The following is a 53,468-nucleotide window of genomic DNA, read 5'->3' on the forward strand; positions in this document are numbered from 1 at the left end:
CGGCGACCGTGGCCACGACGTGGTCCGCCCGATTACGTGCGAGGTGGGCGTGCTCCCGCGCACCCACGGCAGCGCGCTCTTCACCCGCGGCGAGACGCAGGCGCTCGTCGTCACCACGCTGGGCACCAGCGATGACGAGCAGCGCCTGGAGATGCTGGGCGGCATGGCGTTCAAGCGCTTCATGCTGCACTACAACTTCCCGCCGTTCAGCGTGAACGAGACCAAGCCGCTGCGTGGTCCGGGCCGCCGCGAAGTCGGCCACGGTGCGCTGGCGGAGCGCGCGCTGCGCAACATGGTGCCGAAGAGCGAGTCCTTCCCGTACACGGTGCGCCTGGTGTCGGACATCCTGGAGTCCAACGGCTCCTCGTCCATGGCCTCCGTCTGCGGCGGCACGCTGGCGCTGATGGACGCGGGTGTTCCGCTCAAGGCCCCGGTGGCCGGCATCGCCATGGGTCTGGTGAAGGAGGGCGACAAGATTGCCATCCTCTCCGACATCCTCGGTGACGAGGACCACCTGGGCGACATGGACTTCAAGGTGTGCGGCACCTCGAAGGGCATCACGTCCATCCAGATGGACATCAAGATTACCGGTCTGACGACGGAAATCATGAGCCGCGCGCTGGAGCAGGCGCGTCAGGGCCGCCTCCACATCCTGGGGGAGATGCTCAAGACGCTGGCCGAGTCCCGCAAGGAAATCAGCCAGTACGCGCCGCGCATCACCACCATCCAGATTCGTCCCGAGTTCATCAAGAACGTCATCGGGCCGGGCGGCAAGGTCATCAAGGACATCATCGCCCGCACGGGTGCCTCGATTAACATCGAGGACTCGGGCCGCGTGGACATCGCCAGCGCGAACGGCGAGGCCGTGAAGGCCGCCATCGCGATGATTCAGGCGCTGACCCGCGAGGCGGAGATTGGGAAGATCTACACGGGCACGGTGCGCAAGATTGCCGAGTTCGGCGCCTTCGTGGAGCTGTTCCCGGGCACCGACGGCCTCATCCACATCTCCGAGCTGTCCGACAAGCGCGTCAAGAGCGTGTCCGACGTGCTGAACGAGGGTGATGAGGTGCTGGTGAAGGTCGTCAGCATCGACAAGACGGGCAAGATTCGCCTGTCGCGCAAGGAGGCCATGGCGGAGCGCGCGGCGCAGCAGGGTGCCGCCGCCACCGAGGCCGCCGCGCAGCCCGCGGCTCCGGCGCCCACGCAGCCCGACGCCAAGGCCTAGTCCTTCGAAGCCCAGGCTCCCTCCGCGGGAGCCCGGCGCTCATGACGCCCCCTTCCGCCACCGCGCGGGAGGGGGTGTTTTCGTTTCCGGCCGGCTTCGCTTAGACCCTCCGGAGGGGCCGCGCGTTGAGGTGCGAGCCCCATCCGCACTGGAGGTTGCTTGCCACCTCGGCCACCCGCTGCGTCGCCGTCCACGCCGTTCCTGGCGGACCTCTCCCGGTTCCTGGGCGGCTTCCGCTGGGCGTTCATGCCGCTGGGACTGGTGGCGCTGGTGGCGGTGGGGGTGCACTCGGCGGCGGACACGCTGGATGAGCGGCTGCTGGCGGTGGTGGACCGGGTGGACGCCGCCTTCGACGCCGTCGTGGGCCGCTTCGCGCTGACGGCCCCTTGGGTGGAGTGGGTGTCGCTGGAGGAGCGCACGCGGATTGCGCGCTTCCTGGCGCTCGCGTGGGAGCTGTGCGCGGATGTCGTGCTGGCGCTGCCCGCGCTGGGCTACCGGGAGGCGGGGGCTCCCGCTCCGGTGGAGGCGTGGCGCGCCGTGCTGGAGCCCCAGGCCGCGCGTCCAACGTGGCAGGCACTGTGGACGCGGTGCCTGCGCAAGCCCACGCCCATGCGCTGGCTGCGGCCGCTGGCGACGGCCGCGGTGGTGCTCGCGGGCGCGTGCGCGGTGGCGAAGCTCATCCAGGGCTCGGTGTACCTCTCCTGGCGCGAGCTGTTCGGCGATGCCGCGGCGGATGTCGTGGCGCGCGCGCTGGCCGTGGCCGGACTGGTGGGCGTGCTCGTGTCGCTGGGCTGGCGCGCGGTGCTGCGCAACCTGCAACACGCGGACGCTGTCTGCGAGGAAGGCGGGAGCCGGAGGGCCTGGCGGCGGGGGCTGCTGGGCTGTGCGGTGGTGGTGCCGCTGGCGGTGGCGGCGGCGCTGGATGCGACGCCCTGGCTGTCCTTCTTCCGGTAGGTGCCCATGTTCCCGCGCCGCGCGAAAGGACTCCTGGACTTCTGCATGGCCGCCCTGTGCCTGTGGGCGGCGTACCACCACACGCCCGCGGGCGCGCTGGTGCGCAAGGCGACGGCGTGGGCCACCGGGACGCGGAGCAGCGCGCGGCCGCTGCTCGCGTACTACGACGGCGTGAGCGGGACCTCGGTGGCGCCAGCGCTGATGGCCCCTGACGTGCCGCTGACGCGGGCGCTCACGGACGCGGAGGCGCTGGCGTGGGGCACCCACCTGGCGCTCAAGTCGGTGGACGCACGCGCTCGCGAGCCCGCGCTGGCGCTGGCCACGGAGCTGGGCATCTCCACCGCGTTGCTGCTGGACTCGAGCGACGGCCCCGTCGCCGCGCGCAGGCTGCATGCGGCACTGGCGAAGGACTTCCCGGGTGACGAGGCGCGGCTGACGGCGCTCTTCGCGGGCCGGGTGCCCGCGCGCTACGCCTTGGAGCGCGTGGCGGCGGAGGGCGGGGCGCCCACGCTGGAGCGGCTCGTGAGCCAGCTTCCTCCGGGGTTCGAGGGCGCCTCCGTGGGCGCTGCGCAGGCGCTGGCGCTGGCCACCGCCTTCGGGTTGGCGTGGCCCGTCCACGAGAGTGCGCGCGTGACGAGCCCATTTGGCGAGCGGTTCCATCCGGTGCTGGGCCGGCGCAAGTTGCACACCGGCGTGGACCTGGGCGTGCCGGTGGGCACCGCCGTAATGGCGGTGGCGGACGGGGTGGTGCGGCGCGCCAGCGAGGACGCGGTGAATGGCCGCGTGTTGGTGGTGGACCACGGGCGCGGCGTGACGACGGCGTACTGCCACAACTCGGAGTTGCTGGTGGCGGTGGGGCAGCGGGTGACGCGAGGGCAGCTCGTCGCGCGCTCGGGCAACACGGGCCGCTCCACCGGACCGCACCTGCACTACCAGCTGGAGCTGGCGGCGCGGCCCGTGGACCCGCTGAAGTTCCGCACCGCTCTGCGCTCCGTGGCGAAGGACGGCGTGCCCTGACGTGGGCGCTTCACCGGGCGCGCGGAGCGCCGGGCTCCCTGCTGGCATAGACGGTCCATGGAGGGGCCACGTCTGCTTCCCGGAGACGTCCGCGCGGGCTTGTCACGCCGCCGTGGCACGAAGAGGGTTGAGCGCTGGAGTGCCTGTGCTAGGTCCCGGCGCATGTCTTCCCCCCTCACGGTGAAGGTGCGTCGTGTGCGCACCCATGCGGAGCCACTGCCACTTCCACGCTACGAGACGGCGCAGGCCGCGGGCCTGGACCTGCGCGCGGACATCGATGGGGAGCGGGTGCTGGCGCCCCTGGAGCGGATGGCGGTTCCCACCGGGCTCGCGCTCGCGCTTCCGCCCGGATACGAGGGCCAGGTGCGGCCCCGCTCGGGGCTGGCGCTGAGGCACGGCGTCACGCTCCTCAACGCACCGGGTACGGTGGACGCGGACTACCGGGGCGAGGTGCAGGTGGTCCTCATCAACCTCTCCAACGAGCCCTTCACCCTGCGGCGGGGGGACCGGGTGGCTCAACTGGTGGTGGCCGCGGTGCCGCCGGTGACCCTCGAGGAGGTGGAGGTACTGGAGGAAACCTCCCGGGGTGGAAATGGCTTCGGGTCCACCGGACGCTAGCGAATGACCCCTGTGCTCGGCGTTCCTTGATGACAGGGGAGCGTGCAGAATAAGAGGCCGGGCCTTCCCCCGAGGTGGCCCCCCGACTGCCTCCTGGAGTTCGCCCGCTTTGCTTTGCTACCGCTGCGGCAGCCTCGTTCCTGCCTCTCAAGACACCTGCCCCACCTGTGGGTTGAAGCACGATGCCTCGGCGCGTCCGTCCGCTGGTGCGTCCCGCCGTCGGGGCGCGGAGGGAGCGCCCTACAAGCCAGGGGACGTCGTCGCCGACCGCTACGCCATCCAGGAGGTGGTGGGCTCCGGCCCCATGGGCTTCGTCTTCCGGGCCCAGGACGAGGAAATCGACGTCGAGGTGGCGCTCAAGGCGGTGCACCCGCGCCTGGTGCAGCAGCCCGAGGAGCGCACCCAGTTCTCGCTGTCCATGCGGACGGGCAAGAAGCTCAACCACCCGAACCTCCTGCGCGTGTACGAGGAGGGCCTGGATGGGGACCGGCCCTTCTTCACCATGCAGTTGTTGGAGGGCATGACGCTGCGCCGGATGATGGAGCAGCGCACCGCGCGCGGGCAGTTCTTCTCGCTGAAGGAAGTGGAGCCCCTGCTGTCGCAACTGGCGGCGGCCCTGGATGCGGCGCATCGCTTTGGCCCGCACTCCGACCTCAAGCCGGAGAACGTCATCGTCCTGCCGGACCTGCTCAAGGTGACGGACTACGGTCTGGGCCTGGCGGTGCCGCAGCTTCCCTTCGTCCAGGCGCAAAAGGGGCAGCGCGCGGACGTCTACATCGCGCCGGAGTACGTGGGCGGAGGCGAGCTGGACACGCGCATGGACGTGTACTCGCTCGCGGTCATCGTGGGGGAGATGCTCACGGGCATGGTGCCCGAGGATGGCGTCATCCCCGGATTGACGATGCACCACCCGGACCTGCCGACCTCCATCGAGGCGCTGTACCGGCGCGCGCTCAACTTCAACCCGCTGGTTCGCCCGAAGACGGCGGGTGAGTTCCTCAACGAGTTCACCAGCATCCTGTCGCGCACGCCCGCCTCGGTGGTGGCGCGTGCCCGAAGCGTGCCGGGCGCGTCGGGCCCCGCGGCCGCGAATGTCGCCAGGCCGGCCGCTCGGCCGCCGCCGCCCGTGCCCACGGGCATGCTCCCCGCGGTGCAGGAGGAAGAGGAGCTGCCACCGCCTCCGGGCGTTGCGGCGCCGAAGCCTCCCGCGCCCATGCCGGAACTGCCTCCGGTGGATGCCACGCAGCCGCTGGACGCGGCGTCCCTGGCCGCCATCATGGGGCGGGGAAAGCCCGCGCCTCAGCACCTGACGGAGCAGGCGCTGCCCTTCATCGCGCCGCCGGCCGCACCACAGAAGGCGGCCCCCGCCGCGCCGGGAGTCGCCTCTCGGCCCGCGTCGGTTCCTCCCTCGGCGTCACGGGGCGCGCCCTCGCGCAAGGACGCGGACGATGCCGCCGAGCCGTTGGCGCAGGAGTCCGAGGCGGCGCTGAGCCGGGCCGCCGCGCCCACGCAAGTGGATGCTCCCGCGGTGACGGACAGTCGCTCCCCTGCGATGACGCTGGATGAAGCGCCAGCGGTTCCCGCGGGCCGCTCCAACGCGCCCACGCTGGAGGCGGCACCCACGGTGGGGCGCTCTCGTTCCCGGGCTCCTGACGGCGCCGCGGAGGAGCACTCCTCGCGCTCGCGCGCTCGGGACAACGCCACGGATGAGTCGTCCTCACGTTCGCGGCCAAGGGACGGCGCCACGGATGAGTCGTCCTCACGTTCGCGGCCAAGGGACGGCGCCGCGGATGAACGCACTCGCGGCCGAGACGGCGCCACGGATGAGCGCGCGCGCGGTCGGGACGGCGCCACGGATGAATCGTCCGCACGCGCGCGCGGCCGGGACGGAGCCTCGGACGAGCCGTCTTCGCGCTCACGAGGCGCGGGCGCTGAGGACACCGGCAGCCGAGCCAAGGGGCGCTCCGCGGAGGACTCCGGCGTGCGCGGCCGTCGCCGTGCCTCAGAGGTGTCGGACCCGGGGAGTCGCTCCAACGGGAAGCGGAGCGAGCCGCCGGAGGCATCCGGTGCGCGCACGGCGCCTCGCGGGGCGTTGCTCACCAAGCCGGCCTCGCGGGTGGCGAAGCCCAAGCGCTCGACGCTGGGGCTGGTGCTGCTTGTCATTGGCGGGCTGGCTGTGGGCGCCGGAGGTGGTTTCCTGGCCATCAAGACGCTGCAGAAACCTGGAGCACGAGGAGCGGCGCCCGTCCCTGCGGCCGGGGGTGGTGGCACCGCGCTGGCGGCATCCGGGGGCGGCTGTCCCGCGGGCATGCGGCTGGTGAGTGGCGGCGCCTTCAAGATGGGGCGCAAGGACGACGACACGCTGGGCGGCGCTGACGAGCGCCCCGTGGCGAGCGTCCAGGTGTCTTCCTTCTGCGTGGACGAGTTCGAGTACCCCAACCAGGCCGGGGCGCGGCCGTCGGTGGCGGTGTCCTGGGACGAGGCCCGGGGGACGTGTGAGCGCGAGGGCAAGCGCCTCTGCACCGAGGAGGAATGGGAGAAGGCATGCAAGGGCCCCGGCAACCTGCGTTTTCCGTATGGCGAGGCTCAGGAAGCGGGCGCCTGCAACACCGCGGCAACGCCAGGTGGCCTGGCCGCTTCGGGGCAGTTCGCGCGCTGCAAGTCGGGCTACGCGGTGATGGACCTCGCGGGCAACGTGGCGGAGTGGACGGCCTCCCGCTTCGGAGACCGGGGGTACACGCTGAAGGGTGGCGCGTTCGACCAGCCCGATGCGGCGGCGCGCTGCTCGGCTCGGGCGAACGGCGCTCCCGCGGAGCGCCTGAGCGCGGTGGGCTTCCGTTGCTGCGCGAGCGTGCGGCAATGAGGGGCCGCATCACCGCGCTCCTCGTCGCGGTGCTGCCCGTGGTGGCCGTGGCGCAGGCTCCGGCCCGTCCTCGCGTTGTCGCGGTGAAGTCCGCCAACCTGGCGCCGTATGCGTCCGTCATCGCCGGCTTCGCCGCGGAGGCGCGCGCCGAGGTGCAGGAGGTCATGTTGGACGAGAGCGCGGGCGCCGCCGCGCGGCTCTTCAAGAAGCTGGCGCAGCAGAAACCCGCGATGGTGCTGGCCCTGGGGCCGCTGGCCGCCAACGCCGCCCGGCGGTCGCTGGGCGAGGACGTGCCCGTCCTCTTCGCCATGGTGCCGTACTACGAGAAGTACGGACTGGATGGTGCCAACGTCACCGGCATCTCGCTCACCAGCGACATGGGGCCGGAGCTGGAGGCGCTGAAGGCGGTGTCGCCGAAGGTGAAGCGCGTGGGCATCCTGCACGACCCGCGCTTCTCGTCGGGGACGGTGGCGCAGGCGCGGGCGGCGGCGTCCTCGAAGGGGATGTCCATCCTCCCGCTGGAGCTGGACGCGGGCGGGCGGGCGGAGAAGGTGCTGGACGGCGCGGTGGGCAAGGTGGACGCGCTGCTGATGGTGGCCGACAAGACGGTGGGCAACGCGGCCGTCGTCCAGGCGCTCATCGCCTTCGCGGAGGCGAACCGGCTTCCGCTGGCCGCGCTGACCTCCAGCCAGGTGAAGGAGGGCGCGACGCTGGCGCTCTCGCCCAGCCCCACGGCCATCGGCCAGCAGGCCGGGCGCCTGGCCAACCGCATCATCCACGAGAAGGTGAATCCAGGAGCGCTGGCGGTGGTTCAGCCAGAGGGGCTGGACTTGTCCCTCAATCTCACCGCCGCCAGGAAGTTGGGTCCGTCCTCCGACGCCGTGCTGGAGTTGCTCCGGCTCGCGGCGCGGCGGGACTTTGCCGTGAAGGTCTACGAGTGATTCCGCGATACAGCCGTCAGGAGATGTCTTCCCTCTGGTCCGATGAGGCCCGCTACCGCCGCTGGCGCGACGTGGAGCTCGCCGCGCTGGAGGGCATGGTGGAGGCCGGGCTGGCGCCCCGCGAGGCGCTGGAGGACTGCCTTGCCCGCGCCGGTGACTTCACGCGCGAGGACGCGGCGAAAATCGAAGACATTGAGCGCACCACCAAGCACGACGTCATCGCCTTCCTCACCTTCATGGAGGAGCGGGTGGGGCCCAGCGCGCGCTGGCTGCACCTGGGCATGACGTCGTCGGACGTGCTGGACACGTCGCTGGCGCTCACCCTGCGAGACGCACTGGACCTCATCCTGAAGGACCTGGACCGCGTCATGGCCGCGGTGGAGAAGCGCGCCTTCGAGCACAAGCACACGCTGCAGATGGGCCGCAGCCACGGCATCCACGCCGAGCCCATCACCTTCGGCCACAAGCTGGCCATCTGGTACGATGAGCTGCGCCGCGCGCGCACGCGCCTGGAGCACGCCCGGGACGTCATCGCCGTGGGCAAGATTTCGGGCGCGGTGGGCACCTTCGCGCACCTGCCGCCCGCGGTGGAGGAGCACGTCTGCCGCAAGCTGGGCCTCAAGCCCGCGCCGGCCTCCAGCCAGGTGGTGCAGCGAGACAGGCACGCGGAGTTCTTCACCGCGCTGGCGCTGCTGGGCTCGAGCATCGAGAAGTTCGCGGTGGAGATTCGCCACCTCCAGCGCACCGAGGTGCGCGAGGCGGAGGAGCCCTTCACCGCGGGACAGAAGGGCTCCAGCGCCATGCCGCACAAGCGCAACCCGATTCTGTCGGAGAACCTCACCGGCCTGGCGCGCCTGCTGCGCGGCTACGCGGTGAGCGCCATGGAGGACGTGGCGCTGTGGCACGAGCGGGACATCTCCCACTCGTCCGTGGAGCGCGTCATCGGCCCGGACGCCACCATCCTCGCGGACTTCATGCTCATCCGCTTCGCGCGGCTGATGGAGGACCTGCGTGTCTACCCGGAGCAGATGAAGAAGAACCTGGACCTGCTGGGCGGCGTGGTGAACTCGCAGCGGCTCCTGTTGGAGCTGGCGCGCAAGGGCATGGACCGGCAGGCCGCCTACGTCATCGTCCAGCGCAACGCGATGAAGCTGTACGAGGAAGGCCTCGACTTCCGGCAGGCCCTGCTGGCCGACGAGGACCTGCGGAAGATGATGACGCCCGAGGAGATTTCCGACTGCTTCTCCCCGGGCTACCACACGCGCCACATGGACGACGTCTTCCAGCGCGTGTTCGGCCGGAGCGCGTAGGCGCCCCGTCCCCGTGACGGAGGAGGGCTACTTCAGGTAGCCCTTCTCCCGCAGGTTGCGCTCGATGCGCGACTTCACGTCGCCCGGCTCCAGCGTCAGCGTCGTGCCGGTGATGTGCTCGTAGGCGGCCACGTACTTGGTGGCCAGGTCCACGCGCACCTCGTCGGGGATGGGCGGCGGCGTGCCCTGGCCGGAGAAGTTCCGCTCGCGGATGAGCCACTGGCGGATGTTCTCCTTGTCCAGCATGCGCTGGTCCTCGCCCTTCGCGAAGCGCGCCTCGTACTCGTCCGCCACCCAGTAGCGGCTGGAGTCCGGGGTGTGCATCTCATCGATGACGTAGAGCGTGTCGCCCACCTTGCCGAACTCGTACTTGGTGTCGACCAGGATGAGGCCGCGGGAGCGCGCCCACTTCTGGCCTTCGGCGAAGAGGCCCAGCGCGGCCTCGGAGATGCGGGCCCAGTCCCGCGGGCTGGCCAGGCCGCGGGCCAGAATCTCCTTCTCGGAGATGGGCTCGTCGTGGAGGCCGTACTCGGCCTTGGTGGACGGGGTGATGATGGGCGAGGGGAAGGCCTCGTCCTTGCGCAGCCCCTCCGGGAAGGGCAGGCCGTAGGCGGTGTGCGCGCCCTTCTGGTAGTCGCGCCACAGGCTGCCGGTGAGGTAGCCGCGCACCACCACCTCCACGGAGAAGGGCTGGCAGGCGCGCGCCACGGTGACGTTGGCGTCGGGCACGTCCAGCACGTGGTTGGGGACGATGTGCTTCGTGCGCTCGAACCAGAAGGCCGCCAGCCGGTTGAGCACCTCGCCCTTGAAGGGAATGGTGGTGAGGATGTGGTCGAACGCGGACAGGCGGTCCGTCGTCACGAGGATGAGGCGGTCATCCTGCCGGTACGTCTCGCGAACCTTGCCGCGGTAGTGCTGGCCGAGCGCGGGCAGGTCCGTCTGCTGGAGGGTGAGGGGAAGCTGCGCGTGAAGTGCGGAGGTATTCACTGTCGCCTCGCGGCCCCACTCTCGCGGGAAGAGCGAGAGGCAACGGGGCCTGACTGGAGGCGCGCGACTCTACTGGAGCGTACCGGGCAGGGAAGAAGGACCGTACGCTGCTGCCAGATAGAGGAAAGCTGGGTTGATGCGCAGGATTCCGTCCACGTAAGCGACCGCGTACGGTGCGCCCGAGGCCCGGTCCACCTGCACCGCGCCGTCCGGCTCGATGTCCCAGTGGGCGAGCAGCGTGCGGGCGACCAGCTCCGCCGCTTCACGCTCGGACAGGCCCTGCAGGCCCTCGCGGCGGTCCTCCGGCCAACGCTCCCCGCCGGACTCGAACACCAGCTCCAGGTTGCCGCCAGCATCCGGCGCCTGGAAGAGGTCCATCTTCGCGTCGAAGCCCGGCGCGGCGAGCAGCTCGCCCTGATGGCTGACGGGGAAGAGCACCAGGGCCTGGGCCGCTTGGCCGGCTTCGATGACGGACTGTCGCGCCACTTCCCGGAAGAGCTCCAGCCGCGTCGACGGAGACTCGAACTCGAGGAACTCCGGCGGGTTGGTGAGGGCCTGCCGCGCACTCATCGTGGCGCGCACGGGCGCGCCGGCCTCGCCACACGCGGTGAGGACCGTTACGAGAGAGAGGAGCAACCCAGGGAGCCAGCGACGCATCAGGCGGGAATATACCGATCTGCTTCCAGATCAACCAGCTAAACTCAGTGCATGCGGCCAGGGGAGCAGCTCACCGTTGTCCTTCATCAGACGCGTTCAACCGACAATCTCGGCGCCGTGGCCAGGATCATGGCCAACTTCGGATTCTCACGGCTGATTCTGTCGGAGCCGGTGCTGAAGTCCATCGAGGGCGCGGAGCGTCTTGCGGTCAAAAGCGACTTCGTCTTGAGGGGCATGGAGGTGGCGTCCGACCTCTCCGAGGCGCTGAAGGACTGCGTGTACGCGGTGGGCACGACGTCTCGCACCCAGCTCAAGGGACGCACGGCGTTGATGCCGGAAGAGGCCATCCGCCGGCTGGCGGAGGAGAGCGCGCGGGGCCGCGTGGCGCTCGTGTTCGGTGGAGAGCAGCGGGGCATGTCCGACGAGGACCTGGCGCGCTGCACGGACGTGCTGGCGATTCCGACGTCGGCCGTGCAGCCCTCCATGAACCTGGCGCAGTCCTCGGCGGTGTTGCTGTACCTCTGCCACCGTCAGGGGCTCACGCCCGCGCCCGTGGCGGACGAGGCGCCCGGCGCGAAGCTGGGCACGCTGGGGGCGTTGGCGAAGCGGATGCGGGAGGTGCTGCTGCGCGCGGACTTCCTCAACCCGCAGGCGCCGCAGCATGTGCTGAACGAGCTGGAGCAGACGTTGATGCGAGCGCGGCTGACCCAGCGCGAGGCGGAGCTGTGGCTCACCGCCTTCAAGCATCTGGACCGCGCGCTGACGCGGGGCGCCTCCACCTGACGAGGAGGCCACCCCGGCGCCGCGAACGGCAGGTGGCCTACGCCGCGTCCTTCTTGAAGGTCTCGGCGTGGTGCTTCTCGCAGAGGCCGCCCTTGAACGTCTTCACGCGGCACTCCGGCTTGGAGCAGGTGCGGTAACGGCTGTGCGGCAGCTCGCCCTGGCGCCACTGCTTGTAGTGGAAGTAGCAGTAGTTCTTGGCGCGGTAGGGGCGCTTGCAGCCCTCCACGGTGCACGCCTTCTTGCCATTGCTCTTGGCGAAACGCGGCCAACTGGTGCGCTTCTGGGTCGTCTGGGCCTCGGCCATTGCGAAACTCTCCTGCGAAACGATGCGAAGTCGCGGCGCCACACCGAGGTGGACCCGCCGCAAGGGTACGGAAAAAGGCGCACTGTCTAGCGCCCATGACACCCGAACGCAAGGAGGCCGGAAAACCGGGGCCCGGCCGGCACATCAAGGCACGGGGGTGTCCTGTCCAGAACCACCCGTGCCGGAGCCTGCTTCCCCGGCGGGTGGGCCCGCCTGGCGGCTCTTCGAGCGGGGCACCGGTGAGAGCAGGTCCTCCAGCACCGACTGCGGGGCGCCCGCGTGTCGCCCGGGCGTGGAGGTGGCCAGGGAGGGCGTGGGCGCCTCCTCGGACGGCATCTCCTCCAGCCGCAGCGTCAGCTTCAGGGGGCGGCCCATCCGGTGGACCTGGAACTGCACGTCGCGTCCCACGCCCCGGGCCGCGACCTGCCAGCGCAGGGCATGGGCGCGCCGCACGCTGCGCCGGTCCAGCCCGACGATGACGTCGCCCACCTGGAGGCCGGCGCGCTCGGCGGGGCCACCCGCGACGATGTCCGTCACCACCACGCCGCGCCCCCGGCGCAGGTTGAAGGCCTCGGCCACCTCCGGCGAGAAGTCCTGCACGCTCATGCCCAGCCAGCCGCGGCGCACGCGGCCGTGGGCCTTGAGGTGCGGAATCACCGTCTTCGCGATGTCGATGGGGATGGCGAAGCCGATGCCCTGGCCCGCCACGTTGACGGCGTTGGCCACCGCCACCACGTCGCCGTGCAGGTCGAGCACCGGCCCTCCGGAGTTGCCCGGGTTGATGGAGGCATCCATCTGGATGTAGTCGAAGTCGCCGTCCCGACCGTTGGGCGTCACGTCCGTGCGGCCCTTGTAGCTGACCACGCCCACCGTCACCGAGTGCGCCAGGCCGAACGGGTTGCCGATGACGACAATCCAGTCCGCCGAGCGCACGTGCGACGCCGAGGCGAGCTTCAGCACCGGCAGCTTGCGAGGGGCGGAGATTTTCAGCAGCGCGCAGTCGGTGCGCGCGTCCTCGCCCACGACGACGGCCTCGTAATCCTCCACGTAGCCGCGAGGGTGCAGGACGGAGACGAGGACCTCGGCCGCGCCCTCCACCACGTGCGCGCTGGTGAGGATGTAGCCGTCCGGGTGGATGATGAAGCCGGAGCCGATGCCCTTCTGGGCTTCCTCTCCAGAAGCGGCCTGCACGTCGGCGGCCTGCTGCGTGGTGATGGACACCACGGAGGGCATGGCCTTGCGGGCCACCTCACTCAACGTGGAGCGTTGTTTCTGGAGGGCGCGATTCTGCGACTCCACCCAGAGCCGCCCTCGGTCGCGGCCGGCGGCTTGCGCTGGCAGGACCAGCGCGCACACCAGCGCGGCCAACAAGATGACACCCGTGCCTCGCGCCCTGCCCATGGCCCCGCCTCCACCCCGACCAGCCACCTTCCGTGCAACCTAAGGAGGCGGAGAGGCCGGGGGAAGCGGGCCCGACGACGGACTACTTCTTCTGCGCAATGATGCGGTTCACCGCTGCACGGTCCTCGGCGCTGATGCGCTCACGAGGCGACGAATCCTTGTTTCCGGCGACGGCATCCTTGGCGTCCTCGTACGCGTCCTCCAGGCCATCCTTGAGCCGATCAACCGTGGACGGATTCACCGAGCGGTTCCACGCCCGCTCCATGTGGTCCAAGGGCGTGCGTCCATCCACCTTCCCCGAAGCCAGGAAGACGCCGAGCCCCACCGCACAGCACGTCCAGACGATGAACTTCAATGCGTTCACGCTCACAGCCTCCTACCTGTTCGTACACCAAGAGGCCGTCCGTGGCCAGTTTCCGAACGAGGGTGTGTGCATTGCGCTGACAGGGTGGGGGGGCGGCCTTTAATGTCCGCGGGCTTGCAACCCGAAGAACTCTTTCAGGCGGCCCGTGAGCGGGCGGCGCAGTTGGACGTGGGGCGTGGCGACGCGGCGGTGGAGCGGGTGCGCGCGGCGGCCTCGGCGCTCTTCGTCCGCATTCCCGAGCCCCCGGTGTACCGGCGCGCGGAGGACCCCTCCCGCAAGGCGGCCCAGGCCCTGCTCCCCGAGGTTGAGCGCGTGCTGGCGGAGGCGCTGGCGGCGGGGCGGGACACCGCGGCGGTGGCGCCGCTGGAGAAGCTGGTGGCCGCGCTGCTGGCCCACGGCGAGGCGCTCTGCCACACCGCGGATGGCCGGCTGGAGGCCGCGGAGACGGCGTGGCGCCGGGCCCAGGAGCTGGAGCGCGCCGCGCACCCCACGCGTCACCTGGTGACGTCGCCGCCGCGGCCGCCGCCGGTGTTCGACAAGGCCACGCGCGTGTCGCGCTACGACCCGCGTCCCGCCCCCCAGGCGAGCGTGAAGCTGGTGTGCCCGAACATGGGCTGCAAGCGGGTGGGGGACTACGCGTTCCTCACGAGCCACGCGTACAACCGCTTCATCTGCCCGGTCTGCCGCACGCCCTTCCTGGCGTACTTCGGCGAGCTGCGCGGGCTGGAGGTGGAGGTGCGCCGCAGCTCCAAGCGGTACTTCTTCACCGTGGACGAGGTGGGCACCACGGGCAGCACGCGCATCGAGTTCGAGGAGGCCAGCGGCCAGGAGTTCCCCGCCGCGCGGAGGGACCTGCTGGCCTTCGTCTACACGGAGGCGCGCGAGCTGAAGGCGGTGGTGAACCTCACCAACCAGCGGCTCATGTGGGTGAGCCCGGCGTCCTCGTGCTTCGTGGCGACGGTGGCCTTCGGGGAGGGCGCGCCGGAGCTCGTGGCCTTCCGTGCCTACCGCGACGACGTGCTGCGGAAGAGCGCGCCCGGTCGTGCGTTCATCCGTGGCTACTATCGCTACGGGCCGGACGTGGCGACCTGGGTGTCGCGGCGCCCGGTGGCCCGTGCCGGTGTGCGGTGGGTGCTGCGGCGGGTGCATGGCCGCCTGACGAAGAGAGGATTCGCGTGACGGAAAGCATCGGGGCGCCGCCTCCGGCCCCGAAGAAGGCGGGCGGCGGAACGAAGGTCGTACTGGGGCTGCTGGCCGCGTTGGGCCTGGGCGGCGTGGTGTACCTGGGCGTGCTGGAGGCCCAGCGCGCCAAGCTGGTGCCGGATGGCGCCTCCATGCCGTCCATGGAGATGCCTCGCCATGGTGGCGGGACGCTGAAGCTGGAGGACCTGAAGGGCCAGGTGGTGATGCTGGACTTCTGGGCGACCTGGTGCCCGCCGTGCCGCGAGGAGATGCCGGCGCTGGTGAAGCTCGCCAAGGAGTACGAGCCGCAGGGGCTCGTCTTCGTGGCGGCCAGCCGGGACGACGGCGACCGGGCGCCCCAGTTGGTGGAGTCCTTCATGCGCAACCACCTGCCGGACCTGGCGCCATACGTCGTCTATGCGGATGACGACGTCGCGCGGGCCTTCCAGGTCAGCGCGTTGCCGACGCTCTACTTCCTGGACCGCGACGGCAAGGTGATGGACGCGCAGCGCGGTGCCCTGTCCGAGGACGGCATCCGTCGCCGCATCGAGCGCGCGCTGAAGCAGCCCTGACGTTCAGGAGTGGGGGGAGCATGTCCTGGTGGCTGACGCTGTCCTTGCTGGCCGCGGCGCCGGGGGACGGGGGCACGACGAAGAAGGCGGAGGACGCCGAATCGCTGCGGACCCGTGCCACGAAGCTCTATCGGGCGAAGAAGCTCGCCGAGGCGTGTCCTCTATTCGAGCGTGCCGCGCAGCTCGCGCCGGAGCACGGCCCCACGCTGGCCGACCTGGGGCTGTGTCTTCAGAAGCAGGGGCGGCAGGAGCAGGCGCTGGCCGTCTCGCTGCGTGCGCTCCGGGTGAGCGGCGCGGATGCCAAGACGCGCGCCAACGTCTACTACAACCTCGCCGCGTTCCACGACGTGACGCCGGAGGTGCTGACGCTGGAGTACCAGCCGACGCCTCGGGGCCACTACAAGGCCATTCGCGGTGGCGGGCCGTGCGCGGACCTGCCCTCGTCGGAGCCGAGCTGCGGCACCGCGCTGCAGGCATGTCTCAGCGAGTGGCAGGCGTCCATCGAGTCCGTCTACGGCGAGGACCCACCGATGTTCTACACGGCGACGGGCTTCAACATGCACGTCAACGGGGCGGGGGCCCGGGAGGGCGCGTCCGTCTCCGAGCGGCGGGGCGAGACGGATTACTGCCCCAACGCGCCTGCGCCGGTGGACGGTGGCGCGGCGTCGGCGCGGAAGTGCCTCTACTGGTCGAGCAACGAGCTGCTCGAGGACTGCCACTACAAGGATTCCGTCTGCGACGCGCAGCGGGCGCCGTGGCTCGAGAACGCGGGCGGCTGCAAGATCGTCTACGTGAATCCCTGTGAGGGCCGCGTCGCCGTCGCCTGCCAGGGCGAACGGTTCGCGCCCCACAAGCTCTGGGTGGGCGAGGTTTCCGTGACGCCCGTCCGCTGAATCGGAGCGGGCACGCCGCAGTCGCTCTGTCCCGGGCCGCGAGGGAGCTGGCTCCGCGGCCCGGCAAGAGTCCATCCACGGAGGGGGCGGGCACGCCGTGCAGGCGTCCCGCCCCGGGTCGTGAGGGCTACGGCTTCGCGTCCTTGGGCGGGGCCTCGCCAGCCCGTGTCGTTCCCGGTGGAGGCTGCTGCCCCGCGGGGACGACAGTCTCCTTCTTCTCCGTCTCCACCTCGGAGCGCACGAGGCGGAAGTCGACGCGCCGGTTCTTCGCGCGGCCCAGGGCGGTGTCGTTGGTCGCGATGGGGCGGTCGAAGCCGAAGCCCTTGGAGCTGAGGCGCTTGCGGTCGATGCCCTTGTTGACCAGGTACTCGAGCACGGACTTCGCGCGGCGGTCGGACAGGCCCATGTTGAGGGCGCGCGAGCCGCGGTTGTCGGTGTGGCCTTCGATGAGGACCGGGCCCAGCGTCGGGTTCTTCCGCAGCACCGTCGCCACCTCGTCGAGCAGCGGGTACGACTGCTTCTGGATGACGGCGGAGCCTGTCTCGAAGAGCACGTTGCCCTTGATGCGGATGCGGTCGGACTCGACGACGACGTAGGGCGGCGAGTCGAACGGGCAGCCGTTGTTCTCCGGCGGGCCGAACTCCTCGGGGCAGTCGTCCTCGTTGTCGGGCACCTCGTCGCCGTCGGTGTCCGGGCAGCCGTCGTAGTCCTTCGGGCCGGGCTTGTCCGGGCACTTGTCGAGCGTGTCGGGGATGCCGTCGCCGTCCGCGTCGTTCTCGTCCTCCGGGCAGCCCTTGTTCGACTTGGGGCCCTTCTTGTCGACGCAGGCGTCCTCGCCGTCGACGACGCCGTCGCCATCCGTGTCGTAGTTCGGGTCCGGGCAGCCCTTGGTGTGCTTGGGGCCCTTCTCGTTGGCGCAGCCGTCCTCGCCATCGGCGATGCCGTCGCCGTCGTTGTCCGGGTCGGGGCAGCCGTCGCTGTCCTGGAAGCCGTCCTTGTCCTCGGGCTCGTTGGGGCAGCGGTCGCGGATGTCGGCCACGCCGTCGCCGTCGGAGTCGACGAACGTCTCGTCGTAGCGCACCGCGAACATCACCCGCAGGGCCTCACGGCCGTAGCCGCTGGACAGGTTGATGCCGCGGCCGACGTTCAGCTCCATGCCCCAGTTGCCCCAGACCTTCGCGCGGGCGCCCACCAGCGCCTCCCACGGCGTCTTGAGCGAGTCGGCCTGGTCGAAGTTGAAGGGGCGCACCAGCGGGGTGCCCAGGTGCATCTCCGCCACCGCCTCCACATCCGTGAAGCGGCCCATGTTGGGCAGCTCCGCGATGGCGCCGGCGCCCAGCGTCAGCTCGTCATCGACGAGCAGGTTGAGGTACTGCGCGTGGGGCCGCAGCCGCACGCCCACGTTGCCGAGCACGCGGATGGGCACCGGGAGCGCGGTGAAGCGCTGCTCGAGCGCGATGCGAGGCGCCCACAGCACGCCTCGCTCGCCGGTGAAGCTGGACGCGCTGCCCGTCGGCAGCCGGACCTCGGCGACGAGCGACACGCCCACGGGGAACTTCTCGCGGTCCAGCAGGTGGACGCGCGGCAGCAGGCGGATGTCGCCCAGCGTGGTTCGCCCCACGCCCGCGGCGCCCGGGAAGTTGGGCGCGTCCAGCGTGTCGCGCAGGAGCTGGAAGTTGTCGCCCTGGAGCAGCGTGACGGGCAGGTCCACCGCCAGCTCCAGGCGCTCATGGAGCTGGTAGGCGAAGAGCAGGTGCGCGTCGAGCCGGTAGGGCAACAGGTCGCCCAGCTTCTCGTCGCCCAGCTTCAGGGCGAGGATGCGCCAGTTGAAGTCGAACAGGAGTGCGGCGCGGAAGCTGCCCGTGGGCAGCGCGTTGCTCGTGCCTTCCAGGGCGATGCCGCTGTGCTGAGCGGCCGTGGCCTTCACGGGGACGGCGTCGAATCCGCGGGCGAAGGGGTCGTGGTCGGCGTGAGCGGCCACCGAGGCCAGGAACAGGCCCAGGATGGCGAGTCGGGTGGCTGCGCCGCGCAAGCTGAAGCCTCGCATGTTTCAGGCTCTTAGCACCCGGCTCCGGGGGGTGGAAGGAATTGACCCACCCCCCGGCACTGCGGATTACAGCCGTGCGTTATTTCTCCATGAACTGCTGCGCGGGGATGACCTGGATGGCCTCCGGGCGCAGGGGCAGCTTGGAGGTGGAGATGGCCTTGTCCTGCGTGAGCAGCTCCTCGGACTTGGGGGACGCGTAGGTGATGGGCGACGGCGCTCCGGAGCGCAGCGCCTGGGCGAGCCCCTCCGCGTCCTCGGTGACGAAGGCGAAGTTGAGGGCCTCCGGCTGCACGCGGCGGCGCAGGGCCTCCTGGACGGACTGCGGCGTCATCTTCGCCATGGCCTGGCGGTACTGCTCCAGGAAGTCGGGCGTGCCGTAGAAGAGCCCGTCAATGGCGTAGCCCAGCCGGCGCTGGTCGGTCTGCTCCCACAGGCGGGTGTAGCCCTGGAGGAAGCCGCGCATCAGCTCGAAGCGCTCCTGGGGGATGCCCTCCTTCACCATCTGGTCCAGGAAGAACACCGCGCCGCGCGTGGCGAACACGCCGTTGGTGGGCACCACGGGGCGAATCCACAGGGAGAGGTCCTGCTGGGTGCGCGCGATGTTGGTGCGGTTGTACGTGGTGCCGGGCGACTCGATGAAGTGCTCGGCGTAGGCGTAGTCCCCGTAGTTGAGGCCCCGCTTCTCACGCAGCTCGGTGAAGAGCACGCCAATGGACTGGCGGTGCTCGCCCAGGTTGGACATGGCGAAGGCCACCGGGAAGAAGTCCGGGTCGCCGCGGCGGATGGTGCTGACGTAGCCCATGCTGACCGCGGTGGAGAGCGTGGGCTTCTGGATGATGACGGTGCGGCCGGCCGTCGTTGGAACGGCGGGCAGCTCCACGCGGGGCGCCCCCGTCGCGGGCAGCGCGGACAGGCGCGAGGTGAGCGACTTCGCGAGCGCGTCATCCACCGCTCCGGCCAGGCCGATGACGAGCCGGTCCTGCGTGAAGACGCGCTGGACGTGCGCCTTCACGTCGTCGAGCGTGATGGCCTTCAGCCCCTGCACGGTGCCACCGGTGAAGTGGGCGTAGGGGTGGCCTTCGTAGAGGAGCGCGTCCAGCGCGACCTTGCCGAGCGCCTCGTCGTTGGCGCTGCGCAGGCCGTTCTCCACGTCGCTGATGGCGTTGGCGCGCAGGCGCTCCAGTTCGGCGGCGTCCAGGCGCGGGGCCAGGAGCACGTCGGTGAAGATGTCCTGGAAGCGCGCCAGGAAGTCCCTGTGGACGCGGCCGGAGAAGGCGGTGAACTCCTTGTCCACGAAGACGTCCAGCTCCGCGGCCATGGGGTAGAGCGCCTCGAGGAGCTGCGAGGCCGTGAGCTTCTGCGTGCCGCCCTCCGCCATGAGCTGCGCGGTGAGGGCGGTGAGGCCCTCCTTGCCCTTCGGGTCATCCACGGAGCCGGTGTGGAAGACGAGCCGGAACGAGACGATGGGCGTGTCGGGCCGCGCGAGGACGACCCGTTCCATGGGCTTGGGCTGGCGCAGCGGCGTCGCGGGCACGGACTCCGGACGTGCGGGCTGCGGGGCGGGTTCGGGCTTCGCGGCCTGGGCGGGCACCGCGGGAGGCGGCGCGTTCTCGTCGGGAGGCGGCGCCTTGGGCGTGGTGGCGCAGCCGGCGAGCCCCAGCAGGGCGGTGAGGGACATGAGTGCTCGGGTGTTCATCACTTCGTCCCTCCGGTGGTGCCCGTCTTCGGGGTGAGGCTGAGCAGGATGAGCTTGTTGGCGGTGAGGTAGCGCTTGGCGAAGTCGGACAGCTGCGTGGGCGTCACCTTGGGCAGGCTCTGCAGGTGGCGCTGGAATCCGTCGGGCGAGCCCGTGACGCCGGCGTACCAGCCGAGCTGGATGCCCACGTCGCGAGGCGTCTCCAATGCCATGAGCGCGCCGTAGCGGGCGTGGTCCTGGATGGCCTTGAGCCGCGCGGCGTCCACGCGCCCGGCGGCGAGCCGGCTGACCTCCTGGAGCAGCGTCTTGCGGACGGTGTCGCGGTGGCGCTCGTCCTTGAGGGTGGCGGTGAGGGTGAAGAGGTGCGGGTCGCGGTGCTCGGAGTAGTCGCTGCCGATGGACTCCACGAGCTGCTTGTCCAGCACCAGCGACTTGTAGGCGGGGCTGGTGGGGCCGGCGAGGTAGTCCACGAGGAGCGTCTGGATGGCGGCGTCGGCCAGGCTGGTGCCGGCGCTGGGCGTGCGCCATGCAATCACCTGGCGAGGCTGCGTGGGCTGGGGCCAGTCGATGTGGGCGGTGCGCGCGCCCTTCTGGGGCGGCTCGGCGGGGACGGCGACCTGGGCGGCCTTGCGGTCCCACGGGCCGTAGTGCTGGCGGACCAGCTCCATGACCTTGGCGTCGTCGAAGTCACCGACGATGAAGAGCAGGGTGTTGTCGGGCGTGTACCAGCGCTCGAAGAAGGTGCGGCTGTACTCATAGGCCTGGGGCATCGCCTGGATGTCCTTGTAGAAGCCCATGGTGGTGTGCTGGTACGTGTGGCGGGTGAAGGCCGCGGCGTTCAGCTCCTCCTCCATCTTGAGGAAGGGGGCGGCGGCGTTCTTGTGGTACTCGCCGAGCACGGCGAGCGCCTCCGTCTGGAAGGACGGCTCGCTGTACTCCAGGTTCCGGAAGCGGTCCGCCTCGATTTCGATGAGCTGGGGCAGGCCGGCGGTGGGGCCGTAGGAGTAGTAGAGGGTGATGTCGTCGGTGGTGAAGGCGTTGTCGTCGAAGCCGAAGTTCCCCAGGATGCGCTCGCGCTCGCCTTCCGGGTGCGTCTTCGTGCCCTTGAACATCATGTGCTCGAAGAAGTGGGCGAAGCCCGTGCGGCCGGGCTCCACCTCGTTGCGCGAGCCCACGCGGACCACGGTGACGTAGGCGATGATGCCGCGGGACGGGTAGGGCACGCGGACCACGGTGAGGCCGTTGGGCAGGGTGTCCGTGTGGAGGGTGTAGGGGAAGGCGTCCGAAGCCGGGGTCGGCGCGGCGGCGGCCGGGAGGGCCGTGCCCAGCAGGAGCAGCAGGAGGGGGAGCATTCGTCTCATTCAGGTGCCTCGTGGCCGGGACGGAAGAAGCGGGACCCGGCGGGTAGGCGACCCTACGACGGCTGGCTCGGTGGGGCAGGGACTTGTGCGCCGAGTGTCCACGGCCGTGCGCCCACGTGTGCCCGGAGCCATTCAGGAGGATTGACGCGCTCCCGTCAGCGGTTAATGTGGTGAAGACGCGGCGCAGTGAGGGACCGCGTCACCTGCAGTGAACCTACCGGGGGCGACCTGGTTTCGACGGGGGCATTGAAGTTCGAGACGCGTGCCGAGCTTGTCAGGTAGCTCGTAAATCCAACCCGGCAAAGACACAAAAGCCAACGACAACGTTGAGCTCGCGCTGGCTGCCTAAAAACAGCTCTTAGTGCGCGGTCCCCCCGCCCTCGGCCTGTGGGGTTGGGACAGACCGTCAGAATGCAGGCTGGCTGCCGAGGGGGCCTGGACCCGAGGTGGCGAGACCTTTCCAGGACCGGCCTTGAGTATCCCGTCCGTGGGAGCCTTGAGGACGTAGCAAATCGCGGACTACGCACGTAGGGTCGAAGAGCGGAAGGCTTTCGGACGCGGGTTCGATTCCCGCCGCCTCCACTGAATTCCCCAGCAATTCTACGGAGTTGCTGGGGGTGTAGTACCCCTGTAGTGACGCTCCATTCTCGGTGCCTTCGCCAGTAGACGGAGGGGCCTCGGGGAAGGGCAGCTTGAGCAGAGCCACCTGCTCGCAGAGTACCGGCCAGGACGGCGAAGTGTAGGTGTCCACGATGTCTCCTTCGGGGCCGTGAGTCACCCAGCGCAGCAGTTCCTTTCGGGCCCCGTCTTCCAACGCGCAGGTGATGAAGGTGCGCCTGGCGTCGTGCTGCCGCCGGGGGCGCAGGCCGAGCTGCTCCAGGTCCTCGAGGAGCCGCTTGTAGGCCGCGGTCGAGTTGAGGATGCCGAGGTCCGCAGCCGGCACGATGAAGTCTTCCGGCGTCGGCTGGCGGCCGTAGCACCGCGCCCAGCCCTCCGCCTGCCACTCCGCGAGGATGCGCGCGAGGACCGGGTGGACGGGCACCTCGCGCACCACGCCCGTCTTCGTGGCCGGCTTCAGGAGCTTCTTCTTGACGTCGTAGCTGCTGGCGATGAGCAGCTTGCCCAGGGGCAAGAGGCGGGGCTGGTGGTGACTGAAGCGCCGGGGCGTCGCTTCGTTGATGCGCATGCCGCCCAGGAAGAGCATCGCGTAGAGCACCCGGCGGTTCTCCGGGATGTGCCGGGTGGTGATGAGCTGCACGGCCTCCTCGCGCGTGTAGATGGCGGTATGGCGCCAGGCCAGGTCCTTGTCCCGCTTCTTAGGCAGCTCGCCGCGGCGGGCGGTGAGGACGCACGGCGTCGCGCTGATGAGCTCCTCGCGCAAGGCGTCCGCGAACATGACACGCAGGATGCCGTAGATGTGCAGGATGGAGCGCGGCGCGAAATACGGCTTGCCCTCCTCGTCCTTCAGCGCCTGGAGCGCGCGGACGGCGGCGAGGACGTGGCGAGGCCGCACGTCGGCCAGCACCAAGTCCTTCAGGTACGGCATGGCGTGGCTGATGCGCACCTCATCGTCGTTGATGGAGGCGATGCCGCGGGCACGGCGCTCCTTTAGCCACCGCTGGCAGTAGCGGCCCACGGTGATGGGGCCCAGCTCCGGCGCGGCGAGGCCGCTCTCCCGCTCGGCCTCCACCTTCCGCTCGATGGCGGCCAGGAGCTTCTCGGCGCTGGCCTTGTGCATTGTCTTGGCGGACTTGCACTTCTGCTTGCCGTCCAGGCCAATCCAGCCAATCCAGTAGAACTTCGAGTCGGCGCGCAGGTAGACGGTGCCCATTACCCGCCCCTCGCGTACAGCGCGGCCTGAGCCTCGATGGCGTCATCGGGCAACTCGGCGTCATTGGGCAGCGCGGGGGGCTGGTGGCGCAGCACTTCCATCAGCTGCCGGCGGCTGACGAGAATCCGCCGTACCGTGCCGTACCGCGTGAGCTGCCCGCTCCGGAGCCACGCCTGGATGACAGAGCCGCTGACTCGCGCGACGGCCGCCGCCTCCACCAGCGTGAGCATGTCCACGTCCCTGCCAGGAGCGCTCGCTATCTCCTCGCGAATGACGCGCCGGACCATTCCTTCAAAGGCAGCCAGTGTTGTTGCATCCATCTTCGACTTCCCCCGCTCGGACAAAGGTGAACAACTTCTGAGGTGCGACGCGCGGCGACTACGTACTGAGTCACCCAGGTGCCCGAGGCCGACTTATCCGGCTGGCGCCGGCATCGACCGCGTGGATGTAGAGCAAGGTGTGGGCCAGCTCAGGGCGGCCCAACCGCAAGGGGCCAGGCGCTGGGCCTGTGTCATCCTGGCTTGAGTCGGGCCGCATCGTGGACGCGCTGTCCTTCGTGCCGGACGCACGCTCAGGGCAGCGTGTTTCACGGGGGGCGCGTTCGGGAGTGCGAGCTGGCTCGGAGCGACGTTCCACGAGGCCCCCAGAAGGGTAGAGACGCTCTATCGGCGGACCTTTACAAACGCCGATAGAGCGCCGGAGGGCGCGTGTCCCAGCGCTACCTGGGTGCACGGGCCTTTTCTGGTGGTCCTCTCGCCGAAGCGATGGGACCGAAGCTCTCTGTGGGAAACGGGACGCTGGTAAAGGTCACTGCTTCAGCGAGCCGTTGGGGACTTCAACTGCGAAAACCGTGGAAATGGGTAGCACTCCAGGACTGGGAGTGCAAGCCCCTTACTGCGAAATCGACCGCAGTGGCTCGTTCGGCTTCCCAACCGGCCGGTAACACTTGCCCTTGTGCTCGTACATCTTGTCGCCGCACGGAGCGGTGCGGTCGGTGGCAACCCAGCAGCCGCCGTTGATGAAGACCTCCGCCTGTTCTGCGTCGCACCCCTTCGTCTTCTGGCCTTCGAACGGGCGTGGCGGCATGTCACGCGCCAGAACGAGCGCATCCAGGGTGGAGACGGGCACCATCCAGCCAGGAGGCTTGCCGCCGCTCCAATCGCTGCGCTCGAGCTGGGGAGGTTGAGACGGAGGGGGCGGCGGAACCATGTAGACGCCCATCAGGGCCGCCGCGACGAGCGCAAGCGCGACGGTGGTTGCCGAGCCGGTGCTGCGCCACGTCCGACGAGCTGCACGGCGCACCCGGCGCAGCCAGCGGCGCGAGCGCAGCACGGGGCCTCGTCGCCGCGCCGGCGAGCGCAGGTGCTCCATGGTGTCCGCGAGCAATCTGCGGGTGCATGCCGTCTGTACCATTGCCTTCGTCAGCGCCAAGGTGCCCTCCAGGTTCCGCGCTACGTCCGCGTCGGAAGCACCGTCAGGGGCGTGGACTCGCAGGCTGACGCGCGGTGGCGCCACCGTCGAAGCAGGGGAGGCACTGATGTGGACCTCCAGCCCGACGTCCGGGTGGAACTGCTGCTGCCTCTCGGTCAGCTCCAGGTCCAGGGACGGCTCTCCCGACGTTGCGTGCCGCACCTGGTACAGGCGCCCCAGGAGGGAACCCCTGTACCTGCGGATGATGATGTCCAGCCTCTGGCGGAACCTTCCGGTGTTGCTGCGCGGCACTGCGCGCGCCCTGTCCGACGTACCACCTCGCCAGATATTCTCGGCCTCTCTCACGTTCGCTCCCGCTCGGTCGCCCGGAGGGCATCCCTGCTTGACCGGATGGTACGGAATCCCCGGCGCGCGTGCGCTACTTCGCGTCCCGGCCTTCCTCGGTGCCCGGGCCAATTGCCCGGCCAGGACTTGGAGTGCTAGCTAGTCAGGAGTACTCACACTCGGGGGTGCCCATGGTCCGCCAGCTCCTTGCCGTCGTCGCCGCTCTGCCCCTCGTGGTGGCGTGTGGTGGGCAAGAGCGCGCTGCAGCGGCCCCTGCTGGATCCGTTCGCTTCGTCGTCAGCAACGAGGACAGTGTCTCGCGTCAGTTCACGGTGTCCTACTGGGCGCGGGACGTGGAGACCGGTGAGCGCATCGTCCGGAACTTCATCAGTGGCCAGCGTATCGAGGCGGGGGCTCAGCAGGAGTTCACTGCCGAGTTGCCGCCCGGTTCTGCCGGTGAGGTTGGCGTCAGTGGCTTTGACCTCCAAGACGCATCCGCATGGGCGCGCGTGGAGACCCCGTTCGCAGTCGTTGGCGGGGCACAGGTCTGTGTCCTCACGTACCGACCAGGCCCCGTCGTAGACGCGGATTGCCACTAACGCAGCGGCCCCGCGCGGAACCGGACCGCCTCCAATGACACCCATCCATTGGGAGGGGCGCCGGCGCCAATCTCGACGGCACCTGCTTTCGTGACGCGCGCTCGGACGACCGTATTGGCCGAGGTAGGGCAGGAGAACCACCGCGTCTTGGCGGGGCAGTGCGTAGGTGGGAGCACAAAGGCTGTGGTGAGCGTCGCGGGAGCAGGGTTCGGGACCCGGACAACGCCCACGCACACCGTGTCCATACTGCTGCTCATGTAGAAGCCGGGCCACTCGTTCTCGATGGCGGAGTAGGGCGGGGACTCGAATTGACCGAATCCGTTCTGAAACGGGATTCCATCAACGGAGATGTATGAGACTGGAGGCTGGAGCGAGAGCACGTTCTCCAGGCGAACCGAATCAACGAGTAGGTCCGTGTTTCCACTGCCTTGCCCGAAAGAGACTGCAACAAATCGCGCGCCGGCTGGCACGGTCCCGACGACGTAGAAGCGCTCCCATACAGAGGCCGCCGCGACCGTCACCGTCCTGGACGCAGTCGACAGTTCGACACCGGGAGCGCTGTAGAAGCGCACGACTAGGCTTGCGAGGTTCGCACCATCGAGCGTCGGCCGCATCGCCCAGACCTCGGCCGAATAGACGTCACCTCCACGGACCGTGATGGGCTGAGAGCGAACCTGTGCGCTCCTGCCTGCGATGAAGCGGAGCGCTCTGCTCCCAGAGTAGGCCGCGTTGTCGGTGGTAACATCGACTCCCCACTCGCCAACGATGGGCGTCCACGTGTCCGGCTGTCCCGACTTCGCGGCAGACTCGAAATCGGCGTTGGGCGGTAGCGCAGCGAGCGACACATGGGGAGCGAAGTCAGCCGGCGTTGCGTACCGTGGCGCCATCTCCACCTGCTCCGAGGCGGGCCCGACGTTGCCGTGGGCGTCCCTCCCGCGCACCACCGCGTAGTACGTCGTGCCGGGCACCAGGTCCGCCACCTCGAAGCGCGTGGTGGACGCGGCGGCCTTGAGCGTCGAGGCGCTGGGCGTAAACCCGGGCGAGGTGGACACGTGCAGCTCGAAGGTGTCCCACTCCGGGCCGGATGAGGGAGGCTTGAAGGCCAGGGCGAAGCCGTTGACGGTGGGCGTGGGCTGCAAGTCGCTGGGCGCGTCGGGGCCCTTGAGCTTCGTGGTGACGTCGATGGATTTGAGCGCGGCGTTGTGGGCCGTCAGCGGCGCCGCGTCGCGCGCGCGCCACTCGAGCACGGAGGTGGCGGGCCGGCCGCGCAGCTGCAGCTTCGTCTTGGCGATGCCGCCGGAGCAGGTGTGGTCCAGGTTGACGACGGCCAGCTCCACGGGAGCGCCCAGGGTGACCCCGTCCGGCTCCACGCGCACCATGTCGTTGATTTCGAGGGGCCAGAAGTACGGCAGCTCGAGCTCAAGCGTGAGGGAGGAGTCGGACAGGTCGGCGATGGCCGCGTCGGCCAGGCGCTGGGCCTCGGCCTCCGTGTTGATGTTGCTGGCGGAGGCCTCGGCCACCTGCATGTAGCGCCGCCCGTACTCGGCGATGCTGGAGGGGTTGATGGACGTCACCGTCTTGCGCTTGGCGTTGCCCAGCGCGTCCCTGTCGTTGATGTCCGTGTAGAGGACGTCCACGACGTTGCGAATGTCGCGCAGGGCGCGCTTTGCCTGTCGGAGGGACTCGTAGTCCTCCGGGCCGAACGTCCACACGGCCTCGCCGCCCAGGCGCTCCGGAGACTGGAGGTAAAGGGCCCAGCCGTGCCCCTCTCGCCAGCGCAGGCGCACCTCCCAGCCGAGTTGCTCGGCCAGGGCACGCACCGCATCCCAGACGGGCTCGCGCTGTTGCGTGTAGCGGCCGAGTTGCCACATCGGGTCCACCGGCACGTAGAGCCCCGGGCCCGTCCCGGTGGGCACGTTGTCGCCGATGATTTGGGTCATGACGTCCTGGACGGCCACGCCCACCGTGTCGTTGCCGTAGTCGCGCTCCTGCTCGATGAAGAAGTCCTGGAATACGCCCGCGTAGTCGCGGCCGTTGAAGGAGAGCTCTTCGGGCCCAGCGTCCACCTCGTCGATTCTCCCGTAGAACACCTGCCGCCATGCGTCCGGCCTGGCGCGTCCGCTGCTCGTCGTCTGCACCTCAATGCGGAAGCGCCGCCCCTCCTTAAGGAGCGGCACCAGCAGGCCGGTGGGCCCGCGGTTGGCCACGCTCGCGTCCACCATGGGCGACAGGCTGACGATGCCCCCGGGCCCGCTGCGCCGCACGGACACCGTGGCCACGCACACCGTGGCGTCCTGCGTTTCGGACCACTGCGCGCCCATCACCCAATCGCGGCCGAGCAGGGTGCTCAGGTCCACCTCGGAGTTGTCGGGGCGAATCACCACCACGCGCAGGTGAGTCCCGTAGTTGCCGGCGAGCAGCGTGGCTCGCTCCTGGTCCGTCATGACTCTCAAGGTGCCTCCTGGAGGGTGAAGGTGAAGTCCTCGCCCTGCACGCGCAGGGGGCCATCCCACCACTCCAGTGCCTCGCCCTGGCCGGCGTCGCCCATGACGACGACGGCCCGGTGCAAGCCGGTGCCGGTGGCGCGGTGGTACGGCAGAGGGCCAAAAGGGGCGCCCGCGTCGCGCCATGGCACCAGCCACGCCGCCGGCACGGTGTAGGGCAGCGCGACCAGGTCGCTCACCACGACGGGGTCGTTGGTGGGGTTGAGAAAGCCACCTGAGACGCCGGCCCGGTGGCGCACGGTGAGGGCACCTGCCTCGTCCACCTCTGCCAGGCCCACGGTGCCGGGCAGGCGGAACGGCGCAGTGGCCGCGTACCACGGCGCCACCCACGAATTGGGCACCGTGTACGGCAACACCACGAGGTCATCCACGAGCAGTGGCGCGTTGTTGGGGTTGCCGATGCCTCCGCCGCTGCCCGAGGAACACAGCAGCGTGACGGCCCCACCGGGCAACTGCGTGTAGTCACCAGTGGCGCTGTAGAGCGCCCCACCGTTGGGCGGAGCGTTGTTGACGCCCCCGTTGCGGCTGATGTTGACGCCTGGCCGGTGGATGTAGTGCGTCCACCCTGCGTCGGTGGACAGCCGTGCCCAGTAGGCCACCGTCCACTGTATGCCGAGGCCCGTGGGCCAGCGCACCGTCCCCCCAGCGCTGATGGAGGCGCAGCGGCCGAAACGGCCACTGGTCACGCCGGCCGCCACCGTCCCGGTGGTGCCCGAGGCCGCGAGGCCCTGCGCGCTCGTCAGGCCCTCCTCGAACGTCCAGGTGTGCCCCTCCGGATTGGGCACCACCGCGTCCACATACAGCGTGCCGTCCGCTCGCTGGACGTAGTGCCGCCAATTGGTGCCAGTACCATCCGCGACGCGGGCCCAGTAGCCGACCGTCCACGCCTCGCCGAGCTGCGTGGCCCAGCTGACGGTGTCGCCGGCATTCAGCCACAGCCCGTAGGCCTCGTACCGTCCACTGTCCGGCAACACCCACGGCGCTCCGACGGTGGACGGCCACAGGCCGCGACTCGACAGCATGTTGCCGGCGAAGTCCCAGGAGTCGCCCTCGCCGTCGATGAGCGCGCGCAGCGCCGCGGCCTCGGCGAGGGGCAGCGGGCCGGTGCCGGCCTCGTAGGCGTAGAGCTTGCGCCGCGCCGACGAGCGCGGGAAGCCGTTGAAGGTGCGCACCTTCTCACCCAGCAGCACGGGCGAGTAGCGCAAGCCGCTGGACAACGAGACGGGCACGGGGATGCCGGAGAGGGCGAGGTAGGGGGAGGGCATGGCGGAGGCTCAGGTGCTGCGGAAGGCGAAGCGCTGGGAGAAGCGCTCCAGGGTGCGCTGCACGCTCCGCGCTCCCTCTTCCAGCGCCTCGTCGATGTCGTAGCCGGTGATGTAGTTGTTGACGACGACGGTCGGCTTGTCTGCCATTGCGGCGCCCGCCTTCGTGTAGCGGTTGCGCGGGTCGTCCGGTTGCTTCCAGTCCGGCAACGGGTCCCCAGCGCGATTGCGCCGCACGCCGTCCCAGTCACTCTGGGGGCCGTGCGCACCGCCGGAGGGCTCCGGCCTGGGCGGCGGCTGGCGCGTGGGCTCGCTGCTGGGCCCGTCCTGCACGTCCTGGGACTGGTACCGGCGCAGGGCCACCTTCCAGGCGTTGGGCACGTTGTTGAGGGACTCCGTGGCCTTCTGGAGGGCCTCCGTGTTGCGCAGCACCTCCGCCGTCTCGCGCGCCTTGGCCTCGGCCGACTCCCAGGTGAGCTCGTTCAACGCCTGGAGGGACTCGCCCATGGCATCCGTGTCGACCTTCAGCCGGTCCATGCTGTTGGCGAACTTCTTGAGCGAGTCGATGCCGAGCCATTCCACGGCCTTGCTGATGCCTCGGATTACGGCCTGCACGGCGCTGATGATGCCGTTCCAGACGAACCCGATTCCTTGAGCCGCGGCGAGGATCACCGATGCGACGAATTTGAGCACGTCGAACAGTCCCTTGAGGACGGGCCCGGCGATGAGGTTGATGGGCGCCATGATGGCCAGGAAGGCCTGTGCCAGCACCGAGAGCAGCGGCGTCAACCCCTCGAAGAGCTGTCCCAGCAGCACCAGTGGTGGCACGAGCGGCTCCACGAGCTGGCCCAGGGTGGTAAAGACAGGCGTCAGTACGGATGTCACCGCGTCGATGACGGTGAAGATGGCCCCGAGGAGGGGCTGCAGCGGCACAAGGATGCTGCTGAGGGCCTCGGCCACGTGCTTGATGATGACGCTCACCATCTCCATGAGCGTCGCGAAAGCTTCCGACTGGACGAGCAGCTCACCGACCACGGCGCCGATGGCACCCATGGGGCCACCAGCGGCCATGCCCGTCGTCGCGATGTCGACCAGAGACGAGATTTGAGACATGGCCCCAGCGAACCGGCTGGCCAGCGTGGCCTTGGCCGCGGCGATGGCCTGGCGCGTCTCGTCCATCCACCGGCGCATGTCGTCGGAGAGCCGGCGGAAGGCCTGGTACCCAGACTCGTTCGCGGCCATGGTCGCGTCGTGCAACTCCTGCCGCGACTCCTTCTCCATCTCCAGGTTGGCACTCGCCTCGTCTGTGAACTCCTGCACCTCCTTCTCGAACTGCGCGAAGGCGGCGGCTGCGGCCGCTCCCTCGAAGTAGTCCGCGTTGGCCACCTCGCGGCGCGTGGCTTCCCCTTCCTCGTTCTGGAGCTGGGTGAGGCTCTTCTCCGAGTAGTCGTTGCCCGGCTGGCGGATGCTCGCCTGCCCCTTGGCGAGGCTCGGCACCATGGCGGCCAGCGAGTCCAGCAAGCCCGTCAGCCCCAAATCATCGAGGAGCTTTCGGGTGCCTTCGAGTGACTTGGTGAAGCCGAACGCGACGCCCTTGCCGACGTCAGTGGCGATGCCGGCGACTGAGGTGCCGAGGGATGAGAGGGCGTCAGAGACGGCCTGGGCACCCGCCAGGGCCTTCTCCTCGAGGAACGAGGCGCCGTCCTTGAGGTCCTTCAGCAGCGAGGCGCCGGTGACCTGCTGCGCAGTGTCGAGGGCCCTGTTCAACCGCCCCATCTGCATCGTCTTGGGGAGCGCCTTCACCAGAGGGCTCATCGCCTTGGCGGCCATGCGGATGAGCCACGCCATGGTGTCGAGCGCCTGGGCTGCCATGCCCTGGACGGTGCTGGCGAGCCCCTTGAAGGCGGCAGTCAGCAGCTCCCAGACGCGGGTGGCCACCGCGCCGATGCTGGACAGGATGCTCAGCACGGAGTCCCGGAGCCCCGTGCTGGTGTCCGTCCATGCGCCGTAGACGCTACCGGCCAGCAGCGTGAGCCCCGCCACTGCGGCGGCGATGGCGGCCGCGGGCGCGGCGACGGCCGCGAGGGTGGGGCCCAGGCTCGCCAGCATGGTGGATTGCTGGAGGCTGCTCAGCACCTTGATGACCAGGCCCACACCGCCCGCGAGGCCCTCCACCACACCCGCCAGCTTGCCGATGATGCCGATGGCCAGACCGACGCCAGCCACCCACGTCGCGAGGTCCGCTGCTCCACGCTTCATCGCAGGGGAAAGCTGTTGGAACGTGACGACCAGGCGCTCGAAGAAGTCGGCGAGCCGACGCACAACCGGGAGGAACAGGTCGCCAATGTCGGCGGCCATGGTGTACACGAGCTCCTTGAGCCGGCCGACCTCGTCTTTCAACTCGTCGTTGGACTCCATGGCGACGGCCACGGCGCCCGCGATGCCCGCGGCGATGACGGCACCGAACTCGCCAATGGGCTCGGCGACCTCTTTCACTTCCGCCGCGGCCTCCTTCAACTCGCTGACGAGCTTGTCCAGCGACTTGAGGGCCTCGCCGATGCTCGCCGTGACGACCACGTACAGGTCGCCAACCTTCAAGCCGCCGCCGGACACGGGCTACTCCTTCGGTTTGGTGGGCTTCGGGCCCACGCGGTAGATGACGGTGCGAGTGGCCTGTGTTGCCTGCCCTCGCATGGCGCTGCGTGCAGGCGCGGCGGTGGGGGCCGCCGCCGTCTCCTGCCGCTCCTTCACGGCTTCGGCTTCAAGCTGTCCGTAGGCGACCAGCCCGAGCAGCTCGTCCTCGTCCCACGTGCGCACATCGTTCGGGCGTTGCCCCAGTGCTTTCGCGGCGGCGAAGACGAGCACCTCCCAGGGGTCGCTTAGGAGTTTCCCCGGGCCTCCTCGATGTCCTCTTTCAGGCTGCCCTTGAACGCGAGCTGCGCGTCCTTCATGACGTCCTCGAACCAGGGCGCACCCATGATGGTCTCGACGTCCGCAGATTCAGCCGGGTCATAGAGGCGCAGCTTGGACGTCGGGTCGTACATGACGGTGGCGACGCAGCGCGCGACGAAGCGCAGGCCTCCCTCCGCCGTCGTAGGCTTGTTGGAGGCGTCGATTTCCCCCGCCGACTCGGAGAGCTTCATGGCGGCGAGCCGCTCCTTGTGCGACGGCCTCCGGAGCTCCACGGCGTCTCCGTCCACGTCGATGGTCTTGAACAGCTTCCGGTTCTTCTGGGCGAGACGCTGCTTGAGGGTGAGTCCTTCGTGTTCCATGGCGCTGACTCCTTCGGTGTGACGGGGTGTTGGCTCAGAGCGGGCTGGGCGCGCCCTGGCCGGTGAGGGTGGCGGAGACGGTGACGACGTCCGTGGAGGTGCGGCCCTCCTCGTAGGAGGACACCTTCACCGGGTAGCGGTGGCCCTGGCTGCCCGGGGCGGCGTCCGCGTCCTCGACGATGAGCAGGTAGACCGTCTCGTTCTGCAGGAAGGCGTCACGCAGCAGGACATGCGTCGGGTCGTTGCGCATCAGGTGACCCGAAATCGGAATCTGGAAGCTCTTGGACGTCGTCATCGAGCGCTTCCAGCCGCCGTCCTGGCCGAGGTAGCCGATGTCCACAGAATCTGCGGTGAAGTTCACGGGGGCATCAGTGATGCCGTCCATCTTGTTGGTGGGGGACGGCGCTTCGGTCGCCTCCTCCGCAAGGTGGATGGCATGGATGAAAGCGATAACCGGGTCTGCCATTGGGCGGTGCTCCTATCGACGGGGGAACTGCTTCTGGAGGAACGTGGCCAGCACCTGCGCGACGCCCTTGCGAGCGATGGAGCGCGAGCGCCGAAACGCCTTCTTCAAGAAGTGAGGGGGCGGCCTGATGATTTGGTCTCCCCAGTGGAAGCCCTCGTGAATCGGACCTGCGGCGGGGTGTTCAAACCCAGCCGTCCACGAAACGGAGAGCCAGTGGTTGAGGTTGTAGTGGGGGCCGGAAATGAAGCCGGTGTCGGCGAGCGGTGGTTCCGGGGGCCCCTCGCGGGAGGTTCGCGCCTCCGCTCGCTCATCGGGTCCGCGGCGCGGCACCAGGAACGTGGCGAAGTCGAGCGTTCGACGCATCGAGTCCCGCAGGGGGAAGTCCAGCGCCTGCAGCACGTCCTTGGGCCGCTGTCGCAAGCGGACGAGAGCGGAGGCTTTGAGCTGAACGCGGACGGGCATGCCCCGTAGAAGGGGCGGCGCTACGCCGAGTAGCGCGCGGCGAGGTTGAAGACGAAGCGGGGGCCGCCCTCGCCGTCAGGGCCCATGTAGTACGGGCCCGCGCCTTCGCAGCGCACGTCCACGTAGCCAGGCACGCGCGCCAGGTGCAGCGCCGTCCAGCACCGCACCGCCAGTTCGCGTGTGGCCGTGTAGCTGGCGCGCGGGCCACGCACCACCACCTGGACGTCCGCCGACAGCACACCGCGTCCCGTACCCAGGTAGAGGCCTCCCTCGCCGCCCGTGTGGCGCACGCAGACGAAGCGCGGCGGGGCGCTGGTGGGGAAGGGCCCGGGGTAGAGGGTGGGCGGGTTGGTGGTGGTGGACAGGCCCAGTCCGGCCGCCTCCAGGTGCGCGGCCAGCTCGAGCTCCACGTCCCTGGGCGTCACAGGTACACCTCGTAATGGTCCACGGCGCCGGAGAGGGCGTGGCGCGGACTGCACCGCAAGGGCTCCCTGCCAGCGTTGAAGTCGTCCGGGCTGGTGCCGGGCGGGTACACCCTGTCCTCGGGCTTCACCTCCACGCGGCACCACATGATGGCCTCGGAGACGCGCTCGCTTCCGTCCGCGGTGACGAGGCGCTTGGTGGCGCCCTCGTAGCGGCAGGGGTGCAGCTCCGGCTCCGCGTACTCGTGCTCGCCGCGGGCGTTTGTGCGCTCCAGGCGCTCCAGCCAGAATGTCTGGCGCAAGGCGTGGCCCATGAGCATCAGCGAAGCCTCCGGTAGGGGGTGAGCATCTGCCGGGCGGTGGAGGGGAGCGCGGCGCGGCCTCCGCCCTCGCCGGCGAAGTAGCTCATGGACGTGCCGCCGATATTCTCCGAGGCCACGTCGCCGGGCTTCCCGTCGCGGGAGAGGGCCGCCATCACGGCCTCCACGCCGGCGAGCTGGATGGCCGCCGGCAGGTCCACCTGCAGCGTGCCGTCCAACGCGGCCTGGCCCGGCGTCACCCAGCCCGCGTCGTAGGTGACAACCACCTCGCCGGTGTCGCGCGCCTCCAGCGGTGTGGGGGACACGCCCGCCGACCAGGTGCCGGTGAAGGGCCAGCGCGAGGAGCGCGCCACCAGCCTCCCCATGAGCGCGGACTCGAGCGCGTAGGACTCGGCGTCCAGCTCCACGCCACGCACCTCGACGCGCACCACCTGGCGGACGGCGCCGCCAGCGAGCCAGAGGTACGGCCCGCCCGTGCTCGCCACCGACTCCACCACGCCCAGTCGACGGTGCAGCGGGTAGCCGACGTAGGCCGCCACGGCCTCAGACGCGGCGGTGATGAAGAGGCCCAGCCGGGGCCCCTCCACCGCGGTGCGCGCGGCGAGGGGGAGCAGCTCGGCCGTCAGCAAGTCCTGGGGCGCGGGCATGGCCGTGTCACCTCACAGCGGCAGGCGCTGGCCGCCGCCGAAGACGAGGGTGGCGCCCGCCATGACGGTGGGCGAGGTGCCCCCGGTGAAGGTGACGGCCTCGACGACGCGGAGGAAGGAGTGGTCCACAGTCGCGTACTGGAGGTTGAAGTCCTTCTCGGCGCACGTGCCGGCCGCGGTGACGACGAGGACGACGTCGGCGTCATCCATGTCCTTCAGCGGCACCCAGCCATCCGTGCCGTTGGGGCTCGTCTGGACGGTGTAGCTGACGCTGGTGGCGGAGGGCGTGCCGGCGACTTCGCCGACGTTGGCCACCAGGACGCCCGACTGGTAGCGGCTGACGTCCAGTGCCGCGCCGTTGCGCGTGCCGGCGCCCAGGAGGTCCGGGGGCAGGGCCTGGTTGGCGGCATGGATGAGGTGGCCGATTTGTGTGTTGAGAGGGTGCATGTGCGAGGGCTCCGTGAGGGTGGAAGGAAGCGGGCCGGCCGCGTGCTGGCGCCGGCCCGGTGCGCGCATCAGTAGGTGACGCCCGTCTTCTCGGCGAAGGCCTCGGCGTGGCGCAGCAGCCAGTCCACCTGGGTGATGCCGCGCATCGTCACCATGTCCGAGGAGAAGTCCGCGCCGTCCTCGCCCACCTCCACCTCGAGGGGCACGGCCTCGCCGAGGATGAGTTGCGAGGCCAGGCCGAAGCCGATGACCTGGTCATCGTTGAGGGTGGTGCTGCGGAAGACGGGCATGCCGTTGAGGCGCGGGTTGCGCAGGTCGCGCAGCTCCGGCCACACCCAGCCCGCCGAGTCGCGCAGCGCGCGCAGGTGGAAGTACGTCTTCGGGCTCATGTAGTAGAAGCCCGAGTTGCCCTCCAGGCCCCCCGGAACCTCGGCGCTGTCCACCACCTGCACCAGCTCGTCCACGTCGGCAATCTTGTTCTCCAGCGTGGTGCCGGCGATGGGCTTGCGGTTGCCGTTCTTCATCTGCTGGCGCAGGCCATTGGGCTTCTTCGGGCCCTTGCCCTTGATGCCCACCTGGTCCACCTCGAGGCTGATAGCGGCGGCCATGTCCTCGCCGGCGATGGCGGTGGCGTCCATGTTGCCCAGGCGCAGCAAGTCGTTGCTGATGGGGCACAGGGCCATCAGCTTGTGCGCACCCAGGCTGATGGCGCCGTCGGTGGGGTTGGACTTCTGGACGGGCTTGCCCTCGGCAGTCCAGTACACGGTGACGCCCTGGCCCAGGGTGCCCATGTTCAGCTTGGCGCCGTAGCCGCCGATGGTGCGCGCGCCCGCGGCCAGGAGGATGGAGCGCGGGCGCAGCACCTCCACCAGCTCCGAGCTCCACGTCTCGCGCGTCCACAGGCCGCCCTGCTCGAAGACGCCGGCGAAGAGGCCAGCCGCCTTCACGCGCTCCATGAACTTCTTCAGCTCGCCCATGGACTCGGCCTTGCCGTGCCGCTCGGCGCGGGCCAGGAAGGCGGACTTGAGGCGGTAGCCGAGCGCTGCGGCCAGGCGCTTCTCCTTGGGGACGTCGAGGAGCAGGTCCTTCGCGTTGCTGGTAACAGGCGCCTGGGGCGCGTTGGGGCGGCTGGCGAGGGCGGACTCGACGCCCTTCACCACCGCGACGTCCACCGCCCGCTGGAGGGTGGGCGGCAGGGCCGGGGCGGCGGTGGTGCCGGACTTCGACGTGAGGGTGGGCTTGCGCTTGCGCTTCATGGTGGGTGACTCCAACGAATTGGGTGGGGTGCTACGGAAGGGGACTCAGCGCGTCAGAAGGGGCGGCGCTCAGCCGCGCAGCAGCTCCACGTAGCCGCGCAGGTCGGCAGGGGAGAGGGCCTTGGCCTGAGCCGGCGTGAAGCCGAGGTGCTTCACCACCTGGGCGCGCAGGGACTTCGCCTCCTCCTCGGACAGCTCTTCCTCGTCCTCCAACTCGTCCTCGGACAGCTCCTGCTCTTCGTCGCCCGGGGGCTCCTCGTCGGACTTCGACTCCTCGTCCTCGGGGGCCTCGCGCTCTTCGTCCGGGGTGTCCTCGGAGAGGGCCTGCTCGTCCTCCTCAACGTCGCGCTCCTCCTCGTCCGGGTGCGCTTCGTCGCCGTCTCGCTCTTCGTCATCGGGGGCCTCGCGTTCCTCCTCTTCGGCCTCGCCCTCGGACAACTCCTCGTCGTCCTCCAGCTCGTCGTCGGACAACTCGTCGTCGGACAGATCGTCGTCGTCGAGGTCGTTCTCCTCGTCGTCGGGCAGCAGCTTGTGGAGCTTCTTCACCTCGGCCTTCAACTCCTCGAGGGCGCCCTCCACCTTCGCGCGGAAGGCCAGCCCGGCGGCCCGGTACTTCTTCTCCTCGTCCTCGTCCACCGCCTCTGCGGAGCGCAGGCGCACCGCGTCCTGGTTGCCGGCGATGTTGACGATGCTGACCTCGAGCACCTCCACCAGGGGGAAGTCGTAGCCGCCGTCCTTGTTCGGCACCGGCTCCGTCTCGCAGGGCACGAAGCGGATGGAGCACTGGTCCAGCGTGCCCGCCTTCACCTTGGCCGCCACCATCTTCGAGGTGTCACAGGCGCCGTCGAAGACGGGCTCCATCACCCACTCGCCAGCCTCGCGGAAGCACCGCGCGTAGCCGATGGCCGGGTTCCATGAGTCGTGGTTCCACAGTAGAGGGGTGCGGAACTCCTCGCCCTTCGCCTTGATGGCCAGCACCCTGTCCTTGTGGCGGTCCAGGTTGGTGGAGGTGATTCGGAACACCGGGCCGGATGCGCCTTCGGTGGGCTTCGACTCCAGCAGCTTGCGGTAGCTTTTCATGCCCTGGAGAAGGGGCGGCTACACGCGTCCCTCTTCGCCCGTCCTGTCCCTGGGCGGCTCCGGGGTGGCGTTGGCGGAAGCGCTCGCGGCGTTGTTGCCCCCGCCGCCTTGGCCCGGCAGCGGCGCGGGCCGCTTGCCCTCCAGCTCCGGCAGCGGCTCGTAGCCCGCGAACTCGCGCTGCTCGTTGAAGGTGAAGGCCTCCATGATGGGCGTTGTCATCGCCCTGAACACCCGCTCGAACTCCTGGGGGCGCGGGTCCTCGTAGTCGAGGATGACGTCCGCGTCGATGAGGGGCACCAGGCGGTGCTGGAACCACGCCAGCAGGAACTCCAGCCGGGGGGCCACCGCGTACTCGGCCAGGTGGTACTTGGCCGCCTCGGACGTGCTGCGGTTGGAGCTGCTGGTGTCGCCCACCAGCTCGGGCGGGACGTTGTAGACGTGGCGCACGTAGGAGCGCAGGGACTTCGCCAACTCGTCCGCCTGCAGCTCGCGGTAGTTGATGGCCACCTGGGCCAGCGTCACCCCGCCGGGGGTGAACCACACCTTGCCCGCGTTCTCCGGCCCGCGGAACTCCTCCTTGAAGCGCTTCTCCAGGTCGTCTGCGGCCTCCTGCCGCTCGAAGTCCTCGCTCTTCGAGTCGAGCCCCACCACGGCGTGCGGCAGGCCCCCGCGCTCGAAGGTGCCCTTGGTGGCCTTGTCGATGGCCTCCATGGTGTCGAGCTGGTCGCCGAGGGCGGTGCCGCGCCCGACGCCGCGGCCGAGGGGGTTCTCCGGGTCCAGGTGCTTGGGCCAGAGCATGTGCTCGGCGGGCACGTAACCGGAGAACTGGCCATAGGAGAGGGCGAAGTAGGGGCGGCCGGGCTGGGGCGTCATGTGGACGCAGTGCGGGGGCACCGGCTCCCAGCCCACGGGCCGCCCGTCCTGGCCCAGGCGCAGCCACATGAAGGTCTCGCCCACCAAGTCGAGATGCACTTGGAGCAGCTTGCGCAGCTCGCGTCCGGGGTACTCGGGATGGGGGGACTCCAGCAGGCGCAGCACCTCGTGCTCAGGCAACTCCACCAGCTCACCGGCCTGGGTGGCCTCCTCCAACGCCTTGCGCCGCTCGTGCCTCGCGGCGGACTTCCAGCGCGCGTCGTAGCGCTTCACGCCCCCGAAGCCCACGCGCTTGTAGGCCTTCCACGTGGGCGTTGCCACCGCGTCAGCCACGGTGTCCACGACGGCGCGCAGCCAGCCATTTTCCCGGTAGGCGATGAGTACCTCCCGACTCCCTCTCCTCGGGCCGAAGCTGAAGACGGGGAGGGCGTGGACAAGGGGCCCCCGGGTGGTGGGCAGCACGCCCAGGGCTTTGAGTGCACGGCGAAGAAGCGCGACCATGCCCCATAGAAGGGGTGCCCCTTGGTAGGACCTCACTGGGGCTAGTAGGATGCCTAGGTGATCAAGGAGGCAATGTATGGGGTGTGATGACCTTCATGGCTTTGGCACTTGCCGGGAAGTTGGTCATATCTAATGGCGGATGGAACGATCGGTCAGCAGCCAACGGGAGATTTGAATGTTACGACAAATGAGGGGGAGATTTACCAGGGCGGAAAGCTCTCGGGTATCGCTGTTGGCGATATTCTAAATAACGAGATTGCGGTTCGGATGGTTTTGAATGAGTTGAATGTTGCGCTCCGTGAGCGTTCTTCATTGGAGAATCAGGTGGATGCTTTGCGAGTAGGGCAGGCCGAAGACAGTAAGAATCTGCCCGTCTTCATTGTTGCTGCGGTGTTGAATATGTTGAGCGTCGTTGTGGTTGGTATTGGCGTGAACTATGTGACGACTGAGAATCCGCCGAAGGGCGCTGGTTGGATTCTTCTGGTTGGCGTTCTGATGTCGATTGTGACTGCTGTTACGCCTGCGATTCTTACTGCGCGCCGTCAGCAGGGTGAGAATGGAGGCGGGAATGCCAATTGATAAGAAGGGGGTCGTGTATTGCGTAAACCATCCGCGCCACCCGATGACTCGGAATTCCGGCTTCAGTGCAATTACGGCTGTGGAAGCTACGAATGTTGGAGTGGTTTTCAATGCAAGTCGAGGTATTCCGGTTGTTGTTTTTTACTGTGGCGAGTGTGGATATGTTGAGTCCTACGCTGCGAGCAAAATGCCGGGCTGGAACGAGTTTATTCGGGATAGAAGCGAGGAGACGGATGTTTCGCGCGTATTTGAGTCTGAGGTCTTTGAGGCGTTGGAGGTGATTGGTGGGCGTGTTGGGGCGCAAGCTGTTGAGAGGAATGTTAGTGTTCACGTGGGTGGCGTGTTGCGTGAGATTGATGTGGTGATGTATTTGGAGCATGCGGTTTATGTGTTTGAGGTGAAGTCGAACAACTCGGCGGGGGTTGTGGGGATGGGGGCATTGCAGGCTCGGGATGCTGCTAGAATGCTTGCTAGATTTAGAGATCCGCGAGCTGACAAGCGCATCATTTATCCTGTGTTGGTCGTTCCTGCCGGTGGGAAGGTGACGAGTCTGGCAAAGGCGGAGGAGGTTCCCGTGTTGAAGTACAACTCGATGGAGCGGCGGTTTGAGAATATTGAACTCGTTTTTGGTGGGCTGATTGCGGCGGGGGGTTAGGTCGTTTCGCCGTTAGTCAGGCCCGCTTGCGCTCGTTCAGCGGCGCCCTCGTTCTTCCGGCGCTTCACGACGTACTTGAAGATGGGCCAGCACATTGCGTCCACGCGATCGTCGCGCGCATGGCCGCCTTCGGCGCCGGTGAACTTCGCGAGCTGCTCCTCGAGCTGCTTGTGCTTGCCTACCATGTGGACGAGGCCCGCCTCTGCCAGCATGGACACGGGGGCGGCCCGCTCGGCCTTCGACTGCCGGGCCCTCTCCGTCTTCACCGTCACCCTCGCGACGCCCCGGATGGTGTGCCGCACCATGGAGCCGCCCGTGTTCGTCTCGGCGAATATCCACGCGCGGGGGCGCCCGCGGCTGTCCTTCTTCGCGAAGGGCTCCCAGGCGCGCAACGCGTCCACTGCCGTCCTCGCCCACTTGCTGGGCTCGGGACTGCGGCAGGAGAGGTCGGCGAGCACGTAGACGTGGTCCAGCCCGTCGCTCTCCTGGCGCACGCCCAGGGCGACGATGCCATGCATGTCCGCGTTCTTCTTCTCCCCGGTGGCCGGGTCCACGCTGATGACGATGAAGTCGAACTCCTTGGGGCGGTGCTTCGGGGGGATGCGTGGCGTCTCCCAGTCCACCTTCCGGAAGAGATTCGGGTCCAAATCGAAGGCGAGTTCGCCCAGGAACTCGCGGCGCCCCACCGTCGAGGCGGCGGCACGCCGCGCCTGGCGGATGTAGGCCGCGTCCAGGTTGGCCGCGTTGTCAAAGGTGGAGGAGCGCGACAGCACCAGGCCCTCCCTGTCCTTGAGGATGGTACGGAAGAGCTGCGTGGGCGCCGGCGTCGTCGTAATCACCTTGCGGCTGGAGAGGCCGAGCTGGCGCATGCGCTGGGAGGTGCCGCGGCCGACGCGGCAGCACTCCTCGAAGACGCCCTCCGGGTCCTTCTCCCAGGCCACGATTTCGTCCAGCCACTCGAAGGTGTAGCCGTAGCCGCGGAACTTGTTGGCCTTCGCGGCCGGCAGGTAGTCGGCCACTACGCCGTTGGGGAAGATGAGCTGCTTCTTCGACTTGCGGTGCTCGGGCCGGAACCAGGGCGGCGCCAGCGTGAGGATGCCGGACGGGCCCTCGAGCTGGTTCTTCTGAATCTCCGTGTACGTGGGGCCGACGATGAGGATGCGGGCACCCGGGTCCTGCCGGGCCTCGCGGATGACGGAAGCCGCGCCGGCGTGCGTCTTCCCGGCGCCGCGGCCGCCCAGGAGGAACCAGACGCGCCAGCGGGCCAGGGCCTCGTCGACCAGGTCCGGGGGCTGCTGCACTGGGCGCAGGGAGAAGCCCGGCTCGTAGTGGAGGGTGAGCAACTCCTGGGGCGTCAGCTCCAGGCGCGAGGCGAAGCCCTCGACGGTGCCGAAGCGCTCGCGCAGCTTGAGGGCCAGCCGGTCCAGCTTCGAGTACCGGCCGTGCGTCTCGGGGCGGAGGATGGGGAGCCCTTCGAGCAGGTCCCCGCTCTCGGTGACAACCTCACTCTTCATCGTCCTCTTCCTCGTCCGTCACCTCGGGGGCTTCGTCGGCGTCCGGGGACTCCGCGCGCGAAGCCTCCGTGAGGAAGCGCTCCAGCTTCTCCACCAGCGCCCGCTGGGCGTCCTCCGGCTTCACCAACTCGAAGGGGCCCTGTCCGTCACCTGCCGCCACGGTGCGCTCGCGCTCGGCTCGGAACTCGCGGTCCGCGACGCCCAGGCGCCACCGGATGACCTTGTCGTTCATGGTCTTGTCGGTGATGGCGTCCGTGGAAGCTTCAATGAGGCTCATCTGGTACTCGGCCTCGGCCTTCTCCACGTCCTGCACCAACTCCGTGTAGCGGCTGCGCTTGCCGGCCTCGATGGCGTCACGCCCGCGGCGCAGCCAGTTCTCCAGGTGCTTCGCACTGGTGCCAGCGAGGGCGGCTGCCATTCGGCGGGTGGCGCCTCGCCGAAGCCGGGCCACCACCTCCGTCTGAATGGCATACGTCAGCGTCGAGGCCGGCCCGGAGTACTTCGCGGGCCGGCCACGCTTGCGCTTCGGCGGCTTGCCGAGGGGCTTGTCTGGGTCGAAGCCGCGCGCGTGAGACATGCCCCTCAGAAGGGGCGACTACTCGGCGCCGCAGGCGAGCTGCTTCGCGCGCTCCACGAGGGCCACCAGGTGGGCGGCGGCCTTCTCCTGGTGCTCACCGGGCACGCGCGTGCCAGCCTCGCCCAGGGCGTTGAGCGCCCCCGCGCAGGCTGCGATGGCGCCCGACACCTCCGACATGGTGACAGAGGGGCGCTCGAGCTTGGGGCCGATGCGCTCCAGGGTGGACTCCAACGCTTCGAGGGATGCGATGGCCGGGCCGGTGTCGCAGGTGACGTCGATGTGCAGGTCGCCCACCTTCATCGGCTGGCCGGCGCCAGCGCCTTCGGTAGGCGGGGCATCCCAGCCGAGGGCATGGAGCGCCAGGCGAATGACCTCGGCAGGGCCGCCGCGCTCATGGGCCCCGCGGGCGACGGCTTCGAGCATGTAGGCGGTCCGCGTGGTGGGCTTGTCGGCGAAGAGCGCGAGGCCGGAGCCCTGGACCTGGGCACGGAACAGCGGGTGACCGCGGAGCTGCTCTTCGATGACGGAGAGGGGAGGGGTTGTCATGCCCCGTAGAAGGGGCGCCAGCGCTCGCCACGCCACTGGAGCGCGAGGAACATCCAAGCCCAGGTGCAGGGCCGGAGCGTGCGTCAGCGGCCCGCCAGGAACGCGAGGGGCCCAGAAAAGTGGGGGGTCTGCCCTCAGTTCCCCCTCGGAAAAATCCCGAGAAATTCCGCAGCGCGAGATTGTCCCGCGCCGAGCAATCACGTTTTGGACCCACCTCCCCGGTTTCCCACCCCGGGGCACCCCTACCTACATTCACTCTCACTGTAAAACCACGTTGTCACACATGTGCGTGTAGGTGTGGCGTCCGCTTGCCAAACGCACCCTCCGGCATAGAGGATTCTCTGGCGCTGAATGGGGAGATTCCGACCTATGCGGGAAGTCGGCAGTGCCGCCGCTGGAGCGTGGGAGGAACCGTGACAACACCACGCCGCTGTCATGTCGTTGTGATTGAGGACAGTGCCGACATTCGTGAAGCGCTCCAGGAAGTCCTCACCGACGAGGGCTATTCGGTGAGCGTCGCTTCCAATGGCTTGGAGGGCTACAAGCTCCTGTCCGCAATACGGCGCCCCTGCCTCATCCTTCTCGACTGGGTGATGCCCGTTGTAGATGGCCGCGAGTTCCTGGTCCGCCTTCGCGCGGACCCTACGCTGGCTGCATTGCCGGTGCTTGTGCTGACGGCATGCACCATTGATCCGGCGCCACAAGGGGTCCAGGGACTGCTCTACAAGCCTATGGACCTGGATGTGTTGCTGGCTGCGATTGACCGACACTGCCCGGCCGTGGACGCCTTCATCCCCTGAGGCGCGCCGAGCACGCCCCTTCTCGCGGGCATGGCCAAGACCACGGACCAGAAGCTCGCCCGCCGCATCCAGGAGAAGACGGGCGCCTCCTATGCCAAGTGCCTCAACCACACGCGCGAGGTCCGCGCCTCGGTGCCTGACGGCCCGGACTATGTGGAACGCTGGTTCATGGCGGCGCTCCATGCGTTGAACGCACCCAGGGGCTCTCGCTGATTCCTTTGTGAGCGCGCCCCTTCTGACGGCGCATGACCGTCCTGCTCGCCGTCGTCGCCCTCGTCCTCGCAGTGGTGCTCTTCGTTTTCTACCGCCGTCTCCAGGACGCCGATTACTGGCGTGCCCACTGGAGCCGGCGCTACGCCGAGCGGGATGCGGAGCTGAGCGCGGCCCTGTCGGACGGGCAGGAGTTCAGGGCCAGCGTGGAGCACGCGCTCCGCACCCTTTGGCGCCGCTTCGAGGTCGTGACGCCAGAGGACAGGGCGGCAGTGGCCGTGCTCCGAGCCACCTTCCCAAGCCTGCCGCCTGGCCGCGACCCGTTCATCAGCGTGGGCGAGCTGGTCGACCTCATGCAGTCCTGGAAGCGCCCCCTCTGCCCGAATTGCCAGGACGCGACCTGCGTCGCCCCGGGCCAGTGTGATGACCTCTTCGGTGGGGATGCGCCGTGAGGGTGAAGAGTCCTCCCCGGTGTCGTCTCTGCGGCAGGCCTCTGGGGCAGTGCTTCTGCCCGACGCTGCCATTTCGCGGCACCCCTTCTGACGGCGCATGAGCACCCCGACCATCGAAACCGCCGTTATCGTCCTGGCGGTGAGCCAACTCCTCGTCCCGCTCCTCCAGGGACTGCTCTCCCGTCGCCAGGCGAAGCACGAGGCCGCCGTGGAGCAGGTGCCGCTGCTTGTGGAGCGCCTGGGCACGGTGGCTGCCGATGTGCGGGACATCAAGGCGGACTTGCGCCGAGTGGGGGAGCACGACTCCCTGCTCAAACAGGTGGACCTGCGCCTCAAGGCCCTGGAGTCATGGCAGGCGGAGGCCCGCCCCCAGCTCGCCCGCGCGTCGAGCGAGGCGCACCTCCTCATGGGCGAGCGCAGCGCCCGCCAGATGCAGCACGCCGCGAACGTCGCGGCAACCCAGGACGCGGGCCGCACGCGTCCGTGAGCGCCGCTTCTCCCGGGGGCAACCCTTGCCTTCGGGAGTCCCTATGGCCAGCTCGCAGCGAGCCCAGTTTCTCACCCTCGTCCTCTCTCAGATGAACTCGCCCTACAGGTGGGGCGGGAAGGGGGAGCGCGACCCTTCCACGGGCCAGCGCGTCTTCGATTGCAGTGGTTTGGTGACGTGGGCCCTGCGTGAGGTCGGCGGGCCCGACTGGCGTTCGACGCACCACACGGGCCGCCTCTGGGCGGAATGCGCTCGCGTGTCGCCGGCCGCCGAGCTGCTGCCCGGGGACCTGGTGCTGTACCACCGCCAGGGCGACCCGGTGACGCCGGAGCACGTCATGGTGGTGGTGGGCGGTGGCGTCGTGGTGGGCGCCTCCGGTGGTGGAAGCCGGACGCTCACCCTGGCCGACGCGGCCCGCGACGATGCACGCGTGAAGGCGTTCAGCAGCTACGACTACCGGGCGCGGCGCATGTCTGGCTTCAGCCGCCTGCCGTTCACCTCGTGAGGCGAGCGCCTCTTCTCCTGGGGGCTGTCAACCTCGAAGTCCCCAGGAGCACCCATGAAGCACCGCAAGACCCTCATCGTCTCCGCCGCCCTCGGCGTCCTCCTCACGGCCCCCATAGCCCTGGCGCAGGCGGCTGGGAGCGCCACCGGCGGCATCCTCGACACCATCCTCGCGTCCGTCCTCACGCCCGGCGGCATCGCCACCGTGCTCGGCGTCCTCGTCACCGGCGTCGGCTTCATCTGGGGCGGCGACTGGCTCAACGAGCGGCGCAAGCGGCGCATCGCTTTGGCCGCGTACCACGCCTACAACGTGGTGGAGGACATCGCCGCGGAGAACCCCGAGGACAACGGCTGGGACAAGGCCGCCCGCGGGCTCCAGGTGGTGGACGAGTGGATGCGCGCCAATGGTTGGCGTCCGCTCAAGCCGCACGAGCAGGCGGTGGTGCAGCTGAGCTTCAAGGCCATCCACGGCGAGCAGAAGGCCGCGCAGAAGGCGTCGCGGTCCACGGATGCGGCTGCCCTCGCCGCTGCGCACGCCGTCACCAGCGCGGGCCTAGCCCCGGTGCTGCCGGTCCCTCAGACGCCCCGCGGGTAGCAGTGTCCGCGGGGCTCTCCCGTGTCCTCTCCGACGTGCCCGTTCGGAGCGGCTACCTGGAGGCCCAGGCCGGCGTGTCCTCGCTCTCCGGAGCCTACGCGCGCCTGGAGGCGGGGGCGCGGCTCCTGCCCAACCTCGGGCTATTCGCTTTCGGTGAGGCCAACGCACGCGAGCGGATGGCGGGCGCGGGCGTTCGGTGGACGTTCGGCTGGTGAAGTGAGCCGGCCCGCTTTCAGAACACTGGGGCGGTCCGCAGTGCGTGTCTGCCTGGGGCGGTGCCACCCATGGCGCCGCCCCAGGTCGCACCGGGCTCATCTAGCGAGTGGGACAGGCACTGATGCATTTGCAGGATGCCGCCGAAGCCTGCGGGTAGGCTACGTAATTACGAGCGTCAGCCGGGTCATTTCAGCCGTTCGACGCACTTGCTGGCGCAGGCGTTGCGACTTGTGGCTGCGGCGGCATGGCGTCACCATGGCCAGGCATCTTCCCCCTTCGGTTCTGTGGCTTGGTACGAAGCGCCGTGTAGGCGTCCATGAGTCGCAGCAAATATGCATCCACTTGCTGTGTGCTCTCTGGAAGGAAGGCAAGCACGGCTCTCTTGTTTGCGAAATAGGTGTCATCTTTCCTAAAGATGAGCTTGTCTTTTTGTAGTTGGTTTAGGTCTCTGGTCAGTGTCTTGGGCGTTGAATGAACGTAGTTGGCCGCCACGCGATGGTTTGTTGTCAGTATCTCGGCGCGAGTTGCTGGGCCCATTTCTGCGAGGGCGAAAACCAATGCCTTCCGACGTGCATCGCCAGCAGTGTTCTTGCCTTCAAATTCACCATATACATGGCTCGTCCATGCAATCTCAAGCTGTTCCATGCGAATTGCGTCAACTTGCATTCGCATTTGGTCTACGAAGCCTTGTACTGCATAGACGATAAACGGCAGCACGTCGCCGCCTGACTTGCTGGCGTTTTCTAGCTCCCGATAATACTGGGTTCGCGTTTCGTTGTAATGGTTGCTGAGTAGGTGTACGGCCGGGGAAGGTAATCCTGCGTCCGTGAGGATTTTGAACTCAAGCATGCGTGCCGTTCGCCCATTCCCATCCCCAAATGGGTGAATCCACGCCAGATAAAGGTGTGCCAGGACGGACTTGATGATGGCGAGTTCTATTGGGCCAAGTATCGGATTGTGGCTCGGGTCGAAGTCGGGACCATTCAGCCAGTCGCACATGCGTTGCAGCAGGTATGCGCAGTCTTCTGCCGGGGGGGCCAGATAGTTGCCTACGCCAACTTTATGGCTCCGCAACTCGCCAGCAACCACGTCTTTCTCAAGCTCAAGCCCATTCAGGACTAGTGCATTGAATTCGCAGATTTCCTCAACAGTGAGGGCATGACTCTCCTTTCGCATGCACCTTTCCCAAACCGTGTTGATAGCGGCGACGACGTTGTCGATTTCCTTGCCGAGATACTCTTTCGATTTGGGAAGTTCGAGGTTTCCGCTGATGCGGCGTGCGACTTCTGATTCGGAGAGGGTGTTGCCCTCGATGGCTGCGGTCGCGAGCACCCCCTTTGTTAGGTAGACCCGATGAAACAGGAGGGCCACGCTGGGGCGGAGAGGAGCCCCGGCTACATGGTCGCACTTTGAACGAGCCTCCCCGAGAAGGAGCCACAGTTGGGCGGGAGCCCTCGTCAGGTCGGCGGAGAACCTCAACCAGGGATGTGAACGCTCGTACTTCCTCATTTTGTCCCTCATTCCCCTCAAAATCGTCGGAAATTTCGCCAATTATATCAGGCGATTGCGCCGCTTTTTTGGGAAATACCCTCGAAAATCGATGGCATATTGACCACATTCTTGCCTCGTGGCAAGGCCCTGTGCAACTCCCCGGCCAGTTGGCGAGGGGGTTGCTCGGCTAATAACCCGCAGTGCGACTGGAGGGCGTGGAGCTCGGTAGGGCCGCGCCTGATGCCTGCCTCCACCACGACACCTCAGTCGTCGTGCGTCCCAGGCCACAGATGACCTTGCTGCCCATCCGCAGCGCGGGCCCGCCGCACCAGCACTTCCGATCTGGGGCATATGGAGCAGGGGCAGGGGCTTCGGCCTCACCGCGCAACTGGCGCAGAGCGTGGGCGTGATCGTCCCTCACTCGCTTGCGGCGGAGTTGCTCGGCAGCCTGGCGGGCGGTTGCTTGGAGGCTCAGGCCGGCGTGTCCTCGCTCTCCGGTGCCTATGCGCGGCTGGAGGCGGGGGCGCGGTTTCGGTCCAACGTCGGGCTATTCGCCTTCGGTGGGGCCAACGCACGTGAGCGCATAGCCGGCGTCGGGGCGCGGTTCACGTTCGGCTGGTGAGGTAGCGCTGCCCGCTCCAGAGCGCCGGAGCGGGTAGTGGTGGGCGCTCGCGCAACTTGCGCAGAGGAACATCGGATGAATATGGCGGGCGAGTTAGTCAGCGCTGTCGGGCTCAGGGTCAACAATGTCCATCACGGCCGGACGGACACGTTTCTTGCCAGAAGGAGACGGTTCGGCAATTTCTTCTCTTGGTGCGCGGACGCGTTGCGCAGGTGCAAATACAGGTTTGTTGCGTGGATTCTCAGTTAGGTAGTCATTGCAGAATTCAGATAGCGCTGATTCCAGCTCAAGCCGAAGTGTTAGCCTGAGCTGAGATTCTGACGTCGTCCCGATTCGATGTGTCTCCCAGGTTGTGGAATGTATGTGGACTTGTCCGTTCCACAGTCTGACAGTCTGGAGAACTCGCACGACGATTATATAGCTGGGCTGGCGTGATGCACCGCCGGCATTCACGCTGACGTGCAAGATTGCATCGGACTTGTGGTCGCCAAGCTCAAGCACTCTGATTCCTGAACGCCTCAGTGCCAATTCGACTTGGTTCGGGACGTCGCCTGGGTTCAAGTTTGTATGGGGTTTAGTGTCCTCGATAATTAGTCGGACACCAGGAAGCCCCTTCAGTGACTCCCGACCGAATTCATCCGCGTGCGAAGTGCTTGAGCAAACAGCCAGAAACACAACGACGGCGGCTAGTAACGAGCGCATGGCAGTTAGCCTCCCGCACTGCCAGTAATCCCGTCAACAAGCCGGCCTACTCCCCTGGGGTGAGTGCACCCCATGTTCCCCGCCTTCCGGCGCTCCGGGGTGGAGCGAGATACGTGATGAGTGGGGAGGGCATATGACCTGCCGGATCATCGTGCCAACGAGGCGCTCCATGGCTATGCGGGGTATGTCGGCATCCGCCGTGCAAGATAGGGCTTGCCGCGTCGAGAAAGGACCCGTGAAGCCCTATTACACGAACGCCCTCACCACCCTGTACCTAGCCGACTGCCGCGACCAACTCCTGAACCTGCCGTCCGCGTCCGTTGACCTCCTGCTCACCGACCCGCCCTACGGCATGGCCTACGAGGGCAAGGGGAAGAGCGCCGCCGCCATCCGCGCCGATGGCTCCCGCCAGGGGATGCGGATACTGCGCCAGGCTCTGTCCGCGGCGAGTGCGGCGCTGGCTCCTGACGCCCACGCCTACGTGTTCTGCCACTGGGAGAGCTGGCCGGACTTCTACGACGCAGTGAGCGCCTATTTGCGCATTAAGGGCGCCCTGGTGTGGTGGAAGAACCGAGGAGGAATGGGCGACTGCGCGGCCTCCTACGCCCCGGACTACGAGGTGGTGCTCCACGCGGCCGGGCCGAAGCGCCGGCCGCTGCTCGGCAAGCGCATGGGGGCCGTCCTGGCGGGATTCGCGCCCGTGCCACCTCGGGAGAGGACGCATCCGACTGAGAAGCCCGTCGCGCTCCAGCGCCTGTTGATTGAGCGCTCGTGCCCGGAGGGCGGCTTGGTGTTGGACCCGTTCGCCGGCAGCGGCGCCACGCTCGTCGCCGCGCAGCAACTCGGGCGGCGCGCGGTGGGCGTTGAGCTCGAGGAGCGCTACTGCGAGGCAGCAGCGCGCCGACTGGAGCAGGCGCAGCGCGACGGGTGGGGCGAGGCGGCGTGACGCATCCGGCGGGGCAGCTGCGCTCGGCTGCCCCGCCGGGCCATGTCGGCATCCCCGGTGGCGACTCCTTGTGCGACTACTCCTGCACCGCGAGGATGCGCCAGCCCTTCACGTCAACCGCATAGGTGGCGCCCACGTCCAGGATGGGGGCCGTGGCGATGTCGCATGCATCCGGGTTCGGGAGGATGCTGACGAGCACGACGCCCGGCGAGGCGGGTGCCGCGGCGACCACGTAGGACTCGCGGCGGTTGAGGCACTCGTATAGCGGGGTGGCATCGCTGGGCAGCTTCCGGTCCCATGGAAGGTAGTCCTCCATGGCGAGCTGGATGGCGCGCAGGGTGGTGCCGTTGATGACCAGCCGTCCCTCCGTCGGAAACGCGAGCGGGAATTCGACGGCGGCCGCCTCTTCCGGAGGGGCGTGGACCGGGCGCGGCGGCTTTTGGAATAGGGCGCATGCCGGGAGGATGCAGAGAAGGGGCAGCAGAACGCGCTTCATGGGGCCTCCGTGCGGGCCGCGAATCCGAATGTACATCGACACGCTCAGCCCTCAATCATCCACCGCAGTGACGAACCCGAGGGCCTTGTCCTCGTGCTTGATGATGCCCACCAACTTCCAGCGCTTGCGTTGTCGGAGGTAGACCTCTCCGGGTTGCTCGCTGCCGAGATTCGGCACCAGCTTGGTGATGGTGCAGGCGCGGTCGAACTGGATGCGGATGCTCCAAATCTGCATCGCCGCGAAGCGGTCCGTGGGCGACATGGACGACGGGGACCACGGATGGCTGTGGAAGTCCCCGAGCACTACCGCCCGCCCTCTGGAGTCGGCGACATACCGGGGCGGGATGCATGTCTTCTTCTTCGATGGGCCCACGGGGACGGGCTCGCTCAGGGGGGAGGGCATGCTGGCGTAGTAGACGCCGTCTCCCAGCGAGTAGATGGCGCCGCAGTACTCCTGCCCATAGTCGCGGTCCATCGCGCGCGGCAGCTTCATGACGGCAGGGCAGAGTTGGTCGATGACCTCGTCCACGTCGGATGACGGGGTGACGGCTTCCCAGGGGCCCCTCACGTGGACGTGCGGACCTGAGCGCCAATAGTCCCGTGCGCCGCTCGGTTCAGGCGCCCCGGCACAGCTAATGGCCACGCTGAACGCCGCGACGCGTCCCAGCCGAACTGCTGACATGGACTCCTCCTGCCCAAAATCAGGAATTAGAGTGCATATAGGACATGTCGTTAAGTAACGACTATCTGGTTTTGATGGTCTAGGGCGATTTACGCCTGGAAGGCAACAGGTCGAACCGGCAGAGCCCGGGCAACCGTGCCCTCGCGGGAAGGATGGAGGCGGCCCTCCCGCGAGGGCTGGCGCCGGACGTCAGCGCCGTGAGAACAGCCCCGCCGGAGCACCATGCCCGGCGGGTGTGGCGGCGGCAGGCGAGAAGCCGCGCCTGGTGCCTGCCTCCACCACGACACCTCAGTCGTCGTGCGTGCCCAGGCCGCAGATGACCCGGTTGCCGTGCCGCAGCGCAGGCCCGCCGCACCAGCACTTCCCGTCAGGGGCATAGGTGGGCTGGGCCGGGGCGGGGGCTTCGGGCTCTCCGCGCAACCGGCGCAGGGCGCGGGCGTAGTCGTCCCTTACGCGCTTTCTGCGGAGCTGCTCAGCAGTCTGGGCGGGCGGAATGTCTCGACGCATGCCCCGGTAGAAGGGGCGCGCACGTCAAGAGGGAGGCACCAGAAAGCCCTGCACCACGTGCTCGCGCAGCTCGTCTTGGTGGGCGAGGGCGTCCCTGGCATTGGGCAGCCATGCGCCGCACGTGGCGCACCAGGAGATGCGGCACCCGCCAGCCAGCACCAGGGCGGCCACCTCGGGGTGGAGGACGAGCATGTCCAGCGCGCCGCTCCGGTGAGCGCGGGGGATGCCGGCGCGGGCGAGCTGTGCGACGAGGGCCTCCACGCGGGCCCATGCCGCGCGTGAGACGTGCAGTCCCTCAACGCGGACGGTGCTGCCGGCGGCGGCCTTGCGGCGCTCCGGGGGCGTCTTCGTCTTGTCGTGGGTGGGCACGGGGCGTTTCTACCTGCCGCGCGCTGGGTGGCAAGCCACACGGCGTCCAGGTGAGGCCGCGAAGGGCGCCCCGTTGCGAGCGCATGCGCTATGGGCCGCCCCTTCTGAAAGACGACGGGCCCGGCCGGTGAGGACGGCCGAGCCCGCGAGTGCCAGGGACACCGGGAAAGCGCCGCTGGGGGCCACCAGTATACCGCCCCTTGCGCGCGCGCGTTCGGGGTTGGAGTCCGACCGATGCACTCCACACCTCAGTCCCCCAGCACGACACCCCCGCCCGCGGAAGTACGCCTCTCGCTGCCCTGGCCGCCCTCGGGCAACCGCTACTGGCGCAGCGACAGAGGCGCCACGCCGCACGTCAGCGACGAGGGCAAGGCGTACAAGGCGCGTGTGAAGGCCTCTCACGCGGGCCAGCACGCCCTCAAGGGCCCCGTGGTGCTGTCGGCCACGCTGTACCCGCCGACGCTCCAGAAGTCGGACTTGGGGAACCGGTTGAAGGTGCTGGAGGACGCGCTCGAGCTGGTGGCCTACCTCAATGACAACCAGGTGCGGCGCTACCGGGACGTGGCCTTCGCGGACGGAGCCCACGGCAAGGCGGCCCGGGTTGAGCTCGTGCTGCAGGGCCAGGCGTGGGCGACTCCCGCGGAGGTGGAGGCCGAGCGGGTGCGGCGTGCCGAGCAGGCCCGGAAGCGGCGGGCGACGCTGGCCCGAAACCGAGCCGCGAAGAAGCTGGGGCGCCTCCAGGTGACGCCTGCCGTCCGTCGCGGGAGGGCGTCATGACGAGCCGGACGTCCGCGGTGGAGATGGAGGCGCTGCTGCACCGCCTGCTGGAGGCGCCCGCGGGAGGCAGCGAGGCCCGGCGCGTGGAGTCCCGCCTCGCCGAGCTGGTGCGGCCTCACCTGGTGCGCGTGGCCCGCCACGTGGCGCGGGCGTGGCGGGTGCCCGTGGAGGACCTGGTGCAGGAGGGGCTGCTCGCGGTGCTGTCGCGCCAGCGCGCGCACCCCTTCCGGCCCGGGGCCGCGGGGGCAGGGCGCAGCGCCTACCCTGCCTGGGCGATGCAGCTTGCCCGTCAGGCAATGCAGGCGGCGGCCCTCACCTGGTCCAGCCCTGTCCACCTGACGGACCACGCGCGCAAGGCGGTGCGGCGGGCGAAGCGCACGGCGGCGGCCGAAGGCGTGGAGGTGTCGTCCGTGCTGCGCCGCCAGGGCCTGGACGCGGAGACGGCACGGGCCCTGGGCGAGGGCACCGTGGCCAAGCCCCTGTCGCTGGAGGAGGTGCTGTCCTCGCGCGACGCCGGCGCCGAGTGCCGGGACGCCTCCAGCGACAGAGGGCACCGAGGGCTGGCTGCGCGCACGGAGGTGTTGCTGTCACTGGTGGACAGCACTGCCGAGCGCCTGGCGCTGGTGGCACAGCGCGAGCGCGTGTTGTGGGCGCTGTACCGGCTGCCCCGCCTGCAGCGTCAGGTGGTGCAGGCCTCCATGGGCCTGGGTAGGCCCGGGGGGCAGGAGGCCACGGAGAGGACGCTGGCCGTGGAGCTGCGCATGACACAGGCCCAGGTGCGGAGCCTTCGAGAGGCGGGGCTGGCGAAGCTGCGCGCGGAACTCGGCGTCGAGTGCCCCGGGCCGGAGGTGGCTGCGCCCGCTATGCGTG

The 53,468-nt window shown here is 68.8% G+C and carries 57 protein-coding genes and 1 other RNA gene (2 of these 58 cut by a window edge); 26 read left to right on the forward strand and 32 right to left on the reverse strand.

Annotation, left to right across the window (positions count from 1 at the left end):
• From pnp to purB, 7 genes are all read left to right on the forward strand, one after another.
• Positions 1-1,225, forward strand: the 3' portion of a protein-coding gene (gene pnp / locus VZL07_RS24920) for a polyribonucleotide nucleotidyltransferase (protein WP_426750140.1). Its footprint begins 947 nt before the window's first position; 1,225 of the gene's 2,172 nt are visible here — the last part of the coding sequence; the start codon falls outside the window, past its left edge; its stop codon occupies positions 1,223-1,225.
• 159 nt (positions 1,226-1,384) lie between these two features.
• Positions 1,385-2,179: a hypothetical protein gene (locus tag VZL07_RS24925; protein ID WP_426750141.1), complete on the forward strand. Its 795-nt coding sequence runs from the start codon at positions 1,385-1,387 to the stop codon at positions 2,177-2,179.
• 6 nt (positions 2,180-2,185) lie between these two features.
• A complete protein-coding gene (locus tag VZL07_RS24930) occupies positions 2,186-3,196 on the forward strand; it encodes a M23 family metallopeptidase (RefSeq protein WP_426750143.1) in 1,011 nt (336 codons plus the stop codon).
• Positions 3,197-3,358: 162 nt separating this feature from the next.
• The gene (gene dut / locus VZL07_RS24935) at positions 3,359-3,814 is read left to right on the forward strand and encodes a dUTP diphosphatase (protein ID WP_426750144.1); all 456 of its coding nucleotides are present in this window, start codon (positions 3,359-3,361) and stop codon (positions 3,812-3,814) included.
• A 109-nt stretch (positions 3,815-3,923) separates the two neighbouring features.
• On the forward strand, positions 3,924-6,677 hold the full coding sequence (locus VZL07_RS24940; protein ID WP_426750146.1) for a protein kinase domain-containing protein: 2,754 nt from the start codon (positions 3,924-3,926) through the stop codon (positions 6,675-6,677).
• Positions 6,674-7,618 carry an ABC transporter substrate-binding protein gene (locus tag VZL07_RS24945; protein ID WP_426750147.1) on the forward strand — a complete coding sequence of 315 codons (945 nt, stop codon included), beginning with the start codon at positions 6,674-6,676 and terminating at the stop codon, positions 7,616-7,618. Before VZL07_RS24940 ends, VZL07_RS24945 begins: the two co-directional genes overlap by 4 nt.
• A complete protein-coding gene (purB, locus tag VZL07_RS24950; protein ID WP_426750148.1) occupies positions 7,615-8,928 on the forward strand; it encodes an adenylosuccinate lyase in 1,314 nt (437 codons plus the stop codon). Before VZL07_RS24945 ends, purB begins: the two co-directional genes overlap by 4 nt.
• A gap of 27 nt (positions 8,929-8,955) precedes the next feature.
• Here the strand turns inward: purB and VZL07_RS24955 are convergent, their stop codons facing one another.
• Both VZL07_RS24955 and VZL07_RS24960 read right to left on the reverse strand, forming a co-directional pair.
• Positions 8,956-9,915, reverse strand: coding sequence for a phosphoribosylaminoimidazolesuccinocarboxamide synthase (locus tag VZL07_RS24955; RefSeq protein ID WP_426750149.1), 960 nt, complete (start codon positions 9,913-9,915; stop codon positions 8,956-8,958).
• A 69-nt stretch (positions 9,916-9,984) separates the two neighbouring features.
• Positions 9,985-10,572: a hypothetical protein gene (locus VZL07_RS24960; protein WP_426750150.1), complete on the reverse strand. Its 588-nt coding sequence runs from the start codon at positions 10,570-10,572 to the stop codon at positions 9,985-9,987.
• A 51-nt stretch (positions 10,573-10,623) separates the two neighbouring features.
• On the opposite strand from VZL07_RS24960, the gene VZL07_RS24965 reads away from it, so the two are divergent.
• The gene (locus VZL07_RS24965) at positions 10,624-11,355 is read left to right on the forward strand and encodes an RNA methyltransferase (RefSeq protein WP_426750151.1); all 732 of its coding nucleotides are present in this window, start codon (positions 10,624-10,626) and stop codon (positions 11,353-11,355) included.
• Positions 11,356-11,392: 37 nt separating this feature from the next.
• On the opposite strand, the gene VZL07_RS24970 is transcribed toward VZL07_RS24965, so the two are convergent.
• From VZL07_RS24970 to VZL07_RS24980, 3 genes are all read right to left on the reverse strand, one after another.
• Complete coding sequence (locus VZL07_RS24970; RefSeq protein ID WP_426750152.1) at positions 11,393-11,659, reverse strand: vegetative protein; 267 nt, start codon at positions 11,657-11,659, stop codon at positions 11,393-11,395.
• A gap of 144 nt (positions 11,660-11,803) precedes the next feature.
• Positions 11,804-13,060 (reverse strand): S1C family serine protease, encoded by a 1,257-nt coding sequence (locus VZL07_RS24975; RefSeq protein ID WP_426750153.1) that lies wholly within the window; start codon positions 13,058-13,060, stop codon positions 11,804-11,806.
• 82 nt (positions 13,061-13,142) lie between these two features.
• Complete coding sequence (locus VZL07_RS24980; protein ID WP_426750155.1) at positions 13,143-13,430, reverse strand: hypothetical protein; 288 nt, start codon at positions 13,428-13,430, stop codon at positions 13,143-13,145.
• 96 nt (positions 13,431-13,526) lie between these two features.
• On the opposite strand from VZL07_RS24980, the gene VZL07_RS24985 reads away from it, so the two are divergent.
• The 3 genes from VZL07_RS24985 to VZL07_RS24995 are packed head-to-tail and all read left to right on the forward strand — an operon-like array spanning position 13,527 to position 16,071.
• Complete coding sequence (locus VZL07_RS24985) at positions 13,527-14,603, forward strand: CFI-box-CTERM domain-containing protein (RefSeq protein ID WP_426750156.1); 1,077 nt, start codon at positions 13,527-13,529, stop codon at positions 14,601-14,603.
• Positions 14,600-15,178: a TlpA family protein disulfide reductase gene (locus tag VZL07_RS24990; protein ID WP_426750157.1), complete on the forward strand. Its 579-nt coding sequence runs from the start codon at positions 14,600-14,602 to the stop codon at positions 15,176-15,178. The genes VZL07_RS24985 and VZL07_RS24990 overlap by 4 nt, the downstream gene beginning before the upstream one ends.
• A gap of 20 nt (positions 15,179-15,198) precedes the next feature.
• A complete protein-coding gene (locus VZL07_RS24995) occupies positions 15,199-16,071 on the forward strand; it encodes a hypothetical protein (protein ID WP_426750158.1) in 873 nt (290 codons plus the stop codon).
• A 127-nt stretch (positions 16,072-16,198) separates the two neighbouring features.
• Here the strand turns inward: VZL07_RS24995 and VZL07_RS25000 are convergent, their stop codons facing one another.
• The 3 genes from VZL07_RS25000 to VZL07_RS25010 all read right to left on the reverse strand — a co-directional run bounded on the left by VZL07_RS25000 (position 16,199) and on the right by VZL07_RS25010 (position 21,175).
• Positions 16,199-18,118 carry an OmpA family protein gene (locus tag VZL07_RS25000; RefSeq protein ID WP_426750160.1) on the reverse strand — a complete coding sequence of 640 codons (1,920 nt, stop codon included), beginning with the start codon at positions 18,116-18,118 and terminating at the stop codon, positions 16,199-16,201.
• A 79-nt stretch (positions 18,119-18,197) separates the two neighbouring features.
• Entirely contained in the window at positions 18,198-19,814 is a 1,617-nt protein-coding gene (locus tag VZL07_RS25005) for a M16 family metallopeptidase (protein ID WP_426750161.1), read from the reverse strand.
• Positions 19,814-21,175 (reverse strand): M16 family metallopeptidase, encoded by a 1,362-nt coding sequence (locus VZL07_RS25010; RefSeq protein WP_426750163.1) that lies wholly within the window; start codon positions 21,173-21,175, stop codon positions 19,814-19,816. Before VZL07_RS25010 ends, VZL07_RS25005 begins: the two co-directional genes overlap by 1 nt.
• Before the next feature lie 219 nt (positions 21,176-21,394).
• Between VZL07_RS25010 and ssrA the strand changes: the two genes are divergently transcribed.
• Positions 21,395-21,760, forward strand: a transfer-messenger RNA (tmRNA) gene (ssrA, locus tag VZL07_RS25015).
• Between the two features lie 184 nt (positions 21,761-21,944).
• Complete coding sequence (locus tag VZL07_RS25020) at positions 21,945-22,787, forward strand: hypothetical protein (RefSeq protein ID WP_426750165.1); 843 nt, start codon at positions 21,945-21,947, stop codon at positions 22,785-22,787.
• A 218-nt stretch (positions 22,788-23,005) separates the two neighbouring features.
• Here the strand turns inward: VZL07_RS25020 and VZL07_RS25025 are convergent, their stop codons facing one another.
• Positions 23,006-23,293, reverse strand: coding sequence for a helix-turn-helix domain-containing protein (locus tag VZL07_RS25025; protein WP_426750166.1), 288 nt, complete (start codon positions 23,291-23,293; stop codon positions 23,006-23,008).
• A gap of 604 nt (positions 23,294-23,897) precedes the next feature.
• The gene (locus tag VZL07_RS25030) at positions 23,898-24,782 is read right to left on the reverse strand and encodes a hypothetical protein (RefSeq protein ID WP_426750167.1); all 885 of its coding nucleotides are present in this window, start codon (positions 24,780-24,782) and stop codon (positions 23,898-23,900) included.
• A 170-nt stretch (positions 24,783-24,952) separates the two neighbouring features.
• Here VZL07_RS25030 and VZL07_RS25035 point away from each other — a divergent pair, with 170 nt between their 5' ends.
• Positions 24,953-25,360, forward strand: coding sequence for a hypothetical protein (locus tag VZL07_RS25035; RefSeq protein ID WP_426750168.1), 408 nt, complete (start codon positions 24,953-24,955; stop codon positions 25,358-25,360).
• Here VZL07_RS25035 and VZL07_RS25040 read toward each other — a convergent pair.
• From VZL07_RS25040 to VZL07_RS25105, 14 genes are all read right to left on the reverse strand, one after another.
• A complete protein-coding gene (locus VZL07_RS25040; protein ID WP_426750169.1) occupies positions 25,357-27,804 on the reverse strand; it encodes a fibronectin type III domain-containing protein in 2,448 nt (815 codons plus the stop codon). The two genes, VZL07_RS25035 and VZL07_RS25040, sit on opposite strands and share 4 nt — an antisense overlap.
• Positions 27,805-27,809: 5 nt before the next feature.
• On the reverse strand, positions 27,810-29,129 hold the full coding sequence (locus VZL07_RS25045) for a hypothetical protein (protein ID WP_426750170.1): 1,320 nt from the start codon (positions 29,127-29,129) through the stop codon (positions 27,810-27,812).
• Between the two features lie 9 nt (positions 29,130-29,138).
• On the reverse strand, positions 29,139-31,739 hold the full coding sequence (locus VZL07_RS25050) for a hypothetical protein (protein ID WP_426750171.1): 2,601 nt from the start codon (positions 31,737-31,739) through the stop codon (positions 29,139-29,141).
• Between the two features lie 3 nt (positions 31,740-31,742).
• Positions 31,743-31,991, reverse strand: coding sequence for a hypothetical protein (locus VZL07_RS25055; RefSeq protein WP_426750173.1), 249 nt, complete (start codon positions 31,989-31,991; stop codon positions 31,743-31,745).
• Between the two features lie 14 nt (positions 31,992-32,005).
• Complete coding sequence (locus VZL07_RS25060) at positions 32,006-32,398, reverse strand: hypothetical protein (protein ID WP_426750174.1); 393 nt, start codon at positions 32,396-32,398, stop codon at positions 32,006-32,008.
• Between the two features lie 34 nt (positions 32,399-32,432).
• On the reverse strand, positions 32,433-32,864 hold the full coding sequence (locus VZL07_RS25065; RefSeq protein ID WP_426750176.1) for a phage tail tube protein: 432 nt from the start codon (positions 32,862-32,864) through the stop codon (positions 32,433-32,435).
• A 12-nt stretch (positions 32,865-32,876) separates the two neighbouring features.
• The gene (locus VZL07_RS25070) at positions 32,877-33,326 is read right to left on the reverse strand and encodes a hypothetical protein (RefSeq protein ID WP_426750177.1); all 450 of its coding nucleotides are present in this window, start codon (positions 33,324-33,326) and stop codon (positions 32,877-32,879) included.
• 20 nt (positions 33,327-33,346) lie between these two features.
• Entirely contained in the window at positions 33,347-33,751 is a 405-nt protein-coding gene (locus VZL07_RS25075) for a hypothetical protein (RefSeq protein ID WP_426750178.1), read from the reverse strand.
• The gene (locus VZL07_RS25080; RefSeq protein WP_426750179.1) at positions 33,748-34,068 is read right to left on the reverse strand and encodes a hypothetical protein; all 321 of its coding nucleotides are present in this window, start codon (positions 34,066-34,068) and stop codon (positions 33,748-33,750) included. The genes VZL07_RS25075 and VZL07_RS25080 overlap by 4 nt, the downstream gene beginning before the upstream one ends.
• Positions 34,068-34,715 (reverse strand): hypothetical protein, encoded by a 648-nt coding sequence (locus VZL07_RS25085; RefSeq protein WP_426750180.1) that lies wholly within the window; start codon positions 34,713-34,715, stop codon positions 34,068-34,070. Before VZL07_RS25085 ends, VZL07_RS25080 begins: the two co-directional genes overlap by 1 nt.
• 12 nt (positions 34,716-34,727) lie before the next feature.
• Positions 34,728-35,162, reverse strand: a complete 435-nt coding sequence (locus VZL07_RS25090) for a hypothetical protein (RefSeq protein WP_426750181.1) — start codon at positions 35,160-35,162, stop codon at positions 34,728-34,730.
• Between the two features lie 68 nt (positions 35,163-35,230).
• A complete protein-coding gene (locus VZL07_RS25095; protein WP_426750182.1) occupies positions 35,231-36,418 on the reverse strand; it encodes a phage major capsid protein in 1,188 nt (395 codons plus the stop codon).
• A gap of 69 nt (positions 36,419-36,487) precedes the next feature.
• Positions 36,488-37,498 (reverse strand): HK97 family phage prohead protease, encoded by a 1,011-nt coding sequence (locus tag VZL07_RS25100; RefSeq protein WP_426750183.1) that lies wholly within the window; start codon positions 37,496-37,498, stop codon positions 36,488-36,490.
• Positions 37,499-37,516: 18 nt separating this feature from the next.
• Complete coding sequence (locus VZL07_RS25105) at positions 37,517-38,872, reverse strand: phage portal protein (RefSeq protein ID WP_426750184.1); 1,356 nt, start codon at positions 38,870-38,872, stop codon at positions 37,517-37,519.
• 132 nt (positions 38,873-39,004) lie between these two features.
• On the opposite strand from VZL07_RS25105, the gene VZL07_RS25110 reads away from it, so the two are divergent.
• On the forward strand, positions 39,005-39,451 hold the full coding sequence (locus VZL07_RS25110; protein ID WP_426750186.1) for a hypothetical protein: 447 nt from the start codon (positions 39,005-39,007) through the stop codon (positions 39,449-39,451).
• Positions 39,441-40,106: a nuclease-related domain-containing protein gene (locus VZL07_RS25115; protein ID WP_426750187.1), complete on the forward strand. Its 666-nt coding sequence runs from the start codon at positions 39,441-39,443 to the stop codon at positions 40,104-40,106. Before VZL07_RS25110 ends, VZL07_RS25115 begins: the two co-directional genes overlap by 11 nt.
• Here the strand turns inward: VZL07_RS25115 and VZL07_RS25120 are convergent.
• The 3 genes from VZL07_RS25120 to VZL07_RS25130 are packed head-to-tail and all read right to left on the reverse strand — an operon-like array spanning position 40,103 to position 42,743.
• Positions 40,103-41,620, reverse strand: coding sequence for a terminase large subunit domain-containing protein (locus tag VZL07_RS25120; RefSeq protein WP_426750188.1), 1,518 nt, complete (start codon positions 41,618-41,620; stop codon positions 40,103-40,105). The genes VZL07_RS25115 and VZL07_RS25120 overlap by 4 nt on opposite strands.
• On the reverse strand, positions 41,610-42,197 hold the full coding sequence (locus VZL07_RS25125; protein WP_426750190.1) for a hypothetical protein: 588 nt from the start codon (positions 42,195-42,197) through the stop codon (positions 41,610-41,612). The genes VZL07_RS25120 and VZL07_RS25125 overlap by 11 nt, the downstream gene beginning before the upstream one ends.
• A gap of 18 nt (positions 42,198-42,215) precedes the next feature.
• Positions 42,216-42,743: a hypothetical protein gene (locus tag VZL07_RS25130; protein ID WP_426750191.1), complete on the reverse strand. Its 528-nt coding sequence runs from the start codon at positions 42,741-42,743 to the stop codon at positions 42,216-42,218.
• Positions 42,744-43,156: 413 nt separating this feature from the next.
• Here VZL07_RS25130 and VZL07_RS25135 point away from each other — a divergent pair, with 413 nt between their 5' ends.
• From VZL07_RS25135 to VZL07_RS25165, 7 genes are all read left to right on the forward strand, one after another.
• Positions 43,157-43,543, forward strand: coding sequence for a response regulator (locus tag VZL07_RS25135; RefSeq protein ID WP_426750193.1), 387 nt, complete (start codon positions 43,157-43,159; stop codon positions 43,541-43,543).
• 30 nt (positions 43,544-43,573) lie between these two features.
• Positions 43,574-43,756: a hypothetical protein gene (locus VZL07_RS25140; protein ID WP_426750194.1), complete on the forward strand. Its 183-nt coding sequence runs from the start codon at positions 43,574-43,576 to the stop codon at positions 43,754-43,756.
• A gap of 32 nt (positions 43,757-43,788) precedes the next feature.
• On the forward strand, positions 43,789-44,205 hold the full coding sequence (locus tag VZL07_RS25145) for a hypothetical protein (protein WP_426750195.1): 417 nt from the start codon (positions 43,789-43,791) through the stop codon (positions 44,203-44,205).
• Positions 44,206-44,302: 97 nt separating this feature from the next.
• Positions 44,303-44,692: a hypothetical protein gene (locus VZL07_RS25150; RefSeq protein ID WP_426750196.1), complete on the forward strand. Its 390-nt coding sequence runs from the start codon at positions 44,303-44,305 to the stop codon at positions 44,690-44,692.
• 43 nt (positions 44,693-44,735) lie between these two features.
• Complete coding sequence (locus VZL07_RS25155; protein ID WP_426750197.1) at positions 44,736-45,197, forward strand: NlpC/P60 family protein; 462 nt, start codon at positions 44,736-44,738, stop codon at positions 45,195-45,197.
• Between the two features lie 54 nt (positions 45,198-45,251).
• Positions 45,252-45,791, forward strand: a complete 540-nt coding sequence (locus VZL07_RS25160; protein WP_426750199.1) for a TrbC/VirB2 family protein — start codon at positions 45,252-45,254, stop codon at positions 45,789-45,791.
• Positions 45,792-45,826: 35 nt separating this feature from the next.
• Positions 45,827-46,006, forward strand: coding sequence for a hypothetical protein (locus VZL07_RS25165; RefSeq protein ID WP_426750200.1), 180 nt, complete (start codon positions 45,827-45,829; stop codon positions 46,004-46,006).
• Positions 46,007-46,196: 190 nt separating this feature from the next.
• Here the strand turns inward: VZL07_RS25165 and VZL07_RS25170 are convergent, their stop codons facing one another.
• Positions 46,197-47,339, reverse strand: a complete 1,143-nt coding sequence (locus tag VZL07_RS25170; RefSeq protein ID WP_426750202.1) for a Fic family protein — start codon at positions 47,337-47,339, stop codon at positions 46,197-46,199.
• A 1,718-nt stretch (positions 47,340-49,057) separates the two neighbouring features.
• Here VZL07_RS25170 and VZL07_RS25175 point away from each other — a divergent pair.
• Entirely contained in the window at positions 49,058-49,768 is a 711-nt protein-coding gene (locus tag VZL07_RS25175; RefSeq protein WP_426750203.1) for a DNA-methyltransferase, read from the forward strand.
• Positions 49,769-49,844: 76 nt separating this feature from the next.
• On the opposite strand, the gene VZL07_RS25180 is transcribed toward VZL07_RS25175, so the two are convergent.
• The 4 genes from VZL07_RS25180 to VZL07_RS25195 all read right to left on the reverse strand — a co-directional run bounded on the left by VZL07_RS25180 (position 49,845) and on the right by VZL07_RS25195 (position 51,821).
• Positions 49,845-50,264 (reverse strand): hypothetical protein, encoded by a 420-nt coding sequence (locus VZL07_RS25180; protein WP_426750204.1) that lies wholly within the window; start codon positions 50,262-50,264, stop codon positions 49,845-49,847.
• A gap of 51 nt (positions 50,265-50,315) precedes the next feature.
• Entirely contained in the window at positions 50,316-50,831 is a 516-nt protein-coding gene (locus VZL07_RS25185; protein ID WP_426750205.1) for a hypothetical protein, read from the reverse strand.
• A 402-nt stretch (positions 50,832-51,233) separates the two neighbouring features.
• Entirely contained in the window at positions 51,234-51,452 is a 219-nt protein-coding gene (locus tag VZL07_RS25190) for a hypothetical protein (protein WP_426750206.1), read from the reverse strand.
• A 24-nt stretch (positions 51,453-51,476) separates the two neighbouring features.
• The gene (locus VZL07_RS25195) at positions 51,477-51,821 is read right to left on the reverse strand and encodes a hypothetical protein (RefSeq protein WP_426750207.1); all 345 of its coding nucleotides are present in this window, start codon (positions 51,819-51,821) and stop codon (positions 51,477-51,479) included.
• 234 nt (positions 51,822-52,055) lie between these two features.
• Between VZL07_RS25195 and VZL07_RS25200 the strand changes: the two genes are divergently transcribed.
• Positions 52,056-52,598 carry a RusA family crossover junction endodeoxyribonuclease gene (locus VZL07_RS25200; RefSeq protein ID WP_426750208.1) on the forward strand — a complete coding sequence of 181 codons (543 nt, stop codon included), beginning with the start codon at positions 52,056-52,058 and terminating at the stop codon, positions 52,596-52,598.
• A protein-coding gene (locus VZL07_RS25205; protein WP_426750210.1) for a hypothetical protein crosses the window boundary here: on the forward strand, positions 52,595-53,468 show its 5' portion. It continues 104 nt past the right edge of the window; the window shows 874 of its 978 coding nt (coding positions 1-874); the start codon lies at positions 52,595-52,597; its stop codon lies off the right edge, out of view. Before VZL07_RS25200 ends, VZL07_RS25205 begins: the two co-directional genes overlap by 4 nt.

The sequence above is a fragment of the Pseudomyxococcus flavus genome (assembly GCF_050038885.1).
In the GTDB taxonomy this organism is placed as follows: Bacteria; Myxococcota; Myxococcia; order Myxococcales; family Myxococcaceae; genus Myxococcus; species Myxococcus flavus.

Excerpts from the sequence above, each read along its gene's own strand:
- VZL07_RS24930 (WP_426750143.1), top strand. The coding sequence starts at position 2,186 with ATGTTCCCGCGCCGCGCGAAAGGACTCCTGGACTTCTGCATGGCCGCC.
- dut (WP_426750144.1), top strand. The coding sequence starts at position 3,359 with ATGTCTTCCCCCCTCACGGTGAAGGTGCGTCGTGTGCGCACCCATGCG.
- VZL07_RS24945 (WP_426750147.1), top strand. The coding sequence starts at position 6,674 with ATGAGGGGCCGCATCACCGCGCTCCTCGTCGCGGTGCTGCCCGTGGTG.
- VZL07_RS24960 (WP_426750150.1), bottom strand. The coding sequence starts at position 10,572 with ATGCGTCGCTGGCTCCCTGGGTTGCTCCTCTCTCTCGTAACGGTCCTC.
- VZL07_RS24965 (WP_426750151.1), top strand. The coding sequence starts at position 10,624 with ATGCGGCCAGGGGAGCAGCTCACCGTTGTCCTTCATCAGACGCGTTCA.
- VZL07_RS24970 (WP_426750152.1), bottom strand. The coding sequence starts at position 11,659 with ATGGCCGAGGCCCAGACGACCCAGAAGCGCACCAGTTGGCCGCGTTTC.
- VZL07_RS24975 (WP_426750153.1), bottom strand. The coding sequence starts at position 13,060 with ATGGGCAGGGCGCGAGGCACGGGTGTCATCTTGTTGGCCGCGCTGGTG.
- VZL07_RS24985 (WP_426750156.1), top strand. The coding sequence starts at position 13,527 with ATGTCCGCGGGCTTGCAACCCGAAGAACTCTTTCAGGCGGCCCGTGAG.
- VZL07_RS24995 (WP_426750158.1), top strand. The coding sequence starts at position 15,199 with ATGTCCTGGTGGCTGACGCTGTCCTTGCTGGCCGCGGCGCCGGGGGAC.
- VZL07_RS25000 (WP_426750160.1), bottom strand. The coding sequence starts at position 18,118 with ATGCGAGGCTTCAGCTTGCGCGGCGCAGCCACCCGACTCGCCATCCTG.
- VZL07_RS25005 (WP_426750161.1), bottom strand. The coding sequence starts at position 19,814 with ATGAACACCCGAGCACTCATGTCCCTCACCGCCCTGCTGGGGCTCGCC.
- VZL07_RS25010 (WP_426750163.1), bottom strand. The coding sequence starts at position 21,175 with ATGAGACGAATGCTCCCCCTCCTGCTGCTCCTGCTGGGCACGGCCCTC.
- VZL07_RS25025 (WP_426750166.1), bottom strand. The coding sequence starts at position 23,293 with ATGGTCCGGCGCGTCATTCGCGAGGAGATAGCGAGCGCTCCTGGCAGG.
- VZL07_RS25035 (WP_426750168.1), top strand. The coding sequence starts at position 24,953 with ATGGTCCGCCAGCTCCTTGCCGTCGTCGCCGCTCTGCCCCTCGTGGTG.
- VZL07_RS25040 (WP_426750169.1), bottom strand. The coding sequence starts at position 27,804 with ATGACGGACCAGGAGCGAGCCACGCTGCTCGCCGGCAACTACGGGACT.
- VZL07_RS25045 (WP_426750170.1), bottom strand. The coding sequence starts at position 29,129 with ATGCCCTCCCCCTACCTCGCCCTCTCCGGCATCCCCGTGCCCGTCTCG.
- VZL07_RS25060 (WP_426750174.1), bottom strand. The coding sequence starts at position 32,398 with ATGGAACACGAAGGACTCACCCTCAAGCAGCGTCTCGCCCAGAAGAAC.
- VZL07_RS25065 (WP_426750176.1), bottom strand. The coding sequence starts at position 32,864 with ATGGCAGACCCGGTTATCGCTTTCATCCATGCCATCCACCTTGCGGAG.
- VZL07_RS25070 (WP_426750177.1), bottom strand. The coding sequence starts at position 33,326 with ATGCCCGTCCGCGTTCAGCTCAAAGCCTCCGCTCTCGTCCGCTTGCGA.
- VZL07_RS25080 (WP_426750179.1), bottom strand. The coding sequence starts at position 34,068 with ATGCTCATGGGCCACGCCTTGCGCCAGACATTCTGGCTGGAGCGCCTG.
- VZL07_RS25085 (WP_426750180.1), bottom strand. The coding sequence starts at position 34,715 with ATGCCCGCGCCCCAGGACTTGCTGACGGCCGAGCTGCTCCCCCTCGCC.
- VZL07_RS25090 (WP_426750181.1), bottom strand. The coding sequence starts at position 35,162 with ATGCACCCTCTCAACACACAAATCGGCCACCTCATCCATGCCGCCAAC.
- VZL07_RS25095 (WP_426750182.1), bottom strand. The coding sequence starts at position 36,418 with ATGAAGCGCAAGCGCAAGCCCACCCTCACGTCGAAGTCCGGCACCACC.
- VZL07_RS25100 (WP_426750183.1), bottom strand. The coding sequence starts at position 37,498 with ATGAAAAGCTACCGCAAGCTGCTGGAGTCGAAGCCCACCGAAGGCGCA.
- VZL07_RS25105 (WP_426750184.1), bottom strand. The coding sequence starts at position 38,872 with ATGGTCGCGCTTCTTCGCCGTGCACTCAAAGCCCTGGGCGTGCTGCCC.
- VZL07_RS25110 (WP_426750186.1), top strand. The coding sequence starts at position 39,005 with ATGGCGGATGGAACGATCGGTCAGCAGCCAACGGGAGATTTGAATGTT.
- VZL07_RS25115 (WP_426750187.1), top strand. The coding sequence starts at position 39,441 with ATGCCAATTGATAAGAAGGGGGTCGTGTATTGCGTAAACCATCCGCGC.
- VZL07_RS25120 (WP_426750188.1), bottom strand. The coding sequence starts at position 41,620 with ATGAAGAGTGAGGTTGTCACCGAGAGCGGGGACCTGCTCGAAGGGCTC.
- VZL07_RS25125 (WP_426750190.1), bottom strand. The coding sequence starts at position 42,197 with ATGTCTCACGCGCGCGGCTTCGACCCAGACAAGCCCCTCGGCAAGCCG.
- VZL07_RS25130 (WP_426750191.1), bottom strand. The coding sequence starts at position 42,743 with ATGACAACCCCTCCCCTCTCCGTCATCGAAGAGCAGCTCCGCGGTCAC.
- VZL07_RS25140 (WP_426750194.1), top strand. The coding sequence starts at position 43,574 with ATGGCCAAGACCACGGACCAGAAGCTCGCCCGCCGCATCCAGGAGAAG.
- VZL07_RS25145 (WP_426750195.1), top strand. The coding sequence starts at position 43,789 with ATGACCGTCCTGCTCGCCGTCGTCGCCCTCGTCCTCGCAGTGGTGCTC.
- VZL07_RS25150 (WP_426750196.1), top strand. The coding sequence starts at position 44,303 with ATGAGCACCCCGACCATCGAAACCGCCGTTATCGTCCTGGCGGTGAGC.
- VZL07_RS25155 (WP_426750197.1), top strand. The coding sequence starts at position 44,736 with ATGGCCAGCTCGCAGCGAGCCCAGTTTCTCACCCTCGTCCTCTCTCAG.
- VZL07_RS25160 (WP_426750199.1), top strand. The coding sequence starts at position 45,252 with ATGAAGCACCGCAAGACCCTCATCGTCTCCGCCGCCCTCGGCGTCCTC.
- VZL07_RS25180 (WP_426750204.1), bottom strand. The coding sequence starts at position 50,264 with ATGAAGCGCGTTCTGCTGCCCCTTCTCTGCATCCTCCCGGCATGCGCC.
- VZL07_RS25190 (WP_426750206.1), bottom strand. The coding sequence starts at position 51,452 with ATGCGTCGAGACATTCCGCCCGCCCAGACTGCTGAGCAGCTCCGCAGA.
- VZL07_RS25200 (WP_426750208.1), top strand. The coding sequence starts at position 52,056 with ATGCACTCCACACCTCAGTCCCCCAGCACGACACCCCCGCCCGCGGAA.